Annotated in this window: 51 protein-coding genes and 1 riboswitch (1 of these 52 running past the window's edge); of the genes, 35 read left to right on the forward strand and 16 right to left on the reverse strand. The window is 69.4% G+C overall.

The annotated features are described in order from the left end of the window. Window positions 1–92: 92 nt before the first annotated feature. Entirely contained in the window at window positions 93–2,018 is a 1,926-nt protein-coding gene (gene asnB / locus AMD30_RS14570; RefSeq protein ID WP_055476108.1) for an asparagine synthase (glutamine-hydrolyzing), read from the reverse strand. Between the two features lie 403 nt (window positions 2,019–2,421). Here asnB and ctaC point away from each other — a divergent pair, with 403 nt between their 5' ends. Further along, a complete protein-coding gene (ctaC, locus tag AMD30_RS14575; protein ID WP_055476109.1) occupies window positions 2,422–3,519 on the forward strand; it encodes an aa3-type cytochrome oxidase subunit II in 1,098 nt (365 codons plus the stop codon). A 2-nt stretch (window positions 3,520–3,521) separates the two neighbouring features. Beyond that, on the forward strand, window positions 3,522–3,938 hold the full coding sequence (locus AMD30_RS14580) for a cytochrome c oxidase subunit 4 (protein ID WP_055476110.1): 417 nt from the start codon (window positions 3,522–3,524) through the stop codon (window positions 3,936–3,938). Window positions 3,939–4,036: 98 nt separating this feature from the next. Here the strand turns inward: AMD30_RS14580 and AMD30_RS14585 are convergent, their stop codons facing one another. The 5 genes from AMD30_RS14585 to ctaE all read right to left on the reverse strand — a co-directional run bounded on the left by AMD30_RS14585 (window position 4,037) and on the right by ctaE (window position 10,022). Further along, window positions 4,037–5,536 carry a bifunctional phosphatase PAP2/diacylglycerol kinase family protein gene (locus AMD30_RS14585; protein ID WP_442902709.1) on the reverse strand — a complete coding sequence of 500 codons (1,500 nt, stop codon included), beginning with the start codon at window positions 5,534–5,536 and terminating at the stop codon, window positions 4,037–4,039. A gap of 149 nt (window positions 5,537–5,685) precedes the next feature. Further along, window positions 5,686–7,308 carry a cytochrome bc1 complex cytochrome b subunit gene (gene qcrB, locus AMD30_RS14590; RefSeq protein WP_014927327.1) on the reverse strand — a complete coding sequence of 541 codons (1,623 nt, stop codon included), beginning with the start codon at window positions 7,306–7,308 and terminating at the stop codon, window positions 5,686–5,688. Next, window positions 7,305–8,462, reverse strand: a complete 1,158-nt coding sequence (gene qcrA / locus AMD30_RS14595; RefSeq protein WP_010843624.1) for a cytochrome bc1 complex Rieske iron-sulfur subunit — start codon at window positions 8,460–8,462, stop codon at window positions 7,305–7,307. The genes qcrB and qcrA overlap by 4 nt, the downstream gene beginning before the upstream one ends. Continuing rightward, entirely contained in the window at window positions 8,459–9,355 is an 897-nt protein-coding gene (qcrC, locus tag AMD30_RS14600) for a cytochrome bc1 complex diheme cytochrome c subunit (protein ID WP_010843625.1), read from the reverse strand. The genes qcrA and qcrC overlap by 4 nt, the downstream gene beginning before the upstream one ends. Before the next feature lie 55 nt (window positions 9,356–9,410). After that, window positions 9,411–10,022, reverse strand: a complete 612-nt coding sequence (ctaE, locus tag AMD30_RS14605) for an aa3-type cytochrome oxidase subunit III (RefSeq protein ID WP_010843626.1) — start codon at window positions 10,020–10,022, stop codon at window positions 9,411–9,413. Between the two features lie 153 nt (window positions 10,023–10,175). Here ctaE and AMD30_RS14610 point away from each other — a divergent pair, with 153 nt between their 5' ends. Together AMD30_RS14610 and trpD are read left to right on the forward strand one after the other, a co-directional pair. Then, window positions 10,176–10,661, forward strand: a complete 486-nt coding sequence (locus AMD30_RS14610; protein WP_035717853.1) for a hypothetical protein — start codon at window positions 10,176–10,178, stop codon at window positions 10,659–10,661. A gap of 185 nt (window positions 10,662–10,846) precedes the next feature. Beyond that, complete coding sequence (gene trpD, locus AMD30_RS14615) at window positions 10,847–11,917, forward strand: anthranilate phosphoribosyltransferase (RefSeq protein ID WP_010843628.1); 1,071 nt, start codon at window positions 10,847–10,849, stop codon at window positions 11,915–11,917. A 7-nt stretch (window positions 11,918–11,924) separates the two neighbouring features. Here the strand turns inward: trpD and AMD30_RS14620 are convergent, their stop codons facing one another. Together AMD30_RS14620 and AMD30_RS14625 are read right to left on the reverse strand one after the other, a co-directional pair. Beyond that, the gene (locus AMD30_RS14620; protein WP_010843629.1) at window positions 11,925–12,203 is read right to left on the reverse strand and encodes an Lrp/AsnC family transcriptional regulator; all 279 of its coding nucleotides are present in this window, start codon (window positions 12,201–12,203) and stop codon (window positions 11,925–11,927) included. A 40-nt stretch (window positions 12,204–12,243) separates the two neighbouring features. After that, entirely contained in the window at window positions 12,244–14,076 is a 1,833-nt protein-coding gene (locus AMD30_RS14625) for a DEDD exonuclease domain-containing protein (protein ID WP_425307034.1), read from the reverse strand. 245 nt (window positions 14,077–14,321) lie between these two features. On the opposite strand from AMD30_RS14625, the gene AMD30_RS24590 reads away from it, so the two are divergent. The 5 genes from AMD30_RS24590 (at window position 14,322) to AMD30_RS14645 (ending at window position 19,395) form a co-directional block, all read left to right on the forward strand. Then, on the forward strand, window positions 14,322–14,552 hold the full coding sequence (locus AMD30_RS24590) for a hypothetical protein (protein WP_231632728.1): 231 nt from the start codon (window positions 14,322–14,324) through the stop codon (window positions 14,550–14,552). Between the two features lie 107 nt (window positions 14,553–14,659). Further along, window positions 14,660–14,891, forward strand: a riboswitch (cyclic di-AMP (ydaO/yuaA leader). Between the two features lie 16 nt (window positions 14,892–14,907). Beyond that, on the forward strand, window positions 14,908–15,591 hold the full coding sequence (locus AMD30_RS14630; RefSeq protein WP_010843631.1) for a C40 family peptidase: 684 nt from the start codon (window positions 14,908–14,910) through the stop codon (window positions 15,589–15,591). Between the two features lie 232 nt (window positions 15,592–15,823). Continuing rightward, window positions 15,824–16,861 (forward strand): NlpC/P60 family protein, encoded by a 1,038-nt coding sequence (locus AMD30_RS14635; protein ID WP_010843632.1) that lies wholly within the window; start codon window positions 15,824–15,826, stop codon window positions 16,859–16,861. Window positions 16,862–16,867: 6 nt separating this feature from the next. Further along, window positions 16,868–18,271, forward strand: a complete 1,404-nt coding sequence (locus tag AMD30_RS14640) for a hypothetical protein (protein ID WP_010843633.1) — start codon at window positions 16,868–16,870, stop codon at window positions 18,269–18,271. Continuing rightward, entirely contained in the window at window positions 18,271–19,395 is a 1,125-nt protein-coding gene (locus AMD30_RS14645; RefSeq protein WP_055476143.1) for a glycosyltransferase family 4 protein, read from the forward strand. The genes AMD30_RS14640 and AMD30_RS14645 overlap by 1 nt, the downstream gene beginning before the upstream one ends. A 41-nt stretch (window positions 19,396–19,436) precedes the next feature. Here AMD30_RS14645 and AMD30_RS14650 read toward each other — a convergent pair whose 3' ends face one another. Next, window positions 19,437–21,245, reverse strand: a complete 1,809-nt coding sequence (locus AMD30_RS14650; protein ID WP_010843635.1) for an AMP-dependent synthetase/ligase — start codon at window positions 21,243–21,245, stop codon at window positions 19,437–19,439. Window positions 21,246–21,353: 108 nt separating this feature from the next. On the opposite strand from AMD30_RS14650, the gene AMD30_RS14655 reads away from it, so the two are divergent. The 6 genes from AMD30_RS14655 to AMD30_RS14680 all read left to right on the forward strand — a co-directional run bounded on the left by AMD30_RS14655 (window position 21,354) and on the right by AMD30_RS14680 (window position 26,041). Next, window positions 21,354–21,812 carry a hypothetical protein gene (locus tag AMD30_RS14655; protein WP_044506925.1) on the forward strand — a complete coding sequence of 153 codons (459 nt, stop codon included), beginning with the start codon at window positions 21,354–21,356 and terminating at the stop codon, window positions 21,810–21,812. Then, on the forward strand, window positions 21,812–22,249 hold the full coding sequence (locus AMD30_RS14660) for an SRPBCC family protein (protein ID WP_014927314.1): 438 nt from the start codon (window positions 21,812–21,814) through the stop codon (window positions 22,247–22,249). Before AMD30_RS14655 ends, AMD30_RS14660 begins: the two co-directional genes overlap by 1 nt. A 20-nt stretch (window positions 22,250–22,269) precedes the next feature. Next, window positions 22,270–23,499 (forward strand): ArsA family ATPase, encoded by a 1,230-nt coding sequence (locus tag AMD30_RS14665; RefSeq protein WP_055476112.1) that lies wholly within the window; start codon window positions 22,270–22,272, stop codon window positions 23,497–23,499. Between the two features lie 166 nt (window positions 23,500–23,665). Then, window positions 23,666–24,169, forward strand: a complete 504-nt coding sequence (locus tag AMD30_RS14670) for a hypothetical protein (RefSeq protein WP_055476113.1) — start codon at window positions 23,666–23,668, stop codon at window positions 24,167–24,169. Continuing rightward, entirely contained in the window at window positions 24,169–25,176 is a 1,008-nt protein-coding gene (locus AMD30_RS14675) for an ROK family protein (RefSeq protein WP_010843640.1), read from the forward strand. Before AMD30_RS14670 ends, AMD30_RS14675 begins: the two co-directional genes overlap by 1 nt. Window positions 25,177–25,330: 154 nt before the next feature. Beyond that, window positions 25,331–26,041 (forward strand): lysophospholipid acyltransferase family protein, encoded by a 711-nt coding sequence (locus AMD30_RS14680; RefSeq protein ID WP_014927312.1) that lies wholly within the window; start codon window positions 25,331–25,333, stop codon window positions 26,039–26,041. Window positions 26,042–26,069: 28 nt separating this feature from the next. On the opposite strand, the gene AMD30_RS14685 is transcribed toward AMD30_RS14680, so the two are convergent. Beyond that, window positions 26,070–27,641 carry a mannosyltransferase gene (locus tag AMD30_RS14685; RefSeq protein WP_055476114.1) on the reverse strand — a complete coding sequence of 524 codons (1,572 nt, stop codon included), beginning with the start codon at window positions 27,639–27,641 and terminating at the stop codon, window positions 26,070–26,072. Window positions 27,642–27,743: 102 nt separating this feature from the next. On the opposite strand from AMD30_RS14685, the gene AMD30_RS14690 reads away from it, so the two are divergent. Together AMD30_RS14690 and AMD30_RS14695 are read left to right on the forward strand one after the other, a co-directional pair. Next, window positions 27,744–28,226, forward strand: a complete 483-nt coding sequence (locus AMD30_RS14690) for a polyadenylate-specific 3'-exoribonuclease AS (protein ID WP_010843643.1) — start codon at window positions 27,744–27,746, stop codon at window positions 28,224–28,226. Between the two features lie 43 nt (window positions 28,227–28,269). Beyond that, a complete protein-coding gene (locus AMD30_RS14695; protein WP_014927310.1) occupies window positions 28,270–29,661 on the forward strand; it encodes a class II 3-deoxy-7-phosphoheptulonate synthase in 1,392 nt (463 codons plus the stop codon). Window positions 29,662–29,722: 61 nt separating this feature from the next. Here AMD30_RS14695 and AMD30_RS14700 read toward each other — a convergent pair whose 3' ends face one another. Next, the gene (locus AMD30_RS14700) at window positions 29,723–30,937 is read right to left on the reverse strand and encodes a protein kinase domain-containing protein (protein ID WP_055476115.1); all 1,215 of its coding nucleotides are present in this window, start codon (window positions 30,935–30,937) and stop codon (window positions 29,723–29,725) included. Window positions 30,938–31,041: 104 nt separating this feature from the next. On the opposite strand from AMD30_RS14700, the gene AMD30_RS14705 reads away from it, so the two are divergent. Then, window positions 31,042–31,407, forward strand: a complete 366-nt coding sequence (locus AMD30_RS14705; protein ID WP_010843646.1) for an Rv2175c family DNA-binding protein — start codon at window positions 31,042–31,044, stop codon at window positions 31,405–31,407. Here the strand turns inward: AMD30_RS14705 and AMD30_RS14710 are convergent. Both AMD30_RS14710 and AMD30_RS14715 read right to left on the reverse strand, forming a co-directional pair. After that, complete coding sequence (locus tag AMD30_RS14710) at window positions 31,395–32,978, reverse strand: alpha-(1->6)-mannopyranosyltransferase A (RefSeq protein ID WP_055476144.1); 1,584 nt, start codon at window positions 32,976–32,978, stop codon at window positions 31,395–31,397. The two genes, AMD30_RS14705 and AMD30_RS14710, sit on opposite strands and share 13 nt — an antisense overlap. An 8-nt stretch (window positions 32,979–32,986) precedes the next feature. Next, window positions 32,987–34,129: a polyprenyl synthetase family protein gene (locus tag AMD30_RS14715; protein WP_055476116.1), complete on the reverse strand. Its 1,143-nt coding sequence runs from the start codon at window positions 34,127–34,129 to the stop codon at window positions 32,987–32,989. An 11-nt stretch (window positions 34,130–34,140) separates the two neighbouring features. On the opposite strand from AMD30_RS14715, the gene AMD30_RS14720 reads away from it, so the two are divergent. Further along, window positions 34,141–35,118 carry a methylenetetrahydrofolate reductase gene (locus tag AMD30_RS14720; RefSeq protein ID WP_035717842.1) on the forward strand — a complete coding sequence of 326 codons (978 nt, stop codon included), beginning with the start codon at window positions 34,141–34,143 and terminating at the stop codon, window positions 35,116–35,118. 48 nt (window positions 35,119–35,166) lie between these two features. On the opposite strand, the gene AMD30_RS14725 is transcribed toward AMD30_RS14720, so the two are convergent. From AMD30_RS14725 to AMD30_RS14735, 3 genes are all read right to left on the reverse strand, one after another. Further along, on the reverse strand, window positions 35,167–36,144 hold the full coding sequence (locus AMD30_RS14725; RefSeq protein WP_055476117.1) for an LppM family (lipo)protein: 978 nt from the start codon (window positions 36,142–36,144) through the stop codon (window positions 35,167–35,169). Window positions 36,145–36,320: 176 nt separating this feature from the next. After that, the gene (locus AMD30_RS14730; protein WP_055476118.1) at window positions 36,321–37,940 is read right to left on the reverse strand and encodes a phytoene desaturase family protein; all 1,620 of its coding nucleotides are present in this window, start codon (window positions 37,938–37,940) and stop codon (window positions 36,321–36,323) included. A gap of 2 nt (window positions 37,941–37,942) precedes the next feature. Beyond that, window positions 37,943–38,617 carry a GNAT family N-acetyltransferase gene (locus tag AMD30_RS14735; protein ID WP_055476119.1) on the reverse strand — a complete coding sequence of 225 codons (675 nt, stop codon included), beginning with the start codon at window positions 38,615–38,617 and terminating at the stop codon, window positions 37,943–37,945. A gap of 374 nt (window positions 38,618–38,991) precedes the next feature. Between AMD30_RS14735 and AMD30_RS14740 the strand changes: the two genes are divergently transcribed. The 16 genes from AMD30_RS14740 to pgeF form a co-directional block, all read left to right on the forward strand. After that, entirely contained in the window at window positions 38,992–39,465 is a 474-nt protein-coding gene (locus AMD30_RS14740) for an SAV_6107 family HEPN domain-containing protein (protein ID WP_055476145.1), read from the forward strand. Window positions 39,466–39,630: 165 nt separating this feature from the next. Continuing rightward, entirely contained in the window at window positions 39,631–40,035 is a 405-nt protein-coding gene (locus AMD30_RS14745; RefSeq protein ID WP_014927300.1) for a DUF3040 domain-containing protein, read from the forward strand. 613 nt (window positions 40,036–40,648) lie between these two features. After that, window positions 40,649–41,089: a division/cell wall cluster transcriptional repressor MraZ gene (mraZ, locus tag AMD30_RS14750; protein WP_055476120.1), complete on the forward strand. Its 441-nt coding sequence runs from the start codon at window positions 40,649–40,651 to the stop codon at window positions 41,087–41,089. Window positions 41,090–41,332: 243 nt separating this feature from the next. After that, window positions 41,333–42,319, forward strand: coding sequence for a 16S rRNA (cytosine(1402)-N(4))-methyltransferase RsmH (gene rsmH, locus AMD30_RS14755; protein WP_055476121.1), 987 nt, complete (start codon window positions 41,333–41,335; stop codon window positions 42,317–42,319). 2 nt (window positions 42,320–42,321) lie between these two features. Continuing rightward, complete coding sequence (locus tag AMD30_RS14760) at window positions 42,322–43,170, forward strand: hypothetical protein (protein WP_055476122.1); 849 nt, start codon at window positions 42,322–42,324, stop codon at window positions 43,168–43,170. A 109-nt stretch (window positions 43,171–43,279) separates the two neighbouring features. Continuing rightward, window positions 43,280–45,205, forward strand: a complete 1,926-nt coding sequence (locus AMD30_RS14765) for a peptidoglycan D,D-transpeptidase FtsI family protein (protein ID WP_055476123.1) — start codon at window positions 43,280–43,282, stop codon at window positions 45,203–45,205. A gap of 277 nt (window positions 45,206–45,482) precedes the next feature. Further along, window positions 45,483–47,159, forward strand: a complete 1,677-nt coding sequence (locus AMD30_RS14770; protein ID WP_055476124.1) for a UDP-N-acetylmuramoyl-L-alanyl-D-glutamate--2,6-diaminopimelate ligase — start codon at window positions 45,483–45,485, stop codon at window positions 47,157–47,159. Continuing rightward, the gene (locus AMD30_RS14775) at window positions 47,159–47,644 is read left to right on the forward strand and encodes a hypothetical protein (RefSeq protein ID WP_010843660.1); all 486 of its coding nucleotides are present in this window, start codon (window positions 47,159–47,161) and stop codon (window positions 47,642–47,644) included. The genes AMD30_RS14770 and AMD30_RS14775 overlap by 1 nt, the downstream gene beginning before the upstream one ends. A gap of 127 nt (window positions 47,645–47,771) precedes the next feature. Continuing rightward, window positions 47,772–48,869: a phospho-N-acetylmuramoyl-pentapeptide-transferase gene (mraY, locus tag AMD30_RS14780; RefSeq protein ID WP_010843661.1), complete on the forward strand. Its 1,098-nt coding sequence runs from the start codon at window positions 47,772–47,774 to the stop codon at window positions 48,867–48,869. Continuing rightward, the gene (murD, locus tag AMD30_RS14785; RefSeq protein WP_055476125.1) at window positions 48,862–50,445 is read left to right on the forward strand and encodes a UDP-N-acetylmuramoyl-L-alanine--D-glutamate ligase; all 1,584 of its coding nucleotides are present in this window, start codon (window positions 48,862–48,864) and stop codon (window positions 50,443–50,445) included. Before mraY ends, murD begins: the two co-directional genes overlap by 8 nt. A gap of 5 nt (window positions 50,446–50,450) precedes the next feature. After that, window positions 50,451–52,352: a putative lipid II flippase FtsW gene (gene ftsW, locus AMD30_RS14790; protein WP_055476146.1), complete on the forward strand. Its 1,902-nt coding sequence runs from the start codon at window positions 50,451–50,453 to the stop codon at window positions 52,350–52,352. Window positions 52,353–52,505: 153 nt separating this feature from the next. Continuing rightward, window positions 52,506–53,636 (forward strand): undecaprenyldiphospho-muramoylpentapeptide beta-N-acetylglucosaminyltransferase, encoded by a 1,131-nt coding sequence (gene murG / locus AMD30_RS14795; protein ID WP_055476126.1) that lies wholly within the window; start codon window positions 52,506–52,508, stop codon window positions 53,634–53,636. A gap of 79 nt (window positions 53,637–53,715) precedes the next feature. Beyond that, window positions 53,716–55,335 (forward strand): UDP-N-acetylmuramate--L-alanine ligase, encoded by a 1,620-nt coding sequence (murC, locus tag AMD30_RS14800; protein WP_055476147.1) that lies wholly within the window; start codon window positions 53,716–53,718, stop codon window positions 55,333–55,335. Next, window positions 55,332–56,033 carry a cell division protein FtsQ/DivIB gene (locus AMD30_RS14805; RefSeq protein WP_055476127.1) on the forward strand — a complete coding sequence of 234 codons (702 nt, stop codon included), beginning with the start codon at window positions 55,332–55,334 and terminating at the stop codon, window positions 56,031–56,033. The genes murC and AMD30_RS14805 overlap by 4 nt, the downstream gene beginning before the upstream one ends. Before the next feature lie 312 nt (window positions 56,034–56,345). Continuing rightward, the gene (gene ftsZ, locus AMD30_RS14810) at window positions 56,346–57,512 is read left to right on the forward strand and encodes a cell division protein FtsZ (RefSeq protein WP_014927289.1); all 1,167 of its coding nucleotides are present in this window, start codon (window positions 56,346–56,348) and stop codon (window positions 57,510–57,512) included. A gap of 8 nt (window positions 57,513–57,520) precedes the next feature. Next, window positions 57,521–57,671: the 5' portion of a peptidoglycan editing factor PgeF gene (pgeF, locus tag AMD30_RS14815; RefSeq protein ID WP_055476128.1), read on the forward strand. It continues 614 nt past the right edge of the window; 151 of the gene's 765 nt are visible here — the first part of the coding sequence; it begins with the start codon at window positions 57,521–57,523; its stop codon lies off the right edge, out of view.

The raw sequence follows: 57,671 nt of genomic DNA on the forward strand, positions 1-57,671 counted from the left end.
ACAGCCCGATATCGTCGTCGACTCCGCTGTCGCGGGCGGGTTTCGGGGGCGGTTGTCGGGGGCGGTTGTGCTGTCTGAGAAGGAATCCCGGACTAGACGCGGACCGGGTAGGTGTGGTCGATGATCTCCGGAACGATGGTGCCCTCGACGAAGATGCCGTGCCAGACCATGAACATCAGGACAGTCCAGAGACGACGGCTGTTGTCCACCACGCCTTCTCGGTGCTCGTTGAGCATCGCGATCACCGCGTCCTTGGCGAAGATGTGATCGGTCTGGGACTGCGCGACGGTCTGGTGCGCCCAGTCGAACATCTCCGTCCCGGCCAGCCAGTGCCGGATCGGCACCGGGAAGCCGAGCTTCTTGCGGTGGAGGACGTGCGCCGGGACGATCTGCTCCAGCGCCTTGCGCAACGCGTATTTCGTGGTGCCGTGCGAGATCTTCTCGTCGTGGGGGAGGCCTTCGGCGATCGCGAAGACCTCCGGATCGAGGAACGGCACGCGCAACTCGAGCGAGTTGGCCATCGTGATCTTGTCCGCCTTGACCAGGATGTCGCCACGCAGCCAGGTGAACAGATCCAGATGCTGCATGCGCGCCACCGGATCCCATCCCTCACTCATCGCGTAGATCGGGGCGGTGACGTCGGTGTGGGTCCACTCGGGACGGTAATCGCGGAGCACCGCGCGAAGCCGCGCGTCGTCGAAGCTGCGGGCGTTGCCGTAGTACCGCTCCTCGAGCGTGAGTGACCCGCGGTGCAGCAGGCTCTTACCGCGGGTTCCCTCGGGGATGCGGTCGGAGATCTTGCCGGCCGCCCGGCGCAGGGGTCGGGGCAACCGGTCGAAGGCCGCGAGCGACAGCGGTTCCTTGTAGATCGTGTACCCGCCGAAGAGTTCGTCGGCGCCCTCACCGGACAGCACGACCTTCACATGCTTGCGTGCCTCGGCCGCCACGAAGTAGAGCGGGACGAGTGCGGGATCGGCGACCGGGTCGTCGAGGTACCAGACGATCGAGGGGATCGCCTCGATGAACTCCGACGGCCCGACGACCTTCACGACATGCCGCGCGCCGATCGCCTCCGCGGACTCGGCCGCGACGTCGACCTCCGAGTAGCCCTCGCGCTCGAAGCCGGTGGTGAAGGTGATGAGGTCCGGGTTGTGCCGGATCGCGAGCGCGGCGATGGCTGTCGAGTCGATGCCACCGGACAGGAACGACCCGACCGTGACGTCGGCCCGCATGTGCTTGGCGACGGAGTCGGCGAGCACGTCGGCGATCTCGTCGTAGCGCTTCTGCCGGGTGGCGTCGGTGACCGGTCGGACACCGAACTGGGGAGTGAAGTACCGCCGGACAGACAGGGGACTGCCCGGCGTCGCGGTGGCGTGACAGCCCGACTCCAGACGCCGGATCGAGGCATGGATGGTCTCGGGCTCCGGGACGTACTGCAGCACCGTGTAGTGCTCGATCGCGCGGGGATCGAGCTCCGACGACAATCCGACGCGCTCGATCAGTTCGAGCAGGCTCTTCTTCTCGCTGCCGAAGATCAGCCCGCCGGGACCGGACGCCACGAAAAGGGGCTTGATGCCGAACGGGTCACGCGCGAGGAACAGCGACCGGTTCTCGGTGTCCCAGATCGCGAACGCGAACATCCCGCGCAGCCGCCGGACCGCGTCGGGTCCCCAGTGATGGAAGGCGGCGACGATCGCCTCGCTGTCTCCCTCGGTGCGGAACAGCGCGCCCTCGTCCCTGGCGAGTTCCGCACGGATCTCGAGGTAGTTGTAGATCTCGCCGTTGAACACGAGCGCGTACCGATCGGGATTCTCGGGCGGACCCCAGCGGAGTGGCTGGTGTGAGTGTTCGATGTCGATGATCGAAAGGCGGTTGAACCCGAACACGATGTCGTCGTCGTGCCAGGTGCCGGGTTCGTCGGGTCCGCGATGCCGCATGCAGTGCGAGGCCACCGCCACCGGTTCGACGACCTCGGCGGCCGTTCCGTCGGATGTCAGCAGGCCGAGCAGACCACACACGTCTCGTTCTCTCCGTTCAGTTACCGGTCCACAGCAGGTTCTCCACCCCGCGCCGGATCGCGTCCGAGTATGCCTGAAGCACACGGTGGAGCGCCGACGTGGCGGGGTGGGGCGAGTGCGCGGCCGGGCCGTCGTTCACGCGTCGACGACACCGGCGCGGGACGGAAAGCGAGAGGACACGACCGGATCGCGCCCCGATTCCGTCAGCGTCCCCGGGTTGGTCTACGCTGCGTAGTACTAGGTGCAAGAATTGCTGTGTGTTGACGGCAAGACCTTGCCCCGTGCAGGTCATGTGGCATGCACTCACCTCGGCGCGAGGGCGCCGGTGAGCGAGCAGGAAGGCGTGAAATTGGCACACGGTGGACGGCCCCGAGCGAGGCGTGTCTCATCAGCGTCGCGGACGATGAAGCGACTGGGATTCGTCGCCACTCTCGGCCTCGGCGCACTGCTGATGTCGGGTTGCGACGCCAGTGAGGCGATGCGTTTCGGTTGGCCCGAGGGCGTCACGCCCGATGGCAAAGAGATGGTCGATCTGTGGACCTGGTCGGTCATCGCGGCTCTGGTCATGGGCATCCTGGTGTGGGCACTGATCTTCTGGACGATCACGTTCCACCGTGCGAACGACGCGAAGAAGGGCGTGTTCCCGCGCCAGACCGCGTACAACGTGCCGCTGGAGCTCACCTACACGGCGATCCCGTTCGTGATCATCGCCGTGCTCTTCTACTTCACGGTCATCGTGCAGAACAACGTCGAGAGCAAGAACGACGACTCGAAGGTCGTCGTCGACGTGACCGCGTTCCAGTGGAACTGGAAGTTCGGTTACAACCAGGTCGAGTTCTCCGACGGCACCACCTACAACGGCTTCGAGCAGAACGGCAACCCGTTCGAGGTCCAGGCCCAGACCGGTAGCGGTGCCGAGACCGAGCACGCCGGCAGCGACGAGGGTGGGGAGCACGGTGAGCTTCCCGGTCCGGCCGGCGGTCGTGACGACGACATCCGCGACTACCTCCAGTTCGACAAGATCGAGACGGTCGGCTCGTCGTCGGAGATCCCCGTGCTGGTGCTCCCGACCGGCAAGCGCATCGAGTTCAACATCGCCTCGGCCGACGTCATCCACTCGTTCTGGGTGCCGGAGTTCCTGTTCAAGCGCGACGTCTTCCCCTTCCCGGAGCAGAACGCGACCGACCCGGTCTTCCAGATCAAGTCGATCGACCGGACCGGAGCTTTCGTCGGCCGCTGTGCGGAGATGTGCGGCACGTACCACTCGATGATGAACTTCGAGGTCCGCGCGGTGTCCCCGGAGGACTTCGACAGCTACATCCGGTTCCGTGAGTCGAACCCCGGTGCCACCAACGCGGAAGCGCTCGCAGCGATCTGCCAGGCGCCCGAAGCGGTGACCACGGTGCCGTTCGACACGCGCCGCGCCACCGACGGCAGCGTCGGCGCGACCGGTGACCGGGACAACCCGGCCCTCGCCAACTGCACCAAGAAAGTGAGCTGACGATGAAGATCGAGGCACGCCTCTTCGAGATGCTGACCGCCTTCTTCTTTCTGACGGGCGTCGCGTACACCCTCTTCACCGCTTTCACCAGCAAGGGCATCGAGTGGGTCGGCGTCGTCGGCCTGTTCTTCGCGGCGGGCCTGACGCTCATCGCGGGCACGTTCTTCCGGTTCGTCGCACGGCGCGTCGAGATCCGCCCGGAGGACTACGAAGACGCCGAGATCGAGGACGGCGCAGGCGAGCTGGGCTTCTTCAGCCCGCACTCCTGGTGGCCGATCCTGATCGCGCTCGGCGCCTCGACCTTCGCGGTCGGCTTTGCCACCGGCAACTTCTGGCTGTCGATCTTCGCCGTGGTGGTGATCATGGGTACCGCGGCGGGACTCGTCTTCGAGTACCACGTCGGCCCCGAGAAGCACTGAGCCCACGCGCACCGCGCGATCACGAACCGAGACGAAGCGCCCCACCGGTGATCCGGTGGGGCGCTTCGCTGTCCCGCGGTCGGGGCGTGTCGCTCGGGTCAGGACCGCCGGCGGGCGGCGGGCCGGAATACCTTGAGGGCGCGATAGTCCACGCGGAAGTCGGCGTGGGAGTACGAATCCTCGACCTCCCCGTCGTGCGAGACCGCGACCGGACCGTCGACCGCGGTGAACCGGAACTCGGGCACCTGCATCTCGTGGTAGAGACGCGAGCGTTCGAGGCGTCCGGCGGCCAGCGAGCCGAGCAGCCGCAGCGTCGCCCAGCGATGGCTGGTCTCGAGGATGCGCACGTCGAGGAGTCCGTCGTCGAGCCGGACACGACGGGAGGGAAGGAATCCGGTGGGCTGATAGATCGAGTTGCCCACGAGGAAGAGCGACGCGTCGAGCACACGGCCTTCCACCTCGATGCGCACATGGGGATCCTTGCGGAGGACGTGCAACACCGCGGCAGCGGTCGCGAGCGGACGGCTGATCCGCCGCTGCAGACGCCGGCGTACCCGGACGAAATCGGGGTGAGCGCCGATGCTCGCGGTGTTGAGGATCAGTCGGGAATCATTGAGCCACATAGCGTCGACCCGGGACGCCGACCCCGCGCGGATGGCCTCGATGGTGGCGTCCACCGTCCCACACCCGATGTCGCGGGCGAAGTGGTTGAAGGTGCCGGCGGGGAAGACCGCGAGGGGGATGTCGGCGGCGAGCGCCGGCCCGGCCGCGCACGCCGCGGTACCGTCGCCACCGGCCACCCCGAGGATCGTCGCGCGGGTCGCGACTTCGGCGAAAACGGCTGCCATGTCGTCGGTCTCGTCGAGCTCGACGATCTCGGCGGCCGGTAGCCGGCCGCGGATCGTCTCGACGACACGACGCCCCCGGCCATCCGCGGAACCCGGATTGACGACGACGACCAGACCTGCCCCGTCCGGGTTGCGGTCCACGTCGACGACGGACGGGGCGGCCAGGGACAGCGACGGCTCGGTGATGGGCGGAATGACGCGCGCGCCGATGGTCGCGATCACGGCCCCGATACCGAGCCCGGCGACCACGTCACCGGGGTAGTGGGCTCCGGTCGCCACGCGGGACAACCCGACGAGCCCCGCCAGGGCGGACAGCAGCAGGCCCGCCGGCGGATTCTCCACGCCCACCCCGACCGCGAACGCCGCAGCGCTGGCCGAGTGACCCGAGGGCAGCGAGTTCGACGTCGGACGCCGACTGCCCTGTCGTGGCACCGGAATGAGGCCGTGGGCGGGGCGCGACCGTCGGCGCACACGCTTGGCGCCCTGATTGGTCACCAGGCTCGTCACGGCGAGCGAGACCATCCCACGTGCGGCACCGCGCTGCAGCGACGGACGCCCGGACACGGCCAGACCGGCGGCGACGGCCATCCACAGTTTGGAATGGTCGGCGGCACGCGTGAGCGCCGGCATCGTCACGTCGAGCAGGGGGCTCGGGGAGCGGGCGATCGAATCGTAGATCTCGGCGTCGAGAGTGCCCATCCCGCGGGTGATCTGGGACAGACCGGAACTTCGGGGAGGTAGCCGGTGCATGGGGTCCACCGTGCCACATCGACGACCTGTCGCCGACCGTGACGTGGGGGAGGGGAGTGCGACGTCCCGGAAACGCACCGCGGGCCGTCGTGCACTCGATGGTGCTCGACGGCCCGCGGTGGGTCGTGCGTGGAACTTTTCGCGCGTGGCTACTCGCCGAAGGGGTAGCCGCCCTTGGCCTGCAGCTCGCGGAGAGCCTTGCGTTCGCCCGCCTCGATCTCGTGCTCGAGTTCGACGTTGCGCAGCTGCTCCTCCGGCGGATCGGCCGTCAGGATCGAACCGGTACCCGGCGCGCCCGCGGAACCCAGCTTGTTCATCCGCTTGGGCAGAGCCGCACCCTCGTAGGGGAGCGGGATCGGGTGACCGTGGCTGTCGACCGGGCCGAGGGGCTGGTGGACCTCGATGTACTCACCCTGCGGGAGCCGCTTGATGATGCCGGTCTCGATGCCGTGTGCGAGGACCTCGCGGTCGCTGCGCTGCAACGAGAGTGCCCAGCGGTACGCGATGAAGTACACCAGCGGCGGCAGGATGATCAAGCCGATGCGTCCGATCCAGGTCGTCGCATTGAGCGAGATGTGGAACTTGAACGCGATGATGTCGTTCATACATGCGATCGTCAGCAGGATGTAGAACGAGACCGCCATGGCACCGATGGCGGTCCGCACCGGTGCGTCACGCGGACGCTGCAGCAGGTTGTGGTGCGCATCGTCGCCGGTGAGCTTCTTCTCGATCCACGGGTACGCGAACATCAGGCCGAAGATGATCGTCATGATCAGCACGACCCAGTTCGACATCGGCACCGTGTAGTTGCCCAGGTAGAGCTCCCACGCCGGGAACAGACGTATCAGGCCGTCGGTCCACATCATGTAGATGTCGGGCTGGGAGCCCGCGGACACCTGCGCCGGGTTGTACGGACCGATGTTCCAGACCGGGTTGATCTGGAAGATGCCCGACATGACGGCGAGCACGCCGGTGACGAAGGCGAACATCGCGCCGGCCTTCGCGGCGAACACCGGCATGATCCGGACGCCGACCACGTTCTTCTCGGTGCGGCCGGGGCCGGGGAACTGCGTGTGCTTCTGGTACCAGACCAGCGCGAGGTGCGCGCCGATCAGCGCCAGGATGATGCCCGGGAAGAGCAGGATGTGCAGCACGTACAGGCGCGGGATGATGATCACGCCGGGGAAGTCGCCGCCGAACAGCGCCCAGTGGATCCAGGTGCCGACCACCGGGATACCGAGGACGATGCCGCTCATCGCGGCTCGGACGCCGGTACCCGAGAGCAGGTCGTCGGGGAGCGAGTAGCCGAAGAAGCCCTCGAACATCGCCAGGATCAGCAGGAGGCAGCCGATGATCCAGTTGGCCTCACGCGGACGGCGGAACGCACCGGTGAAGAAGATGCGCAGCATGTGGATGATGATCGACGCCGCGAACAGCAGTGCTGCCCAGTGATGGATCTGACGGACGAACAGACCGCCGCGCACCTCGAACGAGATGTTCAGCGTGGTCTCGTACGCCTTGGTCATCATCACGCCGTTGAGCGGCTGGTAGGCGCCGTCGTAGACGACGCGGGTCATCGACGGATCGAAGAACAGCGACAGGTAGACGCCGGAGACCAGCAGGATGATGAAGCTGTACAGCGCGATCTCACCCAGCATGAACGACCAGTGGGTGGGGAACACCTTGTTGATCTGGCGGCGCATGCCCGCGGCCAGGTGATACCGCGAGTCGACTTCTTCGGCTTGAGTGCCGAGGCGTTCGGCGATGCTCATGACTTACGCTCCCAGAATGCCGGTCCGACGGGCTCGATGAAGTCGCCTGCAGCAACGAGGTAACCCTCATTGTTCACCGTGATCGGCAGCTGTGCCAGGGCACGGGCGGCCGGTCCGAAGATGGGCTTGGCGTACTCGAGTGCGTCGAACTGCGACTGATGGCAGGGACACAGGATGCGGTTGCTCCGCTGCTCGTAGAGCGATGCGGGGCATCCGAGGTGGCTGCACACCTTGGTGTAGGCGAAGTAGTCACCGTAGTTGAAGCTCTCCTGCCCCTTGCGCTTCACAGCGCGGGCCGCGTCCTCGGGACGCAGACGGATGAGCATCACGGGATTTCGGACCTGGTGCAGGCCCTCCTCCAACAGGTGGCGGGAGTGTTCGGACTCGCCGAACCCGTCCGAACGACGCCACGGGAACACGGTTTCCATGCCACCGGCGTCGAGATCTTCCGGCCGGACCAGTGCGACCTGGAACGGATTGCCGGTGTCGCGCCGCAGGTAGATGGTCTCGTTGGGTGCTTCCGGCGGGTTGTAGATCGGCGACCAGCCCGAGTGCCACAGCGGCGAGTCGGGACCCTCGGCCCACGGGTTCTTGATGAAACCGCCGAGGAAGGCGACGAGTCCGGTGACGGCGAAGGCGCCGAGACCGAAACCGGCCGAGCCGATGATCATCTTGCGACGACCCAGGGTCGAGGTGGTGCCGGTGTCCTGCAGAAGCCCGACGATCGTCTTCTTGTCGACCTCGGTCGACCCACCGTCGTGACGGTCCTGGACCGAGATCTCGGCGGGGATGAACTTCTTGGTGATGAGGATCATCGCGACGCCGATGGCGAACACCGAGAGGCCGAACGTCACGCCGAGGAGCGGCGTGTTGAACGTGTACCACCAGTAGTTCGGGTCATCGGGGAGGGCGAACTCCCAGTGGTTGAACAGGAAGATGCCGAGGCAGGCGAGTGCGGAGACACCGGCGATGGTGAACCAGATGGCCACCTGTCGCTCGGCGCGCTTCTCGACCTTGGTACCGGGCACCGTGTAACGCTCGGACCGGTGGATGATCTCGACGCCGTCGAGATTGGTGCCGAGTTTGACGAGCTCGTCGGTGCTCATCTGGTCGAGTTCGTCCCGCGACGGGACATCCTTGTCGTTCGCGCTCATGCTCGAGATCCCATCCACATGGCGCCTGCGACGATGGCGATGACGCCGACGAACCACATGACCATGCCTTCGCTGGTCGGACCGAAACCGCCCAGGGCGAGGCCGCCGCTCGGCTTGGCCTCGGAGACGTACTTGACGTAGGCGATCACGTCCTTCTTCTCTTCCGGATCAAGCTGGCGGTTCGAGAACTTGGGCATGTTCTGCGGACCGGTCAGCATCGCGGTGTAGATCTGTGCCTCGTTGACGCCGTCGAGGTTCGGTGCGAACTTGCCCGAGGACAGCGCGCCGCCGCGACCGGTGAAGTTGTGGCACGACGCGCAGTTCAACCGGAACAGCTCGCTGCCCCGACCGATGCTCTCGCCGCGCAGGGACTCCTGCGCGACCGTTCCGTCGGCGTTGCGCGGAACCTGCGGTCCGCCGCCCTCGGCCTGGATGTAGGCGCCGAGCTGATCGATCTGCTCGGTCGTGAACTTCGCGGGCTTGCGCTGGGCCTGGGCCTCGCCGCGCGCCGCGGGCATACGGCCGGTCGACACCTGGAAGTAGACGGCGGCGTCACCGACGCCGAGCAGCGCGGGACCGCGGTCGGGCACACCCTGGAGGTTGGCGCCGTGGCAGGTGATGCACGAGGTCTCGTAGAGCTTGCGACCGTTGTCGATCATCGCGGCGTTGCTCTGGTCGGCGACCGCGACCTGGGGGTCGGGGGTCAGGACCGAGGCGAGGACGCCTGCCATGACGAGACCGGCCAGCAACACGATGGTGCCGGTGGCGCGCCGACGGAGCTTGCGTCGTGTCTTGGCGCGGCGGCCGGCGTCGCGTGCAGAGGAGCGTCGGGCCGAGGCATCGGGTCCGACCTCGGTGCCGCTATCCGACGGACGCGGTGGAGATGAACTCATCTGTGACTCTCTACTAAGCGGGACGGGCTGTTCTTCTAATGCGAGGTCGCCGGTGTCATCGGATGAAGTAGATCGTGACGAAGAGTCCGATCCACACGATGTCGACGAAGTGCCAGTAGTAAGAGACAACGATTGCGGCGGTTGCCTGCGCCGGCGTGAACTTCGACAGTTTGGTCCGGATGAGCAGATAGACGAACGCGATCAGACCGCCGATGACGTGGAGGCCGTGGAAGCCGGTCGTCATGTAGAAGACCGAGCCGTACGCGTCCGACGACAGGGTGGTGCCGTGCCCGACCAGCTGGGTGTATTCGTACGCCTGGCCCAGTACGAAGAAGGTGCCCATCGCCAAAGTGATGACGTACCAGCGGCGCAGGCCGAAGACGTCGCCGCGCTCGGCGGCGAAGACGCCCATCTGGCAAGTCACCGAGGAGAGGATCAGCACCGTCGTCACCGGGATGGCGAGGGCGAGATTCAGCTCGGTCGGCGGCGGCGGCCAGCCGACCGCCGAGTTGGCACGGGCGACGAAATACATCGCGAAGAGGCCAGCGAAGAACATGAGCTCACTGGACAGCCACACGATCGTGCCGACGCTGACCATGTTGGGCCGGTTCAGCGAGTGCACGCGCGAGGTGATGGCTGTTCCTGAGGTACCTACAGCGCTTGTCACATGTGAAGTATGACGGTTCGTAGTAAGCGGTGGCCACCCGGGTCGGAAATTGCCCCCGGGTAATTCTCCCGCCGCAGGTCCGAGCCCCTATCGGGCGGCAGTCGGCGTGTCCGGGAAGCGCGTACTGCGGGCCCGACTCGCTACCGTGTGTTCATGTCGAGTTCGGTGCCATCCGGCCCCCGCGATCTGAACGGCCGGGTGGTCGAGCAGGGCCGCCTGGCGCGGCTCCGCTCGCGACTGCGACCGCGGCCCGAGGCGGGGCCGCTGACGCTGGACGAACGGGTGGAGGTGGTCGCCCGGTCCGACGACGACGCGATCGCGAGTTCGGTCGCGCTCGACGCCTCGTCGTGGCGCGCGGCCGAGGAGGTCATCCTGCGTCACCACGTCGAGGTGCCGCCCGCCCGGCGCGCCGAGGCGGCGGCGGTGGCCGCGCTCGACGGCTACGAGTCCGTCGACGATGACCGCTGGGGGCCGAGTCCGCCGGCACTCGAGGACGGGTTCGTGGTCCTGGTCCTGGCGCGGGTCCAGCTGCTCGACGCGATGCATCTGTCGCAGGAACGATCCCGCATGGCCAGCCTCGGCTCGCGGCATGGCGGATTCGCCCGCGAGTGGGCCGTCCTCCAGCGTCGGCCGGGCTGAACAGCAACCGGTGGTGTGTCTGGAGAATCAGGCGACTGGTCTCCGGCGATCGATCGGCGCCTGGCTTCGTTGTCGTCGGTCGAGATGGCGCTGCCATCCCTCTCTCCTCCGCCTTGCCAGGTCACCGATCGCTCTACCGGATACCGGCCACCTGATTCCGAGACACACCACTAGGCTCTGTCCTCGTGAGCACCGCACAGTCCGACTTCAGCTGGCCGCAGATCCTCGGCAAGATCATCGATCGCCTCGACCTCAGCACCGACGAGGCCGCCTGGGCGATGAACGAGATCATGACCGACAGCGCGACCGGAGCTCAGATCGCCGCCTTCGGCGTCGGCGTGAAGATGAAGGGGGCGGCACCGGCCGAACTCCTCGGACTGTCGCGCGCGATGCTCGAGCACGCGACGCTCGTGGACGTCAGCCGTCCGGCGGTCGACGTGGTCGGTACCGGCGGCGACCGGTCGCACACGGTCAACATCTCGACGATGACGGCGATCGTGATCGCGGCCGCGGGTGTCGCGGTGGTGAAGCACGGCAACCGCGCGGCGTCGTCGAAGAGCGGTGGTGCCGATGTGCTCGAGGCGCTGGGCGTGAACATCTCCCTCGACGCAGCGGCGGTGGCGCGGTGCGTCGACGAGCTCGGGATCGGGTTCTGTTTCGCGCCGGTGTTCCATCCCGCGTTCCGGTTCACCGGCCCGCCGCGCAAGGAGATCGGCATCCCGACCGTCTTCAACGTGCTGGGGCCGCTGACCAACCCGGCGACGCCGTCGCGCGGGCTGATCGGTTGCGCGTTCGCCGACCTCGCCCCGGTGCTGGCGCGGGCCTTCGCCGAACGCGGCGGAGCCGCCCTCGTGGTCCGCGGCGACGACGGACTCGACGAGCTGACCACCACCACCACGTCGACGGTGTGGCAGGTCGTCGCCGGTCAGGTGAACGAGCTGACCGTCGATCCCACCGATCTGGGGATCGCACGAGTGGAGTTGTCGTCCCTGCAGGGCGGCGACGCCACGGTCAACGCCGCGATCGCCCGCGAACTGCTGGCCGGGACGACGGGACCGGTCCGCGACGCGGTGCTGCTCAACTCGGCCGGCGCCATCGTCGCGTTCGAACAGGAGGCGCCGATGAGTTCGGCGGAACTGACCGACGCGCTCGGGGAGGCACAGGGCCGCGCCGCCGAGGCCATCGACAACGGCTCCGCCGCGGACCTGCTGCGGCGGTGGGCCGAGCTCAGCCGGCAGCTCGCCACACCCGCCTGAGGGTGCGTCAGCTCTCGCCGATGGAGAATCCGCCCTCGACGTCGGAGCTGGAGTAGCTGCGGAAGGCGATGTGTGTCGCGCTCTTGAGCACGCCTGGTAGGCGGTTGATCTCGCCGGTGACGACCGTCGCGATCTGTTCGTGGTCGCGGACCCGGATCTTCGCGATCAGATCGACGTCGCCAGCGCAGGAGTACACCTCTTCGACCCCGGGGATGTCGGCGACGGCCTGCGCCGTCTCCGGGATGTGGTGGATGTCGGCCTGGATGAGGACGATGGCAGTGATCATGGCGCAAGCCTAGTGGTGCGTCCCAGAACCAGGCCGCCGGTCAGCTCGCCTGTCGCACGCGAGGTTCCGTGGCGGGCCTGGCCGCGCGCGCGTCGTGCGCTGATCGCGACCAGTCGAGGCGTCGTTCGGCCGAGTAGGCCGGCAGCGCGACCGGCTCACTGGTCGCGACGATCCGCGCGCCCGGTTCGGTCATCCAGCGGTAGACGAGCCCCACCTCCTCGGCGGGGGCACCGCGCAGCGGACCGTCTCCGGGCACCACGGTCTCGGCCGCGGCGACCAGCGCGTCGACGACGGGCATGGGGGAGACGCCGCGTCGCGCGCGTCCGGCCGCCGCGAGCCGCCCGTGCCGGATCACCGCGAACTGCCATCCCCGTTCGCCATCGGGTCGGGCGACGACGATCTCGGCGATCGCGCACAACGCGGCCAGTCGCTGACAGCGGGCGAGGGTGTCGATCGTGAGCGCGAGCCGGTCCCGATGGCGTGCCGCGGTCTCGAACATGTGGGCCTGCGCGAGGTCGGCGAGGCGTGCGGTGAGCCCGTCGAGGAGTTCGTCGGCCTCACCCCGCATGAGTCGGCGCGCCGCGGTGACTCGCGGGGAGTAATCGGGGACCGTCTGCGGCTGCGCGGTGGCCGCCCGGCACGACCCGGGGCGTCGTCTCCCGTCGGCATCGGGACACCAGTGGTAACCGTTGGCGCCGAGCCGCTTCGTACACGTGCGCAGACCGGCGGCCGCCGAGATCACATCGGCGACGGTCGCCGCGCCGGTGCGATTCCCGACCGGGCCGATCGACTCGTCGGTGGGTGTGCGGCTGACCTTCAGACGAGGGAAGCGTTCCTCGGTCAGGGTGACCCACCATCCCTTGTACGGCTGTGTCGACCGCCGGTTGTACGCCGGCGCGTGTGCGCCGAGCAGTCGCAGTTCACGTACCGCCGCCTCCAGCGGGTGGGAGCATTCCACGATGTCCACCCGCTGCGCGAGGAGCACCATCTCGGCGATGCGGCGGCGGGGGTCGCCACCGGTGAAATACGACCGGACCCGACGGCGTAGGTCCACCGCGGTACCGACATAGAGGACCTCGTCGGACGGGCCGCGGAAGAGGTAGACGCCGGGACGCGAGGGGATGTGGTCGGCGAGACCGCGTTTGGCCCGGAGTCGCGGGTCGGTACGCGGCAGATAGGACGTCAGGTCGCCTACGGTGGCGATGCCCTGGTTGCCGACGCGCTCGAGGAGTCGGTGGAAGACCTCCACCGTGGCGCGGGCATCGTCGAGTGCCCGGTGCGTGGGGCGCACGGAGACGTCGAACAGGTCGGCGAGGGCGCTGAGCTTGACCGTCGGCGCCTCGTCGCGCGTGAGGATGCGCCGGGCCATGGTCACCGTGCACAGACTCAGGCTGAACGTCCACGGGAGCTGGAGCCGGATCGCGTTCTGACGCAGGAAGCCCATGTCGAACCGGGCATTGTGCGCCACCAGGATCGAGCCGCGGGCGAACTCGAAGAACGAGGGCAGTACCGACTCGATACGCGGTGCGTCGGTCAGCATCGCGGTGGTGATGCCGGTGAGGGTGACGATCTGGGGTGGGATGGGTCGACCGGGGTCGACCAGGGTCGCGAACTCGCCGATGATCTCGCCGCCACGGATCTTCACCGCGCCGATCTCTGTGATCCGGTCACGGGCCGGATCGGAGCCGGTGGTCTCGAGGTCGACGACGACGAGGGTCGTGTCGAAGAGTGAGCGGTCGCTGAACTCGTTCGACGACTCGCCGGTGTCCCCCTGATCGGCGGCCTCCAGGTCGGCGAAGGTGAGCTGCCCCGCGGAGGAGCCGGCCACGCTGGTCTGCGTCACCCGGCGAACATTAGTTCGATCCACCGACATCGCGACGATGGCACACCGCGTACTCGGCCTGTGACTGGTGTGACTGCTGTGTCGACGACCGTTCGACGGATTTGTCGGTGGGTGCTCCTAGTCTCCACCTGGACGTGAGAAATGCGGTGCTCTCACGGTGACCACGACCCCTACGAGGGCCGACACGGCCCCGCCTCGCCAGATGAGATGGAGATCACACCATGTACGTCGACTGTGCACGATGCCCCGCCCGTCCCGTCGCTTGCGACGGGTGCATGATGACGGTGCTGTTTGGCGGTCCGAGCTGGGACGATATGCCCGACGAAGGTGGAGTTTCGGTAACGGCGGCGACGGTCGAGGCGGACGCCGAGATCGACCTCGCGATCGACGTTCTGCAGGCTGCTGCAATGGTGACGAGTGGCGCTGCACGATCTGCAAGATCGGCGAAAACCGCAGTTCAGGCACCGGATCGACGCGCCTCTGTGACGGTCCTCAGGGCCGGCTGAAAATCGGCCGAGGTTTGGCTGTCTGTCGCTTAGTGGACAGAGCGCATCCGATTTCGTAACCTTTCTGAGACCTTTGCGGAGCGTCCCGCTTCAACAGAAGTGGTCCGCAGTAGTCACCGCTCAATCGCCCTTGCGGCGAACCGGGGAACCACAACCTTCGGGCGGGCTCGTCGGAGCGCATCACCACGGATGCGTCTCACGCGAATCCGTTCCGAATCGGGGTGAATCGCGTTGCCACGCATGAGTGTCCAGTGGATACCTCATGCGCGAAACACGCGTAGGGCCACTCTTCCGGCCCGAACCCGACAGCTAACTCGGTCGGCGGTAGAGGAAGATCTGAAGGAGAACTCGCTTCGTGGCCAAACATCGTTTGGAACAGCCCAATCGTGGCAGCACGGTCGCCAAGAAGGCGGTGATCGCCGGATCGATCACGCTCGGTTCGCTCGCCGCAGCCGCCGGCCCTGCTCTCGCCGCCCCGGTCCACACCCCGCTGGGGACTTTCGAGATCCCGGCCCTGCCCGGTGCGAAGGCCCCGGACGCCAAGCCCGCACCCCCGGCGACGCCCGTGAAGAAGTCGCCCGCGGCCACGGTCGAGATCCCCAACCTGGGACAGTTCACCGTGCCGGGCATCGCCCCTGACCAGATTCCCCAGCAGTTCCGTCCGCAGGGCGGCGCGCCCCTGGGCCAGCCGCAGCTGACCGCGGGTGAGAAGGCCGTCAAGGCCGCTGAGAGCAAGATCGGCTCGCCGTACTCCTACGGTTCCGCCGGCCCCAACGCATTCGACTGCTCGGGTCTCGTCTACTGGTCCTACAAGCAGGCCGGCAAGAACATTCCGCGCGACAGCTACGGCCAGCTCGGCGGCGGACGTGCGGTGTCCTACTCCGACGCCAAGCCCGGCGACGTCATGATCTTCAACGGTGGCGGCCACGCCGGCATCTATGTCGGCAACGGCCAGTTCGTCCACTCGTCCAACTACGGCACGCCGGTCAAGCGCGACGCCGTCAAGGAGTGGACCCTGACGGGAATCCGTCGTTACTGACGACAACCGAACACGGACAGACTGAGCACGAGGGTCTCGGGACGGGCGGATCGCGTGGATTGCGATCCGCCCGAACCAGTCCAGGGGGCCTGTCGGCGCCCTAGGGTGGTCGACGGGACGTGGGGCACGGGTGACGGGAGGCCCGGGTTGCTCAGGATCGACGAGCACACACGAGGGAGTGAGTAGGACCGTGCTGATCGGGGAGGGGCGGGCTCGCGTCATGCGGCCACCCATGCGTTCGCGTCCGCTGATGTTCGTGGTCTGCGTCCTGTCGGCGCTCGCCGTGCTCATACCGACGGTCTCCGGTGGTGTCGGGGACGCCCGTGCGGTGCCCGCGCGCTCGGCCGATCAGCTGCTCGACCGCTACAAGCAGCTCGGCATCGACGCGGAGAAGACCACCGAGGCGATGCACAATGCGAAGATCGAGTACGACAAGCAGCGCAGCATCGTGGCAGCGGCCAAGAGGGCGGCGGCCGAGGCGCAGCAGGCGCTCGACAGGAGCCGCGCCCAGCTGGCGGTGCACCAGAACCGCGTCGACGCCATCGTGCGCGCCAGCTACCAGGGCGCTCGCGTGAGTGGCCTCTACGCGGTGATGATCAGCGACTCGCCCCAGGCACTGCTCGACCAGATGTCGGGCCTGGACATGATCTCGCGTCAGGCGTCGGCGGATCTCACCGCCATCAAGAAGGTTCGCGCACGCACGGAGATCGCGAAGAAAGACGCCGAGCAGACGGCGGTGGCGGCCTCCGAGGCGGTCTCCCGCGCCGAGCGGGTCCGCGGTGATCTGCAGACGAAACAGGCCGACCTGCAGCTCCAGGCGATCCAGATCCGGGCGATCTACAAGTCCATGACCGGAAAGCAGCTCGCCGCGCTGCGCGGACCCACCTTCGACTTCGATCCGCGTCTGGTGCCCAGGGGTACCGCGGCCGGACTCATCGCGGTGCAGGCCGCGCTGACCCGGATCGGTGATCCGTACGTGTGGGGCGCCACCGGACCGAACTCGTTCGACTGTTCCGGCCTGATGGTCTGGGCATTCAAGCAGGCGGGCAAGACCATCCCGCGGTCGAGCGAGGCGCAGATGGGTGGCGGGACCGCCGTCGACCGCAACGATCTGAAGCCCGGCGACCTGATCATCTACTACCCGGACGCGCATCACGTCGGCATGTACGTCGGCGACGGATATGTCATCCATGCCTCGACCTTCGGCGTCCCGGTCAAGGTCGTGCCGATCGACGAGGCAGGCCCGTACAACTCCGCTCGCCGGTTCTAGACCACGGTGATCTCACGGCGTCGGCGTGCCGGCCTGTCGTCGGCGGTCGTCGCGCTGGTCGTCGTCGGCACGTTCACCGGATGCGGCACGGGTGATCCGCTGGGGGGAGCGAGCCCATCGGCAGGAGCGGAGTCGACGCCGAGTTCCGAGGTCAACGTCTACGAGCGTGATCGTGCCGCGGGGGTGACCAGGCTGCTCGACTCGCTCACCGAGACCGTGCGTTCTGGCGACATACGGGCGATCGGGACCCTGTTCGACACCGCCGCCACCCCCGCGTTCAAGAACAGATTCCTCACCGCGACCAGTACGTTCGCGCCCCGCCGGTTCACGCCGCGCAACGATCGTTCCGGCACTCTGCGGTTCGCGAGGTTCCGGTATCAGCTCGCGCCCACCGAGGAGGCGGAGGTCCTCGTCCCCGGCGAGCTCCAAGAACTCCTCGACGCCGGGGGGAGTTCGGACTCGTGGGTGGTACCGGTGGAGCTGCGCTACGCGCTCGGCGGCGAGACCGTTCCGGGCATCGCCGAGGCCGAGGTGGTCGTCGGCACCCAGTTCGTGGTCGCCCGCCACGGCGACGAGTGGCGCCTCGTCGCCGATGCCGAGGCACTGGGTCGTGACCCGTCGCCCACCCAGATGTGGGAGCTGCCCGGTCTCCAGGTCGCCGACACCGCGACCGCGGGCGGCACGTCGGTGGTCGCGTCGTACCCGCGAACCGGACCGGCGGTGACGGCGCTGCGGCGTGAGCTGACGGCCGCGGTCGATGCCGTCAGTGACTTCTGGGGCGACTCCTGGGATCGCCGTGCCGTCATCGTGGCGACCGCGACCGACGACGAGTTCAGCGCGCTGGTGCCCGACGGGCGCGCGGCCACCGACACGGCGGCGGCCGCGACGGTGTACAGCAGTCTCGACCTGGTGCAGCGCACCGCGACCGGACAGCGGATCATCCTGACCCCGGCGGTCCGGGATCTCGCGCCCCCGACACTCGCCGTGGTGCTCCGGCACGAGCTGACGCACGTCGCCGCCCGCACCTCCACCGCGCTCGACGCGCCGCTGTGGATCACCGAGGGGGTGGCCGAGTACGTCGGCCGCAAGGGCACCTACACGCGGTTCGCCGACGCCGCTCCCGATCTGACCGCGACCGTGCGCGCCGGCGCCGTGCCCGCGGGCCCACCCGCCGACGCCGACTTCGCGATGGACGGGCAGACTTCACAGGTGGCTTATCAGAGTGCGTGGTCGTTGGCGGCCTACGTCGCCGATCGGTTCGACGAGGTCCGACTGAAGAAGATGTACGTGGGGGTCGCGGCGTCGGCCGTGCCCACGGCCCAGGACGCGGCGATCGCCTCGAGCCTCGGGCTGACGCGTGCCGAACTGCTCGCCGGGTGGCAGCGCTGGCTGGTACGGCAGGCCGGCTGATGGCCCGGACGTTGCTGCTCACCAACGATTTCCCGCCCCGGCCCGGAGGCATCCAGTCCTACCTCCAGAATCTCGTGGAGCTGCTGCCCCCGGAGGACGTGGTCGTCTACGCGCCTCGGTGGCGGGGCGACTCGCACGAGAAGTTCGATGCGGCGGCGGCATACCGGGTGTACCGGCACCCGACGACCCTCATGCTGCCCACTCCGTTCGTCGCGCGGCGCGCCGCCGAGATCGTGCGCCGAGAACAGATCTCGACGGTGTGGTTCGGGGCGGCCGCACCGCTGGCCGTGCTGGCGCCGGCGATGCGTCGTGCGGGCGCGCAGCGAATCGTCGCGAGCACACACGGTCACGAGGTCGGCTGGTCGATGCTCCCGGGCGCGCGACAGGTGCTGGGTCACATCGGTCGCCACACCGACGTGATCACCTTCGTCAGCCGCTACACCCGCGGCCACTTCGCATCGGCCTTCGGTGCCCGCGCGGCCCTGGAACATCTGCCCCCAGGCGTCGACACCCAACGTTTCGCCCCGGATCCGGTGCTGCGTCAGCGGTTTCGTGAACGTCTCGACCTGGGGGAGCGGCCGACGATCCTCTGTTTGTCGCGACTGGTGCCGCGCAAGGGTCAGGATGTCCTGATCCGCGCGCTGCCGTTGATCCGGCGCACGATTCCCGACGCCACGCTCGTCATCGTCGGCGGTGGTCCCTATGCGAAGACCCTGCGCGACCTCGCCGCCGACACGGGGGTGGCGGGTGAGGTGATCTTCACCGGTTCGGTGCCCGCCGACGAACTCGCCGCCTACCACAACATCGCGGACGTGTTCGCGATGCCGTCCCGCACGCGGGGTCGTGGTCTGGACGTGGAAGGGCTGGGCATCGTCTACCTGGAGGCGTCGGCGTCCGGCGTGCCCGTGGTCGCGGGCCTGTCCGGGGGTGCCCCGGAGACCATCGAGGAAGGGGTCACCGGCACCGCCGTCGACGGCACCGATGTCGACGCCGTCGCCCTGGCGATCCTGTCGATCCTCGGTGATCGCGCCGCAGCCGCCGAGATGGGCCGGGCGGGACGGCGATACGTCGTCGAGAACTGGCAGTGGAGCCAGATGGCGGCCCGCCTACGCCAGTTGCTCTGAGGAGCAACCGGCGCAGGCGGCCCACGCCGCCGGCGCCGGGCTCAGCGCTGGTAGATCGCCTCGATGTCGCCGGCGAACTTCTGCACGACGACGTTGCGCTTGACCTTGAGGGTCGGCGTCATCTCGCCGGTCTCCTCGGTGAAATCGGTCGGCAGGATCCGGAACTTCTTGATCGACTCGGCGCTGGACACCGTCTTGTTGGCGAGATCGACGGCCGACTGCACCTCGGCCCGCAGGTCGGTGTCGTCGGCGAGATCGGCGACCGTCGCGGACGCCGGCTTGCCGGTGCGTTCCTTCCACGCCGGGAACGCCTCGGGATCGATCGTGATGAGTGCGGCCACGAACGGTTTCGCGTCACCGACGACGGTCGCCTGCGAGATCAATGCATTGGCGCGGATGACGTCTTCGAGTCCGGCGGGGGAGACGTTCTTGCCGCCCGCGGTCACGATCAGCTCCTTCTTGCGGCCGGTGATGGTGATGAATCCATCGGCATCCACGGTGCCGAGGTCACCGGTGTGGAACCATCCGTCGACGACCGCCGATGCGGTGGCCTCCGGATTCTGCCAGTACTCGGTGAAGACGACTCCGCCGCGCAGCAGCACCTCGCCGTCGTCCCCGATCCGAACGGCGTTGCCCGACAACGGCTTCCCGACGCTGCCGATCTTCGATGCCGACGGGGTGTTCACGCTGAAGGCCGCGGTGGTCTCGGTCAGCCCGTAACCCTCGAACACGGGCACGCCGACGCCGGAGAAGAAGTGGCCCAGGCGGGCGCCGAGCGGAGCGCCACCGGAGATCGCCATCTGGCACTCGCCGCCGAGGGCGGCGCGGAGCTTCTTGTAGACGAGCGCGTCGAAGACGCCGTGCTTGACCTTCAGCGCGAGGCCGACCTGCCCCTTCTCCTTCGCCTGCGAGTAGGCGATCGCGGTGTCCGACGCGGCGTCGAAGATCTTGCCCTTGCCGCCGTCGTGGGCCTTCTGGCGTGCGGTGTTGTAGACCTTCTCGAAGACGCGCGGCACCGACAGGATGAGCGACGGTTTGAAGACGGCGAATTCGTCCACCAGGTTCGGGATGTCGCTGGTGTGCCCGACCTCCGCGCCGGCTTCGATGGCGACGAGCGTGATGGCCCGGGCGAGCACGTGGGCGAGGGGGAGGAACATCAGCAGGCGCTTGGAGTCGCGGGCGATGACCTTGTCGAGGATGTCGCCGGCCAGAACCGCCCGTACCTCGGACAGCATGTTCGCGTGGGTGAGCTCGCAGCCCTTCGGACGTCCGGTGGTGCCCGAGGTGTAGATCAGGGTCGCCGGGTCGGCGGCCTTGACGGTGGCCCGGCGGGCTGCGACCTCGTCGTCGTGGACGTCGGCGCCCGCCGCGACGAGCTCGTCGACCGCCCCCGGCGCGCCGGTGCGGTCGATCTGGAAGACGGTGACCGGCGCGGTGAGGGAATCGATGGACTCGAACTCGGCGCGATGTCCGTCGTCCTCGAGGACGATCGCCACGGCACCGGAATCCTGCATGATCCACTCGATCTGACCCGCTGAGGAGGAGTCGTAGATCGGAACAGTGATCGCGCCGGCCGACCAGATCGCGAAGTCGAACAGGTTCCACTCGAGGCGGGTGCGCGACAGCAGCGCCACCCGGTCGCCGGGATTGACGCCGGATGCGATCAGCCCCTTGGCGATCGCGGAGATCCGGGAGGCGGCGTCGGCGGCAGTCACCGGTTCCCACCGGTCGCCCTGCTTGTGGCGGAACACGATGTGCTGCGGTGACCGCTCCGCCAGGCCGAAGATGATGTTCGTGCAGTTCTCGTCGTCGGCGATCGAGAACTTCGCGGGCACGCTGTACTCACCCATCGTGGTTACCCTCCAGTAGACATCAGTGACCGAATCGTATCCCCGCTGCTGAACGGGACTGATCGCGACGTCGGTTTCGGGTGCACTACCCTGCGTCGACGCGAGTATGTGAAGCTAGTGGGCGTGACGAGCATCCAGGTGGCCGACGAGGTCTTCGTCGCCGCGGCACCGCCGTCGGCAGCCGCCGTGATCGGCGACCCCGCCAACTGGCGCAAATGGTGGCCGGACCTCCGTCTGGCGGTCACCGAGGACCGGGGCGAGCAGGGCGTGCGCTGGCGGGTCGAGGGTCCGGTGTCGGGGACGATGGAGATCTGGAACGAGGCGGTCCTCGACGGCTTCGTCCTTCATTATTTTCTCCACGCCGAGCCCACCGGCCCGCTGCCCGAGGACGCGCGAGCCCGGGCCGACGTGCTGGCCGAGGTGAACAAGCAGCGTCGGGTGACGGGCAAGGACGTCTCCTTCGAGGTCAAGAGACTGCTGGAGGACGGCCGTGTCATCGGTGGGCCGGCGGCCGGACACGAGGCCGCCGCACCAGGACGAGACGCGTCCGCGGCCGGGACACGGTGATGGCCGACCACACCGAACGCGACATCGTCATCGGCGCCGACGCCGACGCCATCCTCGCCGTCATCGCCGACTTCGAGCACTATCCCGAGTGGGTGACCGCGGCTCGCGAGGTCGAGGTGCTGCGCACCGATGAGTCCGGCCGCGCCACCGAGGTCCGGTTCATGCTCGACGCCGGAGTCCTGCAGGACACGTATGTGCTTGCCTACGAATGGGATCCGAACACCACAGCGGTCTCGTGGCGCCTGGTGTCGAGTGATCTGCAGAAGGATCAGCGCGGGCGTTACGTACTCACCCAACAGGTTCCGGGATCGACGAAGGTGACCTATGAACTCATGGTCGACCTGCAGGTGCCGATGATCGGACAGCTGAAGCGGCGCGCCGAGAAGGCCATCACCGATGCTGCGCTGAACGACCTCAAGAAGAGGGTCGAAGGCTGATCGATCTCACACCCATCCACGTGGTGCTCGGTCCGGGGGGCTCTGGTGTCTCCGCGATCGCAGCCGCCGGCGCGACCCAGCGCCCCGTCGCGAACCGGGCGGCGCGACCCTCGGCCCGATCGGGCCTCGCCGCCGCCGAATCCGACACCCTCCTCATCACCGTCGACCGCTGGTCGCCGGTGCACGAGTGGGCACGGGTGTATCGCCGGCCCGGGGAGCCCGTCGTGGTCTCCAAGTACCTCCACCTGCTGAGCCTGGACCGGCTGGACCTCACCGAACGCACGTGGTCGGCTTTCGTCGACGTCCTCGAGCACACGGTGAGCCGCAGCAAGACGATGCTGCCCGGGGTCGGCACGCTGGCCGGGATCGACGCCGCCGAGCTCACCTCGCTGCCGGGGATCGACGACTTCCTCCTGCTGCGGCGTATCCGGGACGAGGCGGTCAGCGGCCGGTGGCAGCGGATCGTCGTCGACTGTTCCGGGTGTGGTGACCCGCTGCAATTCCTGCGTGGCGGAGCAGTTCTCAGCCAAGCGCTGAATCGGTTCTGGCCTCGGCACCGCCGTCTCGCGATGGCCGCCGAACGTCCGGTGGTCGCCCAGCTGACGGCCGCCGTCGACGCCATCGACCGCGATTGCCTCGACATCGCCGAACTGTTCGCCGACCCCCACGCGGTGGCGGTGCACCTCGTGCTCGCCGCCGACGACCGGAGCCGGCGACTGACCGGTCATCACCTCGCCGCCGCCGACCTCATGGGGCTGCCCCTGGCCTCGGTCCAGCTCAACGGTGGCGTCGGCGCCGAGCCCGTGGCCGAGATCGCCGAGATGGTGCAGGCCGAACTCGCGGCTGCCGACGGCTCCCCATCCGTCCGCGTCCAGGTCGTCGAGAAGTCGGCCGACACGATCGATCGCATGGCCCGGCTCCGCAAGCTCGCGGTGTCGCTGCCGGCGCCGCACGGCATGCCGCGGGGGTCGGCCGCGGCCGAGGTCGAGGCGGGGCAGGGACGCGTGGGCGGCGGGCCGGCCGGCCCGGTGTATCGGCTGTCGTGGCCGCAGCGCCTACCCGATCCGGATTCGCTGGCCCTCGGGCGCAGCGGAGACGACCTGCTGGTGACGATCGCCGGTTTCCGCCACCCGGTGCGCCTGCCGTCGGTGCTGCGGCGATGCACGGTGGTCGACGCCGACTGGGACGGAACGAACCTGGGCATCGGGTTCGTCCCCGATCCGTCGGTCTGGCCCCGGCCCCAGAACTGATCCGGTCACTCTCGGCGCGGAACGGCGATGGTGGAATGAATCCGCCCGAGCGGGGTACGTTCGCCAGACCGCACCGAGTGACTCGGCACGGTACGGTGCCGGTGATCCGGACGACAGACATGCGGGTGGGTGTACCCGTGGGGCCAGGAGAAGGGGAGAGTTCGCGATGGGCACGGACGACGAGACGTTCCGCCAGGCCGGTGAGGGGTCTGCGCACGAGCGTCGAGACGATTCCGCCGACCCGGTGCGTGACCTGCTGCTCGGACTGGCCACCCAGATCGACCACCTGGCCGCGCTCTTCGCGCCGGCCCCGCAGACGGCGGCCCCCGGCGGTGGGACTGCGGCCGGGGCCCGGCCCGGTTTCGCGGCCTTCGCCGACGGTGGCCCGCTCGGACACGCTCTCGCCGGGGCATCGGGGGAGATCACCTCGCTGCTCGCCGAGATCGGCGACCTCGTCGCCCGGCTGATCGCGGCGGTCATCGCCGTGCTCGAGGCCGTCGCCGAGGCGCTGCGATCCTCACCCACCGCGTCGTCGGCGCCCCGCCAGTACGAGCCGATCGCGGTGCGATTCAACGCCCCGGCAGGTCGCGACGCCGCGGCGCCGCGTCCCGGTGACACGCCGCGACGGGCCACGCCGCCCCCCGAACCCGGTCCCGGGCAGGAGAACTGATGGGCGACCTGACGATCGGCATCGACATCGGCGGCACCAGCGTGCGCGCGTCGGTGGTCGACGACCGCGGGACGATGCTCGACACGCTCCGTGCGCAGACCCCGCCCACGGCGGCCGCGCTCGAACACTGCCTGGACCGGCTCGTCGGCGAGCTGACCTCCCGGTGGGATGCGAAGGCCGTCGGGCTCGCGATCGCCGGTTTCCTCACCACCGACCGCCGGATCGTCCGGTTCGCGCCGCACCTGCCCTGGCGTGAGGCGCCGGTGGCCGAGGAGATGACCCGGCGCGTGGGTATCCCGGTCTACGCCGAACACGACGCCAATGCCGCCGCGGTGGCCGAATGGCGATTCGGCGCGGCTGCGCGCGGTCACAACACCGTCGTCCTTGCGATCGGTACCGGAATCGGTGCGGGATTCGTCATCGACGGGGAGATCTACCGCGGAAGTTATGGGGTGGCACCGGAACTCGGACATCTGACGATCGTCCCGGACGGGCGTGCCTGCGCCTGCGGCAAACGCGGCTGCTGGGAGCGGTACTGCAGCGGGACCGCATTGGTGGACACCGTCGTGGAGTTGCTCGCCGACGGCGACTGGGGACGCAGTCAACTCGCGGCGGACGTCGCGGCCGATCCCGGGTCGCTGACCGGCCGGCGGGTCGCCCGGGCCGCCGCCGACGGGGACGCGGTGGCGCTGGCGGCGTTCGGACGGTTCGCGACGTCGCTGGGCCAGGGGCTCGCGATGATCGCCGACATCTTCGACCCCGACCTCATCGTGCTGGCCGGCGGTGTCGGCGCGGCGTCGGGTCTGTTCCTCGACGAGGCCCGGGAACACTACGCCCGGCAGGTCACCGGCGCCGGGCACCGCCAGCTCGCTCGCATCCGCGGTACCCAGCTCGGCGAGACGGCCGGCGTCGTCGGCGCGGCAGAGGTTGCGCGCCAGGCGATCCGGGCGACCGCCCGCTCCCTCGCCGAACCCGGCCCCGAGTCGCGTCCGGTCTCCGGGCTCTGAGCTTGCCGGCGAGGCCACGGCCGGTCCCGGCCGGGCGGTAGAGTTCGACGCGGGTAAGGTCTTGGCGTCGGGCCACCCGTCGGTTCCGCGGTCTCCGCGGGTCGATCGGCCGGCGGATGGTCATCGGGTCGGTGTGCGCGGCGAGGAGAATCTCATGTGGTACTGGGCGTTCAAGTACATCTTCATCGGCCCGGTGCTGCGGGTCCTCGGCCGGCCGTCCATCGAAGGGCACGAGAACATCCCGACCGACGGTCCGGCGATCCTGGCCAGCAATCACCTCGCGGTGATGGACAGCTTCTTCCTCCCGCTGATGGTCAACCGACGGATCTACTTCCTCGCGAAGAGCGAGTACTTCACCGGCACCGGACTCAAGGGGAGATTCCAGCGCTGGTTCTTCACCGCCGTCGGACAGATTCCCATCGACCGATCCGGAGCGCAGGCGGCTGAGGGCGCACTCACCGCGGCACGCCGCCAGCTCGACAAGGGCAAGCTGATGGGGATGTATCCCGAGGGCACCCGATCGCCCGACGGTCGCCTCTACAAGGGAAAGACCGGGCTCGCCCGGCTGGCCATGGACACCGGGGTTCCGGTCATTCCCGTCGCGATGATCGACACCCACAAGTTCAACCCGCCCGGCAGTGTCCTCCCGCGACCCACCCGGGTGGCGGTCCGCATCGGCAAGCCCCTGGACTTCTCGAGGTACGAGGGCATGGAGGGCAACCGCTTCATCGAACGCGCGGTCACCGACGAGATCATGTACGAGCTGATGCAGCTGTCGGGTCAGCAGTATGTCGACGTCTACGCCGCGAGCCTCAAGAACCAGGCACCGCCGGTCGATCCGCCGGCGGCCGACGCCGCCGCCTGAGGCGCACCTGACGCCGGGCCGCCGCTGATCAGCCGGTGTCGCCCACGGGGGTGCCGTCGAGGACGGCGCACAGCTCCGGAATCCAGTCGCGATCGGCCGGGACGATCTCGGCGACGTCGAAGAGTCGTAGTTCGTCGGCGGAAAACCACCGCACGTCGAGGTGTTCGAGTGCCGTCGGCGTCCCCGAACGCAGCCGTGCCACGTAGGCGTGCAGGGTCAGGTCACCGGGCAGCGCCACCGGGGAGCCCACCCCCTCCGCCGGTTCGACCTCGGCGCCGAGTTCCTCGCGGATCTCCCGGACCAGCGCCGCTGCATGCGTTTCCCCCGACTCCACGCGGCCGCCGGGTAGTTCCCAGCGGCCGGCGAGTTCGGCCGGGCGCGACCGCTGCGCGAGGAGCAACCGGCCGTCGACGATGATGGCCGCGGCGACCACGTCGAGCGGTCGGGTGCCCGCGGTGTCGTCGCGCGCGGCGCGAGTCGCGATCATCCAGGCGAAGGTGACGAAGGTGGCGACCGGCCACGCGGCCCCGAAGATCGCCTCGAGTGCGGCCGGGAGCTGGGGACCGTACTCGATGGTGACGCGCAGCAGCCACGGGATGCCGAGTCCGGCGACCGCCACCCACATCGCGAGCACGACCCGCGCACCCCGACGCCGCGATCCGGCGCCGTGGACGAGCCAGATCGCCAGCGGGATGACCCACACCCAGTGATGCACCCACGAGATCGGCGACATCAGCAGCCCGAAGAACTGCACGACGAGCAGGATGCCCAGCGCGTCGGACACCGACCGCCAAGCGAACACGGCCACCACGAGCGCGATCAGGACGCCGACCATCCAGATCCAGCCCGTCCCCACGTCGAAGCCGACGAAGCGGGACAGGGTGCCGCGCAGGCTCTGGTTGATCACCGCCTCGACCGGACCGATGCGCTCGGCGTCGCCGAAGAGGGTTCCGTAATAGGTGCGGGTGATGTCCGGGAAGAGCAGCAGGCACCCGAGGACCGTGAACACGAACGCGCCCGCGGCGGCCACCGCACCCAGGGGCTTGCGGGCGGCCAGATACCAGAGACCGGTGATCGCCGGGGTCAGCTTGATGCCCGCCATCAGACCGATGAGCGCGCCGCCGGCCAGCACCCCGCGATCGCTGCGCGCCCACGACACCGCCAGCAGGGTGCCCAGCATCAGGAAGACGTTGATCTGGCCGTAGTCCAGGGTGACCCGCACCGGCTCGCACCAGATCGCGGGCGCGGTCCACAACGCGGCCATGGCGTAGACGTCGGTGGTCGATCCGCACAGGCGCAACGCGAGCACGATGCAGGCGTACAACGCGCCGAAGGTCGCGAGCTGCCAGCCGATCGCCACCAGGTCCCACGGCACGAGCGACAACGGGTACAGCACGACGGCCGCGAACGGGGGATAGGTGAAGGGCAGCGCGAAGTCGGTCTCACCGGCGTAGGTGAAGACATAGAGCGACCCGTCGGCGAGACCCGCCGAACCGTCGCGGTAAACGTGCAGGTCCACGAAGTTCCTGCCGTTCACGGTCAGCGTGTCCCAGACGAGCCGCGCGATGATCGACGCCGCCAGGAGAGCGGTCGCCAGCACAGACCTGGAGCGCACGAAATACCAGGGTAGACAGCCAGGGGGCGGTATGGCGAAACGGTGCGCGGTGCGCGGGTCGGCGCGAGGGTGTGTGAATCTTGACCCATGCGCTTCTTCTACGACTCGGAGTTCATCGAGGACGGCACCACCATCGAGCTGGTCTCGATCGGGGTCGTCGGTGAGGACGGTCGCGAGTTCTATGCGGTGTCGACCGAATTCGACCCCGGCCGCGCCGGGGACTGGGTGCGGGCCAACGTGTTGCCGAAGCTGCCGTCGCCGTCGTCGTCCGCGTGGCGGGACCGGCGCCGGATCCGTGAGGATCTGCTCGAGTTCCTCACCGCCGACGGCACCGACATCGAGCTGTGGGCCTGGGTGGGCGCCTACGACCACGTCGTGCTCTGCCAGTTGTGGGGTCCGATGACCGCGCTACCGCGTGAGATCCCGCGGTTCACCCGCGAACTTCGCCAGCACTGGGAGGCAGCGGGCCGGCCGCCGCTTCCGCCCACGCCGTCGGACGCACACGACGCGCTGAGCGACGCCCGGCACAACCTGCGCCGCTGGGAGGCGATCGAGAAAACCCGCGTCTGACCCGCGAACGGGTCGTGCGCCCCGCCTCCATTACCCTGGACGGGTGGTGAACTGGACCGTAGACGTGCCGATCGACGAGCTCCCCGAGCTTCCTCCGCTCCCGGGTGATCTCCAATCGCGTTTCGACGACGCGCTCAGCCGCCCGGCGGTGCAACAGCCGAGCTGGCCGGCCGACGAGGCGCGCAAGATGCGAACCGTGCTCGAGTCGGTTCCGCCGATCTGCATGCCCGCCGAGGTCCAGACACTCGCCGCGCAGCTGGCCGACGTCGCCGAGGGGCGTGCGTTCCTCCTCCAGGGCGGTGACTGCGCGGAGACCTTCGCCGACAACACCGAGCCGCACATCAAGGGCAACATCCGAACGCTGCTCCAGATGGCCGTCGTGCTCACCTACGGCGCCAGCATGCCGGTGGTGAAGGTCGCGCGGATCGCGGGCCAGTACGCCAAGCCGCGATCGTCCGACACCGACGCGCTGGGTCTGCCCTCCTACCGCGGGGACATGGTCAACGGATTCCCGGCCGACGCGGCGGTACGCGCGCACGATCCGTCGCGACTGGTGCGTGCCTATGCGAACGCGGCCGCCGCGATGAACCTGGTCCGCGCCCTGACCCAGGCCGAGGCGGATCTGAGCCGGGTCCACGACTGGAATCGTGAATTCGTCCGCACGTCGCCGGCCGGCGCGCGCTACGAGGCGCTCGCGTCGGAGATCGACCGCGGTCTGCGGTTCATGGACGCGTGCGGCGTCACCGACTCGAACCTGAACTCCGCCTCCATCTTCGCCTCGCACGAGGCACTCGTCCTCGACTACGAGCGCGCCATGCTGCGTCTGGCCGACGACCCCGACGGTCCGGGCAAGGTGCTCTACGATCTGTCGGCCCACTTCCTGTGGATCGGTGAGCGGACCCGTCAGCTCGACGGTGCGCACATCGCGTTCGCCGAGCTCGTCAGCAACCCGATCGGGGTGAAGATCGGGCCGACGACGACCCCCGAGCAAGCCGTCGAGTACGTCGAACGTCTCGATCCCCACAACGTGCCGGGTCGACTCACGCTCGTCGCGCGGATGGGCAACGGCAAGGTCCGGGACGTGCTGCCGGCGATCGTCGGCGCCGTCGAGGCGACCGGGCACAAGGTCATCTGGCAGTGCGATCCGATGCACGGCAACACGCACGAGGCGTCGACCGGGTTCAAGACCCGGCACTTCGACCGCATCGTCGACGAGGTGCAGGGCTTCTTCGAGGTCCATCGGGCGCTGGGCAGCCATCCCGGCGGCGTCCACGTCGAACTGACCGGCGAGGACGTCACCGAGTGTCTCGGTGGCGCACAGGAGATCTCGGATCTAGACCTCGGCGGCCGCTACGAGACCGCCTGCGATCCCCGGCTGAACACCCAGCAGTCGCTCGAACTGGCCTTCCTCGTCGCGGAGATGCTGCGCGGCTGAACCTCGCTTCGCTCCGGCCCGCGGCCCGCGGCCGGCGGGTCAGGCGGCGCAGAGCAGCCGGTCAGCCGATGGCCAGGAACGTGCTGCCGACCCAGAATCCGACGGCGCCGAGCCCGGCGGTCAGCAGCAGCACGACGACGATCCACAGCACCGCCCCCAGGCGGCTGCCGCCGACGAGTTCGGGCTCCACGACCTCGGGCCGGGTGCGGCGACTCACCGGACGAGACGGCGGTGCGAGGTCGTCGCGGTCGGCCGCCGGTTGCTCGACCGGGGTGTCGGCGGTCGCCGGCCGCACCGGCTCGGACGCCGGGGTGTGCGGACCGGGTACCGACTGCACCCGTGTGCCGTGCCCGGCGGGATCGTGGCCTCGGTAGCGGGACATCGTCTGTCGCTCGGCCGACCGGCGCGGGGCCGGCACCGTGAACGGCGGGAGATCGAGTTCGTCGGCGACCGTGAGCAGCGCCCGCTGCATGTCGAAGCCGTCCACGTACCGGTCGGCGGGGTTGCGTTCGGTTGCGCGCAGCACGATCTCGTCGAACTCCTCGGGCACCCCGGCGATCACGTCACCGGGCGCCGGGACGTCGAAACTGAGGCGCTGGTAGGCGAGTGCGAGCGGCGAATCGCCGGAGAAAGGTGTTCTGCCCGTGAGGAGTTCGAACATCATCACGCCCATGGAGTAGACGTCGCTGCGGGCGTCGGCGTGGGTGGACTCGACCTGTTCGGGGGAGAGGTAGGCGGCGGTCCCGAGGATCACGCTCGCCGAGGTGACCCCCGCCTCGGCGACCGCCCGCACCAGTCCGAAGTCGGCGACCTTGACCTCGCCCTCGTCGGAGATGAGCACATTCTCCGGTTTCACGTCGCGATGGACCAGGCCCGCGGCGTGTGCGGTGCCGAGCCCGCCCAGTACCGGCGCGGCCACCGCGACGACGGCATGGGGCGGCATCGGGCCGCGTTCACGCAACAGTTCTCGCAGACTGCCCCCGTCGACCAGTTCCATCACCAGGAACGCGATGCCGTTGTCGATGCCCTGGTCGTACACGGCGACGAGCCCCGGATGCTTCAGACCGGCGACCGCGCGTGCCTCGAACTCGAAGCGGCGCAAGAACTGTGGGTCGCCGGAGTACCGGGAGTCCATCACCTTCACCGCCACGTCGCGTCCCAGCCGCAGGTCGACCGCGAGATAGACCGCCGACATGCCGCCGCGCGCGATGGGCGCGTCGATCCGGTACCGGTCCTCCAGGACCGCCCCCAGCATGGCGTCGACGGGAGAGTTCACGGTGTACGAATCTACCTGCCGCCCGGGACGGTCGGGGGCAGGCAACGCGGTGCACGTCACGCCGCAGGTTTCACCCGACCCCGATGACCCGCTAGGCTTTCGGCGTGGGTTCCCTACCTCTCTCGCCCGACAAGCTGCCCGCCGATCTCGAGGTGCTGTCGGTCGACGACGTCGCCGACCGGCTACACGTGTCGACAAACCGGGTCCGGACACTCATCCGCGATCACCACCTGCTCGCCGTGTCCCGCAACGGTCATCCGGTGATCCCGGCGGTGTTCTTCGACGACGACGGTGTCGTCAAGCACTTCTACGGTCTGGTCGAGGTGCTCCTCGACGGCGGATTCACCCGCGACGAGGCGATGTCGTGGCTGTTCACCGAGCACGACGACCTCGGCCTCCATCCCGCCGCGGCGCTGCACACCCACTCCGCGCGTGAGGTCATCCGGAGGGCCCAGGCTCAGGCCTTCTGACCTGTCCCGTCCCGCACCGTGTGCCCGTCCGCGCCCGATGTGTCCGGCGGCCCACCGACCGCCCCGGCCCATCGGCCGAACCGGCCCAGCCGCAACGGGTCCCGATGGGACAGCGACCAGGCCGCGAGTCCCGCGAGTGCTGCTGCCAGCGCCACCTCGACCGGCTTGTAGAAGACGATCGCGTCGTCGGGCTGGAACACGATCAGCAGGAACGTCGACGCTCCTACGACCGTCGCCCGCACCCACACCGGCAGGTCGAAGGCCACCACGATCACCAGCACCCACGTGTAATACCAGGGCAGAGTCGACGGTTCGAGCAGCAGTACGGCCAGCATCGCCCAGGCCATTCCGGCCACCGCATCGCGGACGTCGTGCCGGTGCCGCCACCACACCGCGACGAGCGTCACCGCGAGGACGACCGAACCGATCGCCCGCGTGACCTCGAGGACCGGTTGCAGGTTGAGCGCGACGAACGGTGCGGCGACCAGGGTCACGAGATGGGCGGCGAGGGTGGGGATGGTGAACCAGTTGATGATGACGTCGGCCCACCCCAGGCCGGTGAGCCAGCCGAGTCCCAGACCGATCGCCAGGGTCCACACCCCGAACACCGCCACCGCGATCCCGACGATCGACGCGAACACCGTCACGACGTCGCGGGGTGTCACGGGTCGACGAGAGCGAATGTGCGACAGCCAGATCCACAGGACGAACGGCAACGCGATCCCGGCGGTGATCTTGATCGACACGGCGAGCGCCAGGACCGACGTGCCCACCACGTGCCGGCCGTCGACCACCAGGACGATCCCGGTGACGAGGACGCCCATCATCAGCAGCTCGACGTGCGGCCCGGCCACGAGGTGGATCAGCACCATCGGGTTGAACAGCACCAGCCAGAGTCCGGCCTGGGGGGAGGCCCCGAACCGTTCGGCCAGTCGCGGGATCGCCCACAGCGACAAGAAGAGTCCGGGCAGCAGCACGAGCCGGATGGCCAGGACGCCCAGGATCACGTGATCGCCGGTGATCTCGGTGACCACGCGCAGCATCCCCATGAAGAACGGGCCGTACGGGGCGGTCGTCGTGGCCCAGACCTGCGCCATGCTGTCCACGAGTGGACCGGGAACATGAGCGGGACCGTCGGCGTAGGGGTCGAAACCGGCACCGAACACGGCGCCCTGCGCCAGATAGGCGTAGACGTCGCGGGAGTACACCGGCACCGCCACGAGCAGCGGGGCGGCCCACACCAGCACCCACCGGCGCAGCACCCGGGTCGTCGGCACGGCGTCCGGCTCATCGGCGACGGTGTCCGGATCGGCGGCGCGGTTCGCTTCGATGATCCGACGACCCATCCGGACCCAGCCGAACACCATCAGGAACACGCCCAGCCAGAACAGGGTGCCGAAGACGTTCTTCCCGTGTCCGTAGGTGATCCAGCTCAGACCCAGGTCCGAGAGGAGGGCGGTGTTGCGCGGCGGGTCGCCGACGCCGAAGCTGCCGAGACAGACGAGCACAGACCCGATAGCACCGAGGACGAGATCGCCCCGGCCGGCGCCACCGGCGGCGGCGCGCGTCACGGGAGCGTTCACGCCTCGCGGTGCGCGACGCGATGCGCGACCGCGATCAGCTCGGCCCTGATGTCCTCGCCGATGTCGGCGGCGTCGAGGGCGGTCAACGCCGACCGCAACAGCTCGTCGATCGAGTTCTCCACCTCGTCCACCGCGCCGACCTCGACGAAAATGGCTCGCGCGGAGTCCAATTCGTCGGCATCCAGGGAGCGCCCGAGATAGGAACGAAGGCGGGCGCCGAGGTCGGGGTCGGCCGCATCGGCTCGCTGCAGTGCAGTCGCCAGCAGCGCCGTGCGCTTGCCGGAGACCAGGTCGTCGCCGGACGGTTTCCCGGTCCGATCCGGATCGCCGAAGACGCCGAGCAGATCGTCGCGGAGCTGAAACGCGACCCCGAGATCGTGCCCGATCGAACGCAGGCTCGACACGAGCTGTTCGGACGCACCCGCCATCCGTGCACCCAGTTCGAGTGGTCGCGCGACGGTGTAGGCGGCCGTCTTGAACTCCATCACCCGGTACGCGGCCTCGGTCGAGTCGTCTCCGCCGGCCTCGTTCACGATGTCGAGGAACTGGCCGCCGAGCACCTCGGTCCGCATCGCCGCCCACGTCGCGCCCACGTCGACGGGCAACCGACGGTGGCCGCCGGTCTCGGGCGAAACCCCCGGCCGGTGCCCGTGGACCAGGTCGTCCGCCCACGCGAGCGCGAAGTCGCCGGCGAGGATCGCGGCCGCGACCCCGTGCGCACCGGGGTCCCCGGCCCACGCGGCGTCCGCGTGGCGCGACTCGAACTCCCGGTGCACTGTCGGATGCCCGCGCCGGGTGTCGGACCGGTCGATGATGTCGTCGTGGATGAGCGCGCAGGCCTGCACGAGTTCGAGTGCCGCGCAGACCCGCAGTGCGTCACGCGGGCCGGGTGCGGCGTCCCCGACGGGGGTGCGGTCCGACGACGATGTCCCGCAGCGCCATCCGGCGAAGACGAAGACCGGCCGGATGCGCTTGCCGCCACGCAGGACGAACTCCCGGATCAGTTCGGCGGCCTCGCCGACCACCGGCGCGATCGCGGCGGTGGCGGGGACCGCGTCGGCGAAGAAAGCACGTAATTCGGCCTCGACGGCGCCCGGGACCGCATCGAGCGAGGTGGGCGTGGGGATCGTGGAGGTCACCCTGCCAGGCTATGCGACCAGCTCCGTACACTGTGCGAGTGACCCCAACCGCTCCCGCACCCTCGATCGTCGAACGCCTGTCCGCTCCGCACCGCGGTCCGGTCCCGTTCTCCGTCGAGTTCTTCCCCCCGCGTGACGCCGAGGCCGAGTCCCGGCTCTGGCGCGCGGTGCGCATCTTCGAGCGGTTGTCCCCGGCATTCGTCTCGATGACCTACGGCGCCGGCGGTTCCACCCGAGACCGCACCGTGCGTATCACCGGCGAGCTCGCCGCGCAGACCACGCTGCTGCCGGTGGCCCACCTGACCGCGGTCAACCACAGCGTTGCGGAACTTCGGGCGCTGGTCGGCGCCTACGCCGACCAGGGCATCACCAACATCCTCGCGCTTCGCGGCGACCCGCCCGGTGACCCGCTCGGCGAGTGGGTCGCCCATCCCGACGGCGTCGAGTATGCCGAGCAGCTCGTCCGGCTCATCGACACGCTGGGCGACTTCCACGTGGGAGTGGCGTCGTTCCCGGAGACCCATCACCGGTCGCCCGACATCGATCACGACACCCGCACGCTCGTCGACAAGCTACGAGCCGGAGCCGAGTACTCCATCACCCAGATGTTCTTCGACGTCGAGCACTACCTGCGACTCCGTGATCGCGTCGCGGCCGCCGATCCCGAGCAGGGAAGCAAGCCGATCATCCCCGGCATCATGCCGGTGACCTCACTGGCCACCGCGCGGCGGATGGTCGAGCTGTCGGGTTCGGTGATCCCGCCCGACGTCGAGGAACGCTTCGCCAAGGCCGCGGGCAACGGCGCCGAAGAGGACCGCGCGTCGGTCCGCGCCGTCGGCATCGACTTCGCCACCGAGATGGCGCAGCGCCTCATCGCCGAAGGTGCGCCCTGCCTGCATTTCTGCAGCCTCAACTTCGCCAAGGCCACGACAGAGGTACTGGGCCGCCTCGGCGTGGACGTCGACGCCGCGTTGCACGTTTCGGCCTGATCGGGAGGACCCGTCCCGCCGCGCCGGCTTCGACGCGGCCGGCCGGGATCACTTGTCGGCGGGCGGTGCCGTCCGGTCCGGTGCCGGCGTTCCCGAGGCCGGACCCGACGCGGGATCGGCGGCAGCGGCGAGTCCTTCGCCCGAGATCGTCGACGGAGCTGTCGTCGTCGGGACCGGACGTCCGGGGCGTGGTCCGCGGTAGCGCTTGGTGTAGGCGATCCGGACGATCACCAGGACGACCGCTACGCACAACAGCGCGACGAACCACGACCAGCTGCTGACCGCGGCGGTCGCCGGATCCGGATAGGTGGCGTCGGCGCTGAAGTCCGACGGTTCGCCCGGTGCGGGTGTCCAGGTCACGGTCGATTCGCCGACCTGCTCGCCGTTCGTCGCGGTCACCGGCCCGCCGAAGGTGACGGTCAGCTGAACATAGTCGCGGTTCGGCACGAGCTCGGTCAGGTCGGTGTCACCGCGGAAACGCACCACCTCACCGCTGCGTTTGGCGGTGAGGTCCATCGTCAGCGAGGTGTCGCCGTAGGCATCGGCCACGATGTCGCCGAGCTGGGCGAACTGTCCCGCGGTGAGATCGCTGAACGTTGCCCGCGCGCCCACTCGGGTGGCGGGATCGTCCTCGTCGGGGTTCCCCTCCGCGCCGGCGTCGTCGTTCCCGGCGGTCTCGGAGGGGGAGGGGGATTCCGGTTCGGTCGTGTCCTCGGGTCCGGCGCCGGGGGTCGACGACGGGTCGTCGGGTCGGTCGGGCGCCTGCCGGTAGTCGGTCACCGAGACCTGTCCGGCCATCGACTCGGGCAGATCGAACTGCGGTGTGCCGCGTGGATTGTCCGGGGTGGTCGCCACGACCACGCTCCCCGAGTAGCGGTCGCCGACCGTCGTCGACCGCTCGAGACAACCGGCCATCAGGGGGGACAGGGCGACGAGGGCGACGGCCACCGCGGACGGCAGCAGTCGCCGGGCACGGCGGGACCCGGGCGCACCCGGTACGGGATTCGACGAACGCACGGTGCTCATCGTGCCAGACCCCGGCCGGAGCGCGGGTCACCGATCGCGCCGCGCCGCGTCGGGCCTCCGGCCTGAAAACCACCCCGGCGATACGCCCCGCACAAGCGCAGCGGTGTCATATCGCTGTCGGCGGTCTCGCGTAGGGCACTTACCCGGGGCGCTCGCGGATCGGATGGTCGGAGACTTTAGGACCGACGGCCGAACCCCCGTCGCCCGCGTCGCAGGACCGCGTGGGCGGCGATGTACCCGCTGGCGCCGGTGACACCTCCGCCGGGGTGAGTCGACGCGCCGGCGAGGAACAGGCCGTCGGCACCGGGGACGCGGTGGCCCGAGAGGTCGGGGGTCGGGCGCCACATGAACATCTGGTCGATGGACATCTCGACGTGCATGATGTTGCCGCCGATCAGACCCAGTTCGTCGGCGAGGTCTCTCGGCGTCTGGATGTACCGGTGCGCGATCGAGTCGGCGAAACCGGGTGCGTGGCGGTCGACCTCGTCGCAGACCGCCTTCGCGGCGCGGTCGGCCGCGGCGGGCCAGTCGCCCTCGGCCAGCCGGTACGGATGCCACTGTGCCCAGAGATTGATGACGGAGCGGCCCGGCGGTGCGAGCGTCGGGTCGATCGCCGAATAGCTCATCGCGACCACGGCCGGACGCGGCGGGAGCTCGCCCACCGACGCCGCGGCGTGGGCCCTGGTGAGGTGGGCGCGGTCGGTGACCAGCAGTCCGAGAGCGGAATGGACGCCGTGCTCGGGCAGGTCGCCGGGCAGATCCCGGTAGTCGGGCAGGCTCGTCGTCCCGAGCCGCACGGCCATCCCGATCCCGTTGCCCACGACGATGGAGCGTCGCCACCGGTCGATGATGCCGGCGTCGTAACCGCCGGCGGCGAGCAGATCCAGCGTGGTCAGCACGTGGCAGGCGCTGATGACGGTCCCGGTGCAGCGGGATTCGCCGCTGCGGGTGACCACTCGCCAGTGGTCACCGCAACGGGCGACGGAGACCGCGGGGTCGCCGCACGAGACCACGCCGCCGTCCGCGCCGATCCGATGGACGAGCGCATCGGTGAGGGCACCGCTGCCCCCGATCGCGCGACCGGGCGGAATCCGGTGCATGAGTGCGGCGAAGCCGATCATCGGTGCGGTGCCCGGCGCGCTCATGGGCGGACCCGACTGGGCGCCGAACCACGCGAGTCCGGCCTTGAGCTGCTCGGAGTCGAAGTACTCGTCGAGCAGGGAATCGCCCGAGGCCATCAGTTCGGCGGTGAGGTTGAGCACCCGGCCGCCCCGCCGACCGAAGACCCCGGTGCGCGCCGTGGTCGCGGTGCCGCCGAGGCCGCCGAAGGCACGGCCGAATCTGCCCAGCGTCGCGGGTTGGTAGAACGCGTCCATGACCGCCCGCGCACGCGGCGTCCACGTCGCGACGAATCTCCGGTAGGCGGCGGCATCGGCTGCGCCACAGGCATTCTCGATCGACGCGCAGGTGGCGTCGAGGTCACTCCGGAAGATGATCGGCGGGGCCGTCTCGGTCGCCGGGACGAATGCCCACGGGTCGCAGTCGACGTATCGCAGGCCGTGCGCGGCCAGGTCGAGGTCGTCGAGGACGGGGGAGTGCCGGATCATCAGGTGCGACGACGACCCGCGGTCGACCCGGTGTCCGGGGAACCGTTCGACGGTCGAGACGGCGCCGCCGGGGATCTCGTCCCGCTCGAGGACCTCCACCTCCCGCCCGGCCTGCGCCAGATAGGCCGCGGCGATCAGGCCGTTGTGGCCCCCGCCGATGACGACGGCGTCGCGCCGCGTGCCGTGCATCGCTAGCTCCCGGTTCCGGTGCGTCGGGCCGCGGCCGGCGGTTGCAGCTCCAGCGGGAGCGGGCGTCCGAGGAAGGCGAACGGACGTGGGTCACCGGTGAAGGTGAAGTGACGCAGGACGTCGGTGAATCCCATCCGCCGGTACAGCGACCATGCGCGGTTGTCCTCGGCGGGGATCTCCGGTGTCGAGAGCAGGACGTGGCGCTCGGGGCGGTCGGCGAGGAGCCGGGCGAGCAGCCCCTGTCCGATCCCTCGTCCCTGGGCGGTCGGATGCACGTGTAGCTCGGTGAGTTCGAAGTAGTCGCGGGCGATCGCTTCGACCATCTCGGGCGGCCGGCCCGTCTGGCGGAGGCCGAGCCGCAGCTGCTGATTCCACCACTGGCCCGTCGCGCCGGTGTAGCCGTAGGCGATGCCGACGAGCAGGTCGTCGGGTCCGATGCCGACCGGCGGACCGACCCGACGTCGCGCGGCCGGCATGGTTCGCGCCTCGTACGGGCTCACGGTCTCGACCGCGCCCACCGCACGCCATCCGGGCCGGGCCATGTGCTCGCGCCAGAGCCCGGCGCGGTGGATCTCGGTACCGCGCGGATAGTTCATCGCGGTCACGTAGATCTCCAGTGCGGGCTCGAGCCAGGCCCGGGCGTCCTGGCCGGTCAGGCTCACCAGACGGATCGTCAACGGACTCCCGTTCTCTGCGTCGTCATCCTGTGGGGCGTCGTCGGCCCGCGTATTCCGGTCGCCGGCGCGGGGGCGGCGGAGCCGTCCTCTCCCGGGCATCGCATGGCGGGCCACTTCCGGGAATTGTCCTCTCGATGATGCACACTCGGCAGGAATCGGGTCGCAGGTGGTGGCGTTGTACTTCGCGGCGGTGGTTTCGGGTCACAGATGTCTTGAACCCCGACGCCGGGCTAGCTATATTGAACTTGTCGAACGGATGTTCGATGAATGTGCCTCCGCAAGCTGTTCGCGCACATCCACGACACGGTCCGGCGGTGGACGAGGGAAGCGTCTGCCGCCGGACGACAAACTTCACGCACGAGGAGGAGAACGCCATGGCCAGGCATCGCAGCGCCACAGCTCTCACCCACGCGGTACCCGTCGATCCGGTGATGGTCGGCCGCGCCCGCGACCTCCTCGAGCGTGCGCACCTGCTCCTCGACAACGCGGACGGCGTCGAGGACGGCGCCGAACGTTTCCGTCAGCTCTATCTGGTGGCCCTTCGCGCGTCGGGTGCGGCCCTTGCCGTCCACGAGCCGGTGGGGACCATCCGGCGCAAGACGTCGAACGCCTGGACCCGCATCGGCGTGGTCGCACCAGAGCTGGCGCCGATCGCCGCCCGGTTCGCCTCCCTCTCGCCGGTTCGGATGAAGATCGAGTCCGGCATCATCCGTACGGTCGATCCCGACAGTGTGGCGGGGATGCGACTGCTCGTACTCGATTTCTCCCGACAGGTCGAGACGATGGTCATCGCCTATGAGCAAGGAAAACTCGGTTCCGACGCCCCTCAGATCGGGGCTACGGCGTGAATCCGGCCACACTTGGTCGGTTATCGCACCGGCCTGTCATCCGCAACGGCGAGTAATGGTGGTCGCGGTCGATTTCACCTCGTATCATGGGACGATATAGGCGCAGACGCCTTTCCGGTCGCGGGTGACCTTCGTCGGCGTCACGGATCAGTAGAAGGAGGGTCGGTGCCACTTTCGGAGCACGAGCAACGCATGCTCGAACAAATCGAGAGCGCGCTGTACGCGGAAGACCCCAAGTTTGCGTCCAGTGTCAAGCGTCGACGTCTTGGGAGGTCGAGCGGTCGTCGTCGCCTGCAGGCGGCAGCGGTCTTCGTCGTCGGCCTGGTGATGCTGGTCGGCGGACTCATCGTCGACATCACCATCGGCGGGTTCCCGATAGTGAGCCTGCTGGGCTTCCTGGTGATGTTCGGGGCCGGCCTCTTCGCTCTCTGGGGGGACAGCGGCACCGCAGACTCCGGTTCGTCGGCGCCCAGGGCCGGGAAGAAGCAATCCGGGCCGTCCGGCGGCGGCAAGCGCAAGCTGTCGGAACGCATGGAAGAGCGATTCAATCGCAGGTTCGAGCAGGAGTGATCCGCTGATCTCGACTCCGCGTTCGTCGATCGGCTGACCGACCCCGGCGACAACCGCGTCGCCACCGCGACAACCGCATACGACAAGAGCCGCGTACCCCACGGGTACGCGGCTCTTTCATGCTGCCGTTCGCCGCCTGTGCACGGGACGGACCATGCGGCGCACGATCGACGGGATTGGACGCCCAGTCGACGGATCTGGACGCACAGTCGACGGGATCGGACGCACAGCCGATGGATCTGGACGCACAGTCGACGGATCTGGACGCACGGTCGGCGGTCCCCACGACGCCCCACCGGCGTTCCCCGCTTCTCCCCACACGGGCGCCCCACTATGCCCCACCTTCGCATTTGTCCCGGTCATTCCAGCCCCTCTGGTAACGCCAGACGCCCCTTGCCACGGGTACGAGCGCAGAATTCCGTCGGCGACGCGCCGCGACACGTGCTTCACTTGCCGCGTTTCACTGCTCTGAACTGCGAATTTGTTGAGCGTGGGGGAATCGGGGGGTGGTGGGGGTGGAAAGTGGTGGAAAGTGGGGTACTGTGGCATCACTGGGTGAAGCGGTCCACCACAGCGCAGGAAGCGCAGATCCCGGTGGGCAGGAGGTGTCGACGTGTCCGTGCGATTCGTCGGTACCTACACGCCCAAGTTGGATGACAAAGGGCGGCTCACGTTGCCCGCCAAGTTTCGCGATGCACTGGCAGGAGGGGTAGTGGTCACCAAAGGCCAAGATCACAGCTTGTCGGTGTACCGGACCGAGGAGTTCGATGCGATAGCGGCACGGATCGTCGAGGCGTCCCGAAACGACCCCGATCTGCGTGCGTTTCAGCGAACGTTCTTCGCCGGTTCGGAAGAGCAGCGACCGGACGGTCAGGGCAGGATCAGCCTGTCCGCCGACCATCGCGTGTACGCGGGACTGTCGAAGGAGTGCGTGGTGTTCGGCAGCCTCGATCACCTCGAGATCTGGGATTCGGCCGCGTGGAACGAATACCAGACCCGGCACGAGGAGAACTTCTCGGCCGCCAACTCCGCGGCACTGAACGCGGTGCTGTAGCCGGACACCTGCGCCGGTTGCCGACAAGACACAGACCGAAGAGACAGCAACCGATGGGCGAGTTCGGTGCCCAGAGGCTTCGGGTGGCACGAGGCCCCGGCCCGGTGGCGACCCTGGCGTACTTCCCCAACGCCAGGTGCGCGATCGGGTCGGGACCCCGCTCCATCCGACCGCCTGCTCTCGCCGACCCGAAGCAACCGCCCACCGCCGATACCGCACACATGCCGATGGGGGGTCTTCATCATGGTCGATGCAGGTGACGAACCGCGCCGGTCCGGCGAGTTCGGGCACGTACCGGTGATGGGCGCTCGCATCGTCGAACTGCTTGCCCCGGCCCTGGATTCCGACGATCCGCGGATCTTCCTCGACGCCACCCTCGGCGCCGGCGGACACAGTCAGCTCGTTCTCGAGTCGTTTCCGAACGCCCGGGTGGTCGGCATCGACCGAGATGCCTCGGCGCTCGAGATCGCTCGTGAGCGACTGAGCCCCTACGCCGACCGGATCTCGCTGCACCAGGCGACGTTTCACGAGATCGGCGAAGTGATGGACGCGGCGGGAGAATCGGCTCTCGACGCCGCGCTGTTCGATCTCGGCGTGTCCTCGATGCAGCTGGACCAGGCCGGGCGCGGATTCGCCTACGCGGTGGACGCGCCGCTGGACATGCGGATGAACGCCGACGATCCGCTCACCGCCGCCGACGTGCTCAACACGTACTCGCACGGCGAATTGGCCCGTGTCCTCTCCGATTACGGGGAGGAGCGCTTCGCCGGCCGGATCGCATCGGCGGTGCTGCGGGAGCGTGACAAGGAGCCGTTCACGACAAGTGCGCGTCTCGTCGAATTGCTCTACGACGCGATACCAGCCGCCACCAGACGGACCGGTGGACATCCGGCGAAGCGGACCTTCCAGGCGCTGCGCATCGAGGTCAACCACGAATTGGACGTCCTGCGTGAGGCATTGCCCGCGGCCCTGGACTCGCTCGTGGTCGGCGGTCGGGTCACCGTGATGAGTTATCAGTCGCTGGAGGACCGGATCGTCAAGCGCGAGTTCGCCACGCGCACGTCGTCGACGTCGCCTCCCGGGCTGCCGGTCGAATTGCCCGGTACCGCACCAGAATTCCGTCTCGTCACGCGCGGCGCCGAACGGCCGGACGAGAACGAACTGGCCACCAACCCGCGCTCGGCGCCGGTTCGTGTCCGCGCGATCGAACGAGTCGAGAAGAAGGGCTGAGCATGACCATCCTGCACGAGGCCCCGTCGCGTGCCGACGACGACCGCGACTCCCGACGGTCACGCCGGACCCGCATCGAGTCCGAGCGGGCGACCCGATCGCGCGCCGCCCAACGCGCACTCGACCGGCGCCACCGGCGCACCGCGGCAGGTCGTGCCGCACCGTCGCGTCGTACCGGCGGTGGACTGTCGATGACCGGGGTGTCCCTGCGAGAGCGATTGCAGCACACCCCCTTCGTCGTACCGGTCATCGCACTGCTGGTGCTCGGGCTCGGCCTCAGCCTGTGGCTGTCGACCAAGGCGGCGCAGGACTCCTACAAGCTGGGAATCGAGCGCACACAGAATCAGTCCCTCATCGATCAACGCGACGCCCTCAAGCGCACCTATGAATCCGGCAATTCGGCACCCGAATTGTCCGACAAGGCAGCGCGTCTCGGCATGATCCCGGCCGACAACCCCGCCCGCATGATCGTCGACGACCCTCGGCGGCCGCGAGTGGTGGGCAAGCCGGTACCGGCCTCCGGCCGACCGATGGGGAGTCTGAACCCCGACACCGCACCGGATCCCGCGGACCAGGTCGACCCGAGCCGGGTCGATGACTCGATCGGTCTGGGTGGACGGTCGGGTTCTGACGGGCCCGACGCGGTTCCGACGACCACCCCGCAGCCCACACCATCGCAACCGACCGGCGGACAACCGGCGCCGTCGCAACCCGCACCGTCGCAAACCGCCCCGCCCGGCGCGAATCCGCTGCCGTCCGGGACCGATTCGGTGCCGTCCGGAACGAGCGTGGTTCCGCCGGCCGCGTCGTCGACGCCGACTCCCGCGCCGAATGTGGTGCCCGCCCCGTGAGTTCATCGGCGGCCCGGCACGCAACGTGCGCCGGGTCTCCGGCGTCATCTCCAACCCGCCGGGGTCAAATCCGGTGTAACCACGTTGAAGCGGTGAACAATTGACGACCATGACACGTGCGACCTTCGAGCGGCTCGGCGCGGGGCCGGCACGACCGGGACGCCGCCCCGGGCGGCGGCCCGCCGCGGGGTCGGGGGGACCGAAGCGTCCGGGGACCGGCGGACGGAACGGCCGGGGACCGCAGACCTTCGTGTTCCGTGCGCGCGCGGCGGGAGTACTGGTACTGCTCGTGGTTCTCGCGGTCGCGGTCAAGATGATCGTCGTGCACACCGTGCAGGCCGGGGCGATCTCCGCCGAAGCGGCGCAGCAGCGCGAGTACACCCAGGTGCTCACCGCCAAACGCGGAGCGATCCTCGACCGCAACGGGCGGCCGCTCGCCTACACCGACGAAGCCAGATCGTTGACGTTCCTGCCCAAGGCCGTTCGCAAGACGATCGAGGAAGAGCATCGCAAGAATCCGGCTCTGCCGGACGTCGACACCAGGCTCAAGGAGATCGCGAAGGGGGTGTCGGTGGCCCTGGGCGGGTCGATCAGCGAAGCGGATCTGCTCGAGAAGGTCACCGGCGAGGACACTTTCGTGTACCTGGCCCGCTCGGTGAGCCCCGATGTCGCGTCACGGATCACCGAGGAGTTCCCCGAGGTCGGCGCGGACCCGCAGAGCATCCGTCTCTACCCCGGGGGATCGCTGGCCGCGAACGTGGTCGGTGACGTGAACTACGACGGCAACGGCCTCATCGGACTCGAGGCGTCGCTTGACTCCATCCTGTCCGGAACCGACGGTTCGCGGACCTACGACCGCGGATCGGACGGCGCGATCATCCCCGGCAGCATGCGCAACGTGCATCCGGCGCTCAACGGTGCGACGGTGCGGCTCACCCTCGACTCCGACATCCAGTGGTTCGTCCAGAGTCAGATCATGAAGGCCAAGCAGGCATCTGGTGCGCAGGGGGCGTCGGCGGTCGTGTTGGACGCGAGGACCGGCGAGGTGCTGGCGATGGCGAACGACGGGACCTTCAACGCGTCGATCCCGCTGTCCGAGCAGCCCGATGCCGAGTTGGGCAACCCCGCCGTCACGTCCCCGTTCGAACCGGGCTCGGTCAACAAGCTGATCGCTGCCGCGGCGGCCGTCGAATACGGGATCACCCGGCCGGAGACGGTTCATCGGGTACCCGGGAGCATCCAGATGGCCGGTGTGACCGTGCGCGATGCGTGGCCGCACGGGGTCGAGCCGTACACCACCACCGGGATCTTCGGTAAGTCGTCGAACGTCGGCACCCTGATGCTCGCGCAGCGGATCGGTGAGGAGCGCTTCGCCGACATGGTCAAGAGGTTCGGTCTCGGACAGCGGACCGGGGTGGGACTGCCGGCGGAGAGCGCGGGGGAGGTGCCCGCACTGAGTCAGTGGTCGGGCGGTTCGTTCGCCAACCTGCCCATCGGGCAAGGGCTTTCGATGTCGCTGTTGCAGATGACCGCCATGTACCAGGCGATCGCCAACGACGGGCTGCGTATCCCGCCGCGGATTCTGTCCTCCGAACAGCGCGACGGGTCGACACCCGACCAGCGGGCGCGGCCCCAGCCGGTCCGGGTCGTGAGCGAGTCCACCGCGCGCACCGTGCGGGACATGTTCCGGTCGGTGGTGCAGGACGATCCGACGGGTGAACAGCAGGGCACCGGCACCAAGGCGGCCGTCGACGGCTATCAGGTGAGCGGCAAGACCGGCACCGCGCAGCAGGTCGATCCGGCGTGCGGCTGCTACTCGAACTCGCGCTACAACATCACGTTCGCGGGCATCGCCCCGGCCGACAACCCGCGCTACGTCGTCGGCATCATGCTCGACAACCCCCGGCGCAGTTCCGACGGGTCGGGCGGTCAGTCGGCCGCTCCGCTGTTCTCGACCATCACCTCGTGGATGCTCCAGCGCGCCCAGGTGCCGCTGTCGACGCCGACACCGCGACTGACCCTGACCGCGCGGTAGTCCGGCGGCGGCCGCCGCCGACCGGTCGGGCGATCCGGACACGTGTGGCCCCGGGCGCACCGTGTGCCGGGACCGTCCGGGCGGGTCGGTATCGTGAGTGCGATTCCGTGCCCCCGGAGAGGGCCGACGCATCGTGCGGCCCGCCCCATCCGATGTCGCGCCACCGACCCCGGCACCGATCCGTCACGCCCGACCAGCACCGGCCGGCACCAGCGAGCACACCCCGCTCGCGCAGCGCAGAACCGCGAGAGAAGAACCGAGGAGGCGAGGAGCACCGATGGCGTCTCGTCGACGATCACAAGACCCGCGTGGTGGACCCATCCGTCCCAGCGACGTCACGCCGACACTTGTGTCCGTGCTGTCCACCGCCACCGGGGCCAGGCTCGACCTCGTCGGCGGCGCCGACGCCGAGTCGACCGTGACCGGGGTGACGCTGCGTGCCCAGGAGGTCCGGCCCGGTGATCTGTTCGCCGCACTGCCCGGGTCGAGCACGCATGGCGCGCGATTCGCCGACCAGGCCGTGGCGGCCGGTGCGTCGGCCATCCTCACCGATCCGGCCGGCCGGGCCGAGCTGGCCCGCGTGCTGCCGCCGGAGACCGCCGTCGCGGTCCTCATCCATCCGGCGCCGCGCACGGTCCTCGGCAACGTCAGTGCGCGCGTCTACGGCAACCCGTCGCAGCGGCTCAAGCTGATCGGTGTCACCGGCACGTCGGGTAAGACCACCACGTCCTACCTCGTCGAGGCCGCCCTGCTGGCCGCCGGCCACTCCGTCGGACTGATCGGCACCGTCGAGACGCGCGTGAACGGCGTCGCCCAGCCGAGTTCGCTGACCACCCCGGAGGCGCCGACCCTGCAGGCCCTGCTCGCGGCGATGCTCGAGGACGGCGTCGACATCGTGGTCATGGAGGTGTCGAGTCACGCGCTGGCGCTCGGCCGCGTCGACGGTGCGCATTTCGCGATCGGCGCGTTCACCAACCTCTCGCAGGATCATCTCGACTTCCACCAGACGATGCGCGCCTACTTCGACGCCAAGGCGCAGCTGTTCGTCCCGTCCGCCCCCACCCATGCCGTCCGGGCGGTCGTCTGCGTCGACGACGAGTGGGGTCGACGGATGGCCGAGCTCGCCCGGCGGCCGGGAGAGTCCGCCCATCTGCAGCCGGTCACGGTGTCCACCGGGCCGACGCCGGCCCACTGGCACGCGGGTGAGTCGTCGCTCGATCCCGACGGTTCGTCGCGCACACCGTTCTCCGAGCCGGACGGCACCCACGAGCTCCGCATCCCGCTGCCCGGCCGGTACAACGTGGCCAACGGTCTGCTCGCCGTCGCCGTCGCGCACGCCGCGGGGGTGTCGGTGCCGACCGCGCTCGAGGCGGTGGCGTCGGTGAGCGTGCCGGGACGGTTGCAGCGCATCGACCGCGGACAGCCCTTCCTGGCCCTGGTCGACTACGCGCACAAACCGGGAGCGGTCGACGCGGTGCTGACGACCCTGCGCGGGCAGTCGACCGGACGGGTCGCCATCGTCATCGGTGCCGGCGGCGACCGGGACACCGGGAAACGTCCGCTGATGGGGGAGGCCGCCGCGCGCGGCGCCGAACTCGTCGTCGTCACCGACGACAACCCCCGCACCGAAGATCCGGGCGCGATCCGCGCCGAGGTGCTCGCCGGGGCGCACGCCGTGCCGGTGACCGAGCGACCCCGTGACGCCGAACCCGTCCGCGAGATCGGCGATCGCGCCGCGGCCGTCGAGGCGGCGATCGCGTGGGCGCAGCCCGGTGACATCGTGCTGGTCGCCGGCAAGGGACACGAAGCAGGTCAGGAGATCAACGGCGTGAAGCATCCGTTCGACGACCGCGAGGTCGTCGCCCGTGCGCTGGAGTCCCGCGCGGCGACATCGTGGGCGACGGGGACCACCCGCGCCCCCGGGGGCCCCGACGCGGCGTCCGAGGAGCGGTGATGACGACGCCATCGGTCACGGTCATCCGTGGGAACCCGCCGGTCTCGGTCGACGACGCCCGCCTGCTGCTCCGGCGCCTCGCCGAGTCCGCCGGCGCGGGTCGTACCTGGGCGGTCATCGCCGAACTCGCCTCACCGGCGGGCCTCACCGAGAACCAGCGGGTCGTCGAACACGATCTGCTGGGTCGCCTGGCGGTCCGGCTGGCCGTCGACAAGACTCTCTGCGTGGGCGACTCACGTTCGGTTCACGCCCTCCATCAGGGCGCGGTCATGGAGGGTTCCTGGGGTGACGAGGCGCGCATCGTCGCGACCGCCGACGAGGCCGCAGGTCTCGCCGACATCGACCAGGACTGGCGTCCCGCCGCCGGTGACGTGATCCTGCTGGCGACGGCGACCGCCGACCTCGATGCGGTCATCGCCGCGTGGTCGGAGAGCGCGGGATGGCGGGTCGTCGACGCGACGACCGGCGAGGAGGCGGCACCGTGACCCGCGGGGCGGGGACGAGCAGGTCGGCGACACCACACCGGCTCGGGGCACAGGACAGGTTCGGGGAGACGATCGTGGTCGAGGACAGAATTCCGGTCGGGTACGGAGAGGATGCGGGGGCAACGCGGTGACACAGATACTCCTCGCGGGCGCGATCGCGATCGCGGTGTCGATCCTGCTGACGCCGGTCCTCATCAAGGTGTTCTCCCGGCAGGGATTCGGGCAGGAGATCCGGGTCGAGGGTCCGAAGAGTCACCAGACCAAGCGCGGAACCCCGTCGATGGGCGGTGTCGCGATCCTCGCCGCGCTGTGGGCGGGCTACTTCGGTGCCCATCTCGTCGGGGTCTTCACCGACGCCGGGAACGGGCCGACCGCCTCCGGCCTGCTCGTCCTCGGACTGGCGACCGCGTTGGGCGTCGTCGGCTTCCTCGACGACATCATCAAGATCCGCAAGCACCGCAACCTGGGTCTGAACAAGACCGCGAAGTCGATCGGTCAGTTCGTCGCCGCCATCCTCTTCGGCATCCTGGTGCTGCAGTTCCGCAACGACTACGGCTACACCCCGGCGAGCACCAACCTGTCCTACGTCCGCGACATCGACGCGATCACGCTCGGCTCGGTGGTCTTCGTGGTGTTCTGCTGGCTCGTGGTGGCGGCGTGGTCGAATGCGGTGAACTTCACCGACGGACTCGACGGCCTGGCCGCCGGGTCGATGGCGATGGTCCTGGGCTCCTATGTCCTGGTCACCTTCTTTCAGTTCGTCAACGCCTGCGCGGGTGGCGCCAAGCCGCCCAGCGAGATCACCACCGGCTGCTATCAGGTGCGCGACCCGCTCGACCTCGCGCTGATCGCGGTGGCCGGCGGCGGGGCGTGCCTCGGCTTCCTCTGGTGGAACGCCGCACCCGCCAAGATCTTCATGGGTGACACCGGCTCGCTCGCCCTCGGCGGGATGCTCGCGGGCCTGTCGATCACCACGCGCACCGAGCTGCTCGCGGTCGTCATCGGCGCGCTGTTCGTCGCCGAGATCATGTCGGTGGTGATCCAGATCGCCTTCTTCCGGACCACCGGGCGACGCGTGTTCCGGATGGCGCCCTTCCACCACCACTTCGAACTCGGTGGCTGGGCCGAGACCACGGTGATCATCAGATTCTGGTTGCTCACTGCCATCGCCTGTGCCCTCGGGCTGTCCCTGTTCTACGGCGAGTTCCTGACCACCAATGCCTGATCGCCCGGTGCCGGATCCGAACCCGCCCGGACCCGACGCACGCGACCTGGCCGGCCGGACCGTCGTGGTCGGCGGTGCCGGGACCGCCGGCCTGTCGGCCACCCGGTTCCTGGTGACGCTCGGCGCCGATGTGCTGCTCGCCGACGACCGGTTCGCCGCCCGCGATGCGTCCCCGGCCGATCGGGAGGCGGCGACGGCCGCGGTCGCCGGGGTGGCGGAACTGGTGTCGCGCGGCGTCGAGGCGATCGCCGTGTCGGATCTGCTCGCCGATCCCGCACGGCTCGCGGGGGCCGCGGTGGTCATCGTGTCGCCCGGCTTCGCGCCGACCCACCATCTGGTCCGGGCGGCGGCCGACGGCGGCGTCCCGGTCTGGGGCGAGGTCGAACTGGCCTGGCGCGTCGACGCGGCGGGTCTGCTGGGCGAACCACGCACCTGGCTCGTGGTGACCGGGACCAATGGCAAGACGACGACAACCTCGATGCTCGCCGGGATCGTCGAGGCCTCCGGTCGTGCGGGCGCTGCCTGCGGCAACATCGGTCTCCCGGTTCTCGACGCGATGCAGGCCGAGCCGCGGGTGGACGTGCTGTGTGCCGAGTTGTCCTCGTTCCAGCTGCACTGGGCGCCGTCGATCCGTCCGCATGCCGGGGTCGTGCTCAACGTCGCCGAGGACCACCTCGACTGGCACGGCACGTTCGAGGCGTATGCGCTCGCCAAGGCGGGTGCGCTGCGCGGCGCGGTGAGTGTCGTCGGCCTCGACGACCCGGTCGCGTCCGGGCTGCCCGCCGCGGGTCGACGCATCGGTTTCACGCTCGGCGAGCCTCGGCCCGGCCAGCTCGGCGTCGTGGACGGGCAGCTGACCGACCGCGCCTTCGACGCCGGCCACCTGTTCGACGCCGATGCGGTGCGGCCGGCCGGCCCGTCGGGTGTCGCCGACGCGCTGGCCGCGTCGGCGCTGGCGCTCGCGGTCGGCATCGGACCCGATGCGGTGCGGGCCGGCCTGATGGCCTTCCGGCCGGCCGGTCACCGCGGTGAGGTCGTCGCGTCCCGGGACGGTATCGCCTTCGTCGACGACTCGAAGGCCACCAATCCGCACGCCGCACAGGCCGCCGTGGCCGCCTTCGACCGGGTCGTCCTGATCGCGGGCGGCCTGCTGAAGGGTGCGTCGATGGACGAGATGCTCTCGGCGGTGGGTGCTCGGCTGGTCGGCGTGGTCGCCATCGGGCGCGACCGCGACCTTGTGATCGAGGCGATCGCGCGACACGCCCCAGAAGTCCCAACAGTCACAGTATTCACAGGAGACGATGGCACGGTGAACGTGCATCGTCCGGGACAGGCCGGTCCCCACACCTCAGCGGTTGATCTCCCGGGTACGGGCTCCTCGGCATCGGCGGCGGTCATGGACCGGGCCGTCGAGGAGGCCTGGGCGCTCGCCGTCGCGAGCTCACCCGCCCCCGACGCCGTGCTGCTCGCCCCCGCGGCGGCCTCGCTGGACATGTTCGCCGGTTACGGTGCGCGCGGCGACGCCTTCGCCGCCGCCGCGTGCCGGATCGCCGGCTCTTCCACCGCCGGACGGTGAGTCGGATGAGCAGCCGGACCCCGGCCGCGGACAACGACCCCGACGATGCCGACGGCGTCACCGGCGTCGAGGACACCGAGGCCGGCACCGACACCGACACCGGCACGAAGGCCGAACGGCGGGGAACCAAGCGCGCGGCCGGCACCGCGTCGGCGACCGGTGACGCCGCGGGCCGATCGGCGGGTGCCGCGTCGGTCCCGGCGATCGTCGCAGAGGCGATCCGCAATCTGTTGGCCCGACCGCTCGCGTCCTATCAGCTCATCCTCACGATGTCGTTCCTGCTCACCACATTCGGTCTGGTGATGGTGCTCTCGGCGTCGTCGGTCGAGGGCTACTCCAAAGAGGGATCGGCGTACGGTCTGTTCGCCACCCAGGTCATCTTCGCGTTGCTCGGACTCGTGGTGTTCTATCTGATGCTGCGCGTCCCGGTGCGGCTCCTCCGGCGGTTCGCCGCCCCCGCCATGTTCGTCGCGGTGGTGTTGCTGGCCCTGGTCCTCATCCCCGGCGTCGGCACGCTCAGTCAGGGCGCGCGGCGCTGGTTCGTCATCTACGGGCTGTCGGTGCAGCCGTCCGAGCTGGTCAAGGTCGCGCTGTGTATCTGGGGTGCCCACCTGCTGGCCTCCCGGCGGCGGGACAACGCCTCGCTGCGTGAGCTGCTGGTCCCGCTCGTTCCGGTGGCCATGCTCGTGTGCCTGCTCATCATCCTCGAACCGAACCTGTCGACGACGATCACCATCGCGATCATCGTCGGCGCGCTGCTGTGGTTCGCGGGTCTGCCGATCAAGGTGTTCGCGTCGTTCGCGGTGTCCGGCATCGTGCTGGCCGTGATCCTCGCCCTCGCCGAGGGCTACCGGTCCCAGCGCGTGATGAGCTTCCTCGGCAACGTCGACGACCCGCAGGGCGCGGGTTATCAGGCGCGCCAGGCGACCTACGCGCTGGCGAACGGCGGGGTCTTCGGCGTGGGACTCGGCCAGTCGAGTGCCAAGTGGAATTATCTGCCGAACGCGCACAACGACTTCATCTTCGCGATCATCGGCGAGGAACTCGGGCTGCTCGGCGGCCTCATGGTGGTGTTCCTCTTCGTCGTCCTCGCCTACATCGGCTTCCGGATCGCGCACCGCTCGACCGATCCGTTCCTGCGCCTGATGTCGGCGACCATCACGGTGCTCATCATCGCGCAGGCCTTCATCAACATCGGGTACGTCATCGGATTGCTTCCGGTGACCGGAATCCAGCTACCGCTGGTCTCGGCGGGCGGCACGTCGACGCTGACGGTCCTCGCGATGCTCGGGCTGCTCGCCAACGCGGCCAGACACGAACCCGAGGCGGTGGCGACCCTCACCGGCGGATCGCCGAGCCGCGTCGCACGATGGCTGCGTCTGCCGACACCCGTTGCCTACCGGCAGACGCGCGCGGAGTCGCTGCGCGACCGGCTGGACCAGCGACGCACCGGAGGCCCGCGTGCGACCGCGGGCGCCGGTCACAGTGCTCGAGGACCGGTGACGCGTCGCCGGCCACCGAGCGGACGGGCACCATCGGCGGACGCCGGTCGCGGCCGACGACGTTTCCCGCTGCCCTGGAAACGGGCTGCGAAGACGACGCAGTCCCCGCCCGGCGATCGCCGCCACGGCCGGTCGTTCCCGCGCGCAGGCGGCGGCAACACCGGGGGCGCCCGATCGACGGCCACCGGCCGCGGCGGTGGTGCGGGACGTGCCCGACCTGGGCCGTCTCCGCGGGGCGGCGTGGACTACGGTGTCGGGTATCGGGGGAGCGCCCGCGCCGGGAGCGGAGCGAGCGGGCGGAGTGAGTACCGCGCCGGGAGCGGGCGGAGTGAGTACCGCGCCGGGAGTGGAGCGAGGCGGAGTGACTACCGCGGCGCGAGCGGACGAGGCGCGGGTCGCTGGTGACAGGGCGGCGCGAACATGCGACTGCCGCCGGAGACCCGCCGGACGCGGGTCCCGCGCAGATGTGATCAAAGGCTGAATGGAGTGACGACGCCGGTGAGTTCGGGTGCAGTACACGCTGATACGACAGGGCGGCCGAAAGGCCGTCCGCTGTCGGTGGTCGTCGCCGGTGGCGGCACGGCCGGTCACATCGAACCCGCCCTCGCCGTCGCCGACGCGGTCAGCCGACTCGACCCGACCGCCCGCATCACCGCGCTGGGCACCAGTCGGGGCCTCGAAGTCGATCTCGTTCCGGAACGCGGATACGACCTGAAGCTGATCCCGCCGGTTCCGTTGCCGCGCAAACCCGGCCTCGATCTGGCCCGTACCCCCGGCCGCCTGCTCGGATCGGTGGCCGCCACCCGCAAGGTGCTCGACGAGGTCAACGCAGACGTGGTCATCGGCTTCGGTGGCTACGTGTCCGTGCCCGCATACCTGGCGGCGCAGATGCACCTGCGCCGGCGCAATCGGATCCCGATCGTCATCCACGAGGCCAATGCCTCGGCCGGCATCGCCAACAAGGTCGGTGCCCGGTTCGCCGACCGCGTCCTGGCCGCCGTCGACGGTTCGGGTCTCGACGCGACGGTCGTGGGGATCCCCGTCCGTGGCGTGCTCGCCGAACTCGACCGGCCGGCGCTGCGCGCCAAGGCGCGCCATTACTTCGGACTCGACGACGATGCGCCGACGCTGCTCGTCTTCGGCGGCTCGCAGGGGGCGCAACGACTCAACGACGCGGTGTCCGGTGCTGCGGAGACGCTGGGCAGGTCCGGCATCGGCGTGCTGCACGCCTATGGCCCCAAGAACTCGATCGACCCCGCGGTCGTCGACGACGCGCCGCCCTACCGCGCCGTCGGATATCTCAAGCGCATGGATCTCGCGTACGCCGCCGCCGATCTGGTGATGTGCCGCTCCGGTGCGATGACGGTCGCCGAGGTGTCGGCGACCGGGTTGCCCGCGATCTACGTCCCGCTGCCGCACGGGAACGGTGAACAGCGACTGAACGCACTGCCCGTCGTGGAGGCCGGCGGGGGACTGCTCGTCGACGACTCGACGGTGGATGCCGACTGGGTCTCCCGCGAAGTGCCCGCGCTGCTCAAGGATTCGGCGCGGCTGCAACAGATGTCGGTCGCCGCCGCGGGCACCGGACACCGGGACGCCGCGTCGGCGGTGGCCACCGCCGCGATCGAACTCGCGCGGGATTTCCGTGCCGGTCGCCGTCGGGGCGGGAGGTCGTCCCGTGAGCGATGAGACGACGGACGACCAGACAGCGAACGACGAGACGGCGAACGACGAGACAGCGAACGACGAGACAGTGAGCGTCGAGACGGTGAGCGACGAGACGGCGTCGGCGTCGGGGGCGCTGCCGGATCAGCTGAGACGTGTGCACATGGTCGGCATCGGCGGCGCCGGGATGTCGGGACTGGCACGCATCCTGCTGGCCCGCGGTGGTCAGGTCTCGGGGTCGGACGCCAAGAACAGTCGCGGCATCCTCGAACTCCGCACCCGTGGAGCCCGGGTCCAGGTCGGACACGACCCGTCGGCGCTCGACCAGATCCCCGGTGGCCCGTCGGTCGTGGTGACCACGCACGCCGCGATCCCGAAGACCAATCCCGAACTCGTCGCGGCACGCTCGCGCGGCATCCCGGTGCTCCTGCGTCCGCGCGTGCTGGCCCAGCTGATGGCGGGCTGTCGCAGCCTGCTGATCGCGGGTACCCATGGCAAGACGTCCACGACCTCGATGGCCGTCGTCGCGCTGCAACACGCCGGAACCGACCCGTCGTTCGCGATCGGCGGCGAGTTGAACGAATCGGGGACCAACGCCCATCACGGTGGTGATCCGGTCTTCGTCGCCGAGGCCGACGAGAGCGACGGCTCGCTGCTCGAGTACACGCCCGACGTCGTGGCGGTCACCAACATCGATGCCGACCACCTCGACTTCTTCGGTTCGATCGAGGCCTATGTCGAGGTGTTCGACCGATTCGCCGCGCGGATCACGACAGGCGGTTCGCTCATCGTGTGCCTCGACGACCCGGGGTCGGCGGCCCTGGCCGGCCGCGTCGCCGAGTCGCTCACCGCGCGCGGGGTGGAGGTCCTCGGATACGGACGCGGGACGCATGCCGCGCTGGCGCCGACCGTCCCCAACGTCGCGACCATGCTGTCGTGGGAACCGCGCGGGTCGGGGGGATCGGCAACGGTCCGTTTCACCTCCCCGCTCCGCCCGGATGTCGAGGACCGCCGGCTGCTCCTTCCGCTTCCCGGAGAGCACATGGCGCTCAACGCGATCGCCGCGGTGATCGGCGCGGCTCGCGTCGGCGCACCGGCCGCCGACGCGGTGTCCGGTGCCCCGGGCCGGTTCGACGGCATCCTCGCCGGGATCGGCTCGTTCGGTGGCGTCCACCGGCGTTTCGAGTTCCGCGGACAGCGCGGCGGTGTCGAGGTCATCGACGACTACGCCCATCATCCGACCGAGGTGCGCGCCGTGCTGTCGGCGGCGCGGGACATGGTCTCCGCGCGCGGCGGGCCGGACGGCTCGCGCGGGCGTGTCATCGCCGTGTTCCAGCCGCACCTCTACTCGCGCACCGTCGAGTTCGCCGACGAGTTCGCCGCGGCCCTCGACCTCGCCGACGCGGTCGTCGTCGCCGACGTCTACGGAGCCCGCGAGGCCCCGATCCCCGGGGTCAGCGGGCGGACGATCTCGGACAAGCTGACGGTGCCGGGCATCTTCGCCCCGGACCTGTCACGTCTGTCCGCGCAGGTCGCCCGGCTGGCACGCTCCGGCGACGTCGTCCTGACCCTGGGCGCGGGTGACATCACCATGCAGGGACCGGAGATCCTCGCCGCGCTCGAATCGGCGTCGGCGTCCGACGCCGCCACCGAGACGGATGCGGCCGGATCTGCCGTCGGCGGCCCGGGGGAGTCCGACGACCGGACGGGGCGGGTGTCGTGATCCGGTGGCCGGAGCGCCGCCGGTCCCGCATGGTCCTCGGCACGCTCATGGTCGTCGCGGTAGGGGTCGGGCTGGTCCTGATCGCCTACCTCACTCCGCTGATGTCGGTGCGCGGCACCGACGTCCGCGACAACGGGTCGATCCCCGCGGACGAGATCCTGCGGGTCGCGGCCGTGCCGTCGGGCACCCCGCTGTTGCAGGTCGACACCCGGGCGGTGGCGCAACGCGTCGCCACGATCCCGTCGGTGGAATCGGCGCGGGTGCAGCGGAGTTATCCGTCGTCGCTGACCATCACCGTCGTCGAGCGGGTGCCGGTGGTGATCGTGATCAACGGCGACGACGTCCACGTGCTCGACAGGTCCGGGGTCGCGTTCCTCGACTTCGACCGCACCCAGGGGGTCCCGCCCGAGGTCCTCAAGCTCCCGGTGCTCGACACCCCGAATCCGGGGCCGGCGGACCCGACCACCAAGGAGACCATCGCGGCGGTGGCAGGGCTGCCCGAATCGTTGGCGCGGCAGGTCATCCGGGTCACCGCGACCTCACCGGTCGACATCGAGTTCACCCTGTCGGAGAAGCGGACGGTGGTGTGGGGGGACAGCGACCGCGGTGCCGAGAAGGCCCGCACTCTCACGCATCTGCTCACCCGCAAGGCGACGATGTACAACGTGTCGAGCCCCGAGTTCCCGGCCTATCGCTGATCTCGCGGCGGTCCCGGTCGTCCCGGGTTCGCGTCCGTGGGCGGTGCGGAGCTGCGTCGCGGGAGCCGAATGTTTCCGAATATCGACGAAAAGCCGGGATTTCCGGCGGAATTCGGGTGCGACTTGCCGACACGCCGAGGGCGGATCTGGATACCTGGGCCCTCGATGCCTAGCGTCATGACCACAACGAGTTACTTGACATAACTCTAAATCTATGGTTCAGGTTTAGGGTTTGTCGCGAGCGGACCGTGGACCAGCAGGTCCACACAGACGAATCACCACGAGATCGACCCACACAAGGAAGGCGAGCGCATGACGCCACCGCACAACTACCTGGCCGTCATCAAGGTCGTCGGCATCGGCGGTGGCGGCGTGAATGCCGTCAACCGGATGATCGAACAGGGACTCAAGGGAGTCGAGTTCATCGCGATCAACACCGACGCGCAGGCGCTACTGATGAGCGATGCCGACGTCAAGCTCGACGTCGGCCGCGACTCGACCCGCGGTCTCGGCGCGGGCGCCGATCCCGAGGTCGGCCGCCGCGCCGCCGAGGATGCACGCGACGAGATCGAAGAACTGCTCAAGGGCGCCGACATGGTGTTCGTCACCGCGGGTGAGGGCGGCGGCACCGGTACCGGCGGTGCGCCGGTCGTCGCGCAGATCGCGCGGAAGCTCGGTGCGCTGACCGTCGGCGTGGTCACCCGTCCGTTCTCCTTCGAGGGCAAGCGTCGTGGCGGACAGGCCGAGGCGGGCATCACCGCCCTGCGCGAATCGTGCGACACCCTCATCGTCATCCCGAACGACCGTCTGCTGCAGCTCGGTGACGCGCAGGTCAGCCTGATGGACGCGTTCCGCAGTGCCGACGAGGTGCTCCTCAACGGCGTGCAGGGCATCACCGACCTCATCACCACCCCCGGCCTGATCAACGTCGACTTCGCCGATGTGAAGGGCGTCATGAGCGACGCCGGTAGCGCGCTGATGGGCATCGGTTCGGCCCGCGGTGAGGAGCGTGCGCGCAAGGCCGCGGAGTCCGCGATCAACTCGCCGCTGCTGGAGGCCTCGATGGAGGGCGCCCGGGGCGTGCTGATCTCGATCGCCGGCGGCAGCGACCTCGGCCTGTTCGAGATCCACAACGCCGCGACCCAGGTGCAGGAGGCCGCCCACGAGGACGCCAACATCATCTTCGGCACGGTGATCGACGACAACCTGGGCGACGAGGTGCGGGTCACCGTCATCGCGGCCGGATTCGACGGCGGTACGCCCAAGAAGCGTTCCGATGTGCCGTCGGCCGCGGGACGCACCGCGGTCGGGCAGGGCCAGGCCGGCGCCGTGACGTCGCCGCCGAAGAACGATCCGCTCTTCGGGGACATGCCGAAGGGCGCGGGTGATCCGTTCGAGCAGGAGCCGGAACCGCCCCGCCGCAACACCGTTCGGCTGGACGACGACGACGTCGACGTGCCGTCGTTCATGAAGCGCTGAGTCCGCGGATGCGGGTGCGGCGTGTCATCACCACCCGTGCCGGCGGGGTCTCGGTGTCACCGTACGAGTCGTTCAATCTCGGTGATCACGTCGGAGACGATCCGGAAGCGGTGGCGGCCAACAGGATTCGACTCGCCGAGCAGATCGGGGTGGACAGCG

The sequence above is a fragment of the Gordonia sp. HS-NH1 genome, assembly GCF_001418765.1.
Lineage (GTDB): Bacteria > Actinomycetota > Actinomycetes > Mycobacteriales > Mycobacteriaceae > Gordonia.

Coding starts and splice junctions, on each gene's coding strand:
- murD (WP_055476125.1), top strand. CDS start 48,862: ATGCCTGATCGCCCGGTGCCGGATCCGAACCCGCCCGGACCCGACGCA.
- AMD30_RS14645 (WP_055476143.1), top strand. CDS start 18,271: ATGGCCCGGACGTTGCTGCTCACCAACGATTTCCCGCCCCGGCCCGGA.
- AMD30_RS14625 (WP_425307034.1), bottom strand. CDS start 14,076: ATGTCGGTGGATCGAACTAATGTTCGCCGGGTGACGCAGACCAGCGTG.
- AMD30_RS14690 (WP_010843643.1), top strand. CDS start 27,744: ATGCGCTTCTTCTACGACTCGGAGTTCATCGAGGACGGCACCACCATC.
- AMD30_RS14740 (WP_055476145.1), top strand. CDS start 38,992: ATGGCCAGGCATCGCAGCGCCACAGCTCTCACCCACGCGGTACCCGTC.
- qcrC (WP_010843625.1), bottom strand. CDS start 9,355: ATGAGTTCATCTCCACCGCGTCCGTCGGATAGCGGCACCGAGGTCGGA.
- AMD30_RS14585 (WP_442902709.1), bottom strand. CDS start 5,536: ATGCACCGGCTACCTCCCCGAAGTTCCGGTCTGTCCCAGATCACCCGC.
- AMD30_RS14725 (WP_055476117.1), bottom strand. CDS start 36,144: ATGAGCACCGTGCGTTCGTCGAATCCCGTACCGGGTGCGCCCGGGTCC.
- rsmH (WP_055476121.1), top strand. CDS start 41,333: ATGGTCGATGCAGGTGACGAACCGCGCCGGTCCGGCGAGTTCGGGCAC.
- AMD30_RS14770 (WP_055476124.1), top strand. CDS start 45,483: ATGGCGTCTCGTCGACGATCACAAGACCCGCGTGGTGGACCCATCCGT.
- ftsZ (WP_014927289.1), top strand. CDS start 56,346: ATGACGCCACCGCACAACTACCTGGCCGTCATCAAGGTCGTCGGCATC.
- AMD30_RS14760 (WP_055476122.1), top strand. CDS start 42,322: ATGACCATCCTGCACGAGGCCCCGTCGCGTGCCGACGACGACCGCGAC.
- AMD30_RS14670 (WP_055476113.1), top strand. CDS start 23,666: ATGGGCACGGACGACGAGACGTTCCGCCAGGCCGGTGAGGGGTCTGCG.
- AMD30_RS14775 (WP_010843660.1), top strand. CDS start 47,159: ATGACGACGCCATCGGTCACGGTCATCCGTGGGAACCCGCCGGTCTCG.
- AMD30_RS14675 (WP_010843640.1), top strand. CDS start 24,169: ATGGGCGACCTGACGATCGGCATCGACATCGGCGGCACCAGCGTGCGC.
- AMD30_RS14765 (WP_055476123.1), top strand. CDS start 43,280: ATGACACGTGCGACCTTCGAGCGGCTCGGCGCGGGGCCGGCACGACCG.
- AMD30_RS14720 (WP_035717842.1), top strand. CDS start 34,141: ATGCGACCAGCTCCGTACACTGTGCGAGTGACCCCAACCGCTCCCGCA.
- ftsW (WP_055476146.1), top strand. CDS start 50,451: ATGAGCAGCCGGACCCCGGCCGCGGACAACGACCCCGACGATGCCGAC.
- AMD30_RS14680 (WP_014927312.1), top strand. CDS start 25,331: ATGTGGTACTGGGCGTTCAAGTACATCTTCATCGGCCCGGTGCTGCGG.
- qcrA (WP_010843624.1), bottom strand. CDS start 8,462: ATGAGCGCGAACGACAAGGATGTCCCGTCGCGGGACGAACTCGACCAG.
- AMD30_RS14730 (WP_055476118.1), bottom strand. CDS start 37,940: ATGCACGGCACGCGGCGCGACGCCGTCGTCATCGGCGGGGGCCACAAC.
- AMD30_RS14610 (WP_035717853.1), top strand. CDS start 10,176: ATGTCGAGTTCGGTGCCATCCGGCCCCCGCGATCTGAACGGCCGGGTG.
- AMD30_RS24590 (WP_231632728.1), top strand. CDS start 14,322: ATGATGACGGTGCTGTTTGGCGGTCCGAGCTGGGACGATATGCCCGAC.
- qcrB (WP_014927327.1), bottom strand. CDS start 7,308: ATGAGCATCGCCGAACGCCTCGGCACTCAAGCCGAAGAAGTCGACTCG.
- ctaC (WP_055476109.1), top strand. CDS start 2,422: ATGAAGCGACTGGGATTCGTCGCCACTCTCGGCCTCGGCGCACTGCTG.
- AMD30_RS14660 (WP_014927314.1), top strand. CDS start 21,812: ATGGCCGACCACACCGAACGCGACATCGTCATCGGCGCCGACGCCGAC.
- AMD30_RS14650 (WP_010843635.1), bottom strand. CDS start 21,245: ATGGGTGAGTACAGCGTGCCCGCGAAGTTCTCGATCGCCGACGACGAG.
- AMD30_RS14580 (WP_055476110.1), top strand. CDS start 3,522: ATGAAGATCGAGGCACGCCTCTTCGAGATGCTGACCGCCTTCTTCTTT.
- AMD30_RS14635 (WP_010843632.1), top strand. CDS start 15,824: ATGCGTTCGCGTCCGCTGATGTTCGTGGTCTGCGTCCTGTCGGCGCTC.
- AMD30_RS14620 (WP_010843629.1), bottom strand. CDS start 12,203: ATGATCACTGCCATCGTCCTCATCCAGGCCGACATCCACCACATCCCG.